Genomic DNA, 55,808 nt, shown 5'->3' on the forward strand with positions numbered 1-55,808 from the left:
CTTGTCCAGCTCGGTGGCTTCGCCCGACGTACGCAGGGCGACCTTCTTGTCCAGGCGCGTCGCGAGGTCGCGCACCATGCGCGGGAACCGGCTGAAGGCGAATTCCACGGGCAACATGCGCACGCCCATGATCGATTCCTGCAGGTCGCGCGTGTTGCGTTCCAGTTGCGCGAGGCCGGCAAGAAGGGCGACGTTCGCGGACGGGTCGAGGTGTTCGGAACGCTGGCCCAACATCGCCTGCGTGATCACCAATTCGCCGACCAGGTTGATCAGTGCATCGACCTTGGAAACCGAGACGCGGATGGAGTTGTCGTGGTCGGTCGTGCGTCGGCCGCCTTCGATCGGTGCCGTCGACAGCGCGGCTTGCGGTTCCAGCACGGGCGCCGGCGGCGCGACCAACGTGTTCGCAACGCCGCTTTCGATCGACAGCTCGCATTCGTCCTGCACCCACGCGAACGCTTCGTCGATCGCGCTGCGCGGCACGCTGCCGGGCAGGGTGAGGTCCCACGCGAGGTAGGCCGAATAGGGATCCATCGCGTCGAAGGCCGGCAGGCGCGCGTCGAGGCATTGGATGCCGAGCTCGCCGTGGGTCGCCAGTTCGCGCAGGATGCGCAGCGGGTCGTTGCCGCTCATGAACATCGACGGCGCCGGCACGAACGCGATGCGCCAGTCGCCTTCATCGCGCGTCGTCGCTGCGGCATCGGAGGCCGCATTCGTCGGCGACGAGCCGCCACCGAGCAAACGATCCAGGCCCGCGCGCGCCTGTGCCAGCGCGCCCTGGTCCACCGCGTCGCCGTGTTCGCACGCGGCAAGCAGCGCGCGCAACACATCGACCGCGACCAGCAACGCACCGGTCGCGTCGTTGTCCAGGCGGCGTCGACCGCTGCGTGCTTCGTCGAGCAGCGTTTCCAGCAGGTGCGTCAGGTCGGTGACGGCGGTGAAGCCGAACGTCGCCGCGCCCCCCTTGATCGAATGCGCGGCGCGGAAGACGACGTTGATGGTCTCGGCGTCGGCGCGTCCGGCTTCGAGCGCGAGCAGGCCGCCTTCCATCGCATCGAGGCCTTCGCGGCTTTCATCGAAGAACGCGGCGTGGAAGCGGGTGATGTCCATGGCTCAGCCGAGGACCTTCTTCAGCGTGGCGACCAACTGCGCGGGATCGAAGGGCTTGACGAGCCAGCCGGTCGCGCCGGCGGCCTTGCCTTCCATCTTCTTGTCGCCGCCCGATTCGGTGGTGAGCATCAGCAGCGGCGTGAACTTGTACGCCGGCAGCTGGCGCAATTCGCGGATCAGCGTGATGCCGTCCATGCGCGGCATGTTGACGTCGGTGACGACGGCATCGAAGCGTTGCGTGCGCGCGATTTCCAGCGCGGCCTGGCCGTCCTCGGCCTCGCGCACGGTGTAACCACCGGAAGTGAGGGCGAACGCGACCATCTGCCGCATCGAGGTGGAATCGTCGACGATCAAAAGTTGCGCGCTCAAGCGGTCTCTCCGGTGTGGGTCTGGACCCCCAGGCTGACCGCGAGTCCGAGCTGGCGCGCGGCGGCGGCGAGGGTGGGCGATGCGTGGGTGACGAAAGTGGATTGGCCGCGCGCGGCGCGGTCGCGGACGAAGGCATGCAGCACCTGCAATGCGGCGGCATGCACGCGTTCGACCGCTTCGCCCGACAGCGCGACCGGCGCATCGCTGGACAGATGCGGTTGCAGCGCCGCCTGGAGGTCGGCGACGTGTTCGATGCTCAGGTCGGGTTGCAGCTCAAGCTGGTGCATGGCGTTTGCGTGCGCGGGGATCACGTGGATTAACGGCGCGGATGCGCGGGACTTGAGGTGGCGGTCAGTCGCCGAACAGGGCCGTGGCATCCAGCAGCACGGTCGGTGCGGCGCCGACGCGCGCGATGCCGAGGATCGCGCCCTGCCGCGTGCCGACCAGCGGCGGTTCGATGCGGTCGCGTCCCAGCGTGACCACGTCGTCGACGGCGCTGACGAGCACGCCGATCAACTCGTCGTCGCGTTCGACCACGACGATGCGGCTGCGTTCGTCGGCCTGTACCCAGCCGGCGTCGAGCCATAGGCCCAGGTCGAAGACGGGGACGATGCGCCCGCGCAGGTTCATCACACCGAGCACGGCGCGATCGGCGCCGCGCATCGCCACGACCGGTGCGAGGCGCACGACTTCCTGCACGCGCAGCAATTCGAGCGCATAGCTGTCGGCACCGACGGCGACGCGCAGCCAGCGTTGCGCGGTCGCGATCGCAATGCGCGTCGGGAGCGCCGCAGGATCGGCGGCCGGTGTCGGCGCCGCAGCGGGTGCAGGCGTGGGCGTCGGCGCAACGACGGGCACGTCCGCCACCACGGGCGGAGGCGGCGGTGCGTCATCAAGCAAGGCATCGACATACGCGTCGACGATCGACAACACGGCAGGCGGGTTCATGCGGCCAACTTCCGTGCTGGATCGGCTTGCGCGAGCAGCCAATCGAGCGCGCGTGCATATGCGGTCGCGCCGCGGCCCACCGGGTCGGCGACCGAGGCCACCGCATGCGCGTCGCGCAGGCGCGTGTCCATCGGCACCGCGATCGGGCACACGCGGCCGTCGTAGCGTTGCTGCATCAGCTCCAGGCTCTCGATACCCGAGCGCGTGCGACGATCGAACAGCGTCGGCAACACGAATCCGGGCAGCGGGCGACGGCGCGAGCGCTCCACCATCTCCGCGGTGCGCAGCATGTCGGCCAGGCCGTGCAGCGCGAGCGGATCGGTTTGCGTCGGCACGATCAGGCGATCGGCGCCGGCCAGCGCGTTGATCATCAGCAGGCCCAGCGTCGGCGGGCAATCCATCAGCACGTGGTCGTACTGCGACCGCGCGGCGTGCAAGGCGCGACCGAGCGCGAGCCCGAGCCCCGGCTGCGTGGCACCGCGACGTTCCAGCGTCGCCAGCGCGGGTTGCGCGGCGACGAGCGAGAGACGTTCGATGCCCGTCGCGCGCGCCATCGACGACAGGGTCGCGTTGGCGGCAAACACATCGTGCGTGCCCGTCGCGGGCGGATCGGCGGGGACGCCGAAGGCGCGCGTCAACGAGGCATGCGGATCGAGGTCGACGAGCAACACGCGATGCCCGGCCTGCGCGAGTCCGCGCGCGAGGAAGAGGGTGGTCGTGGTCTTGCCCACGCCGCCCTTCTGGTTGGCGATAGCCCAGGCTTGCATGTCAGCCGGCTCCCGGTAGCGGAAGGGAAGGTTGCGGGTCGGTCGCATCCGGGAGCAGCGCGATGGTCGGCCCCGGTTGCGGCACGGCATCGGGCGCGACGGGCGCGGCGAGGATCACCAGCAGCACGCGGCGATTGGCGTTGCGTCCGGCTTCGGTGGCGTTGTCGGCGATGGGTTGGTGCTCGCCGAAGCCGACCACCGCCAGGCGTCGCGGCGCGACGCCTTCTTCGATGAGCACATGCACCATGCTCGCCGCGCGCGCCGAGGAGAGCTCCCAGTTGGACTGGAATTGCGCGGTGCGGATCGGCTTGTCGTCGGTATAGCCTTCCACGCGCACGGCGTTGGGTTCGCCGCGCAGCACGGCGCCGATCTTGCGCACGGTCGCGATGGCGGTCGTGCTCGGCACGGCGACGCCGCTGCCGAACAGGATGTCGCTCTGGATCTCGACTTCGATGTAGTCGTGCCCGCGACGCACGGTGACCAGCTTTTGTTGCACCAGTGCGCTCAGGGCTTCCTGGATCTGTTTGCCGAGCGACGCCAGTTGCCGTTCGCGCGCGCCTTCGCCGGGCGGCGGCGCCTGCATCGTTGCCGCCTGCAGCTTCGCCTGCTGTCCGTACGTCGGCTGGTCGAGCAACTGGTGCACTTTTTTGACCGCCACCGGGCTCGTCGAGGCCGGCCCGTTCTTCGCCGCCGCGGTCTGCAGCGACGGACGGTCGAAGGCCGCGCCACGCAACTGCGTCTGGCCGATGCTGAGCGGCGAAATCGTGCGCGGCGGACCACCGAAGGCCGACGACAAGGCATCGGCCATCACGCGGTACTTGCCTTCGTTGACCGAGGAAATCGCGTACATCACGACGAAGAAGGCGAGCAACAGCGTGACCAGGTCGCCGTAGGGGATCGCCCAGGCTTCGTGGTTGGCGTGTTCTTCGTGGCGGTGCCTGCGGGCCATGCGCGGACTCAGGGCAGGTAGCCGTTGAGGCGCGCTTCGATGTTGCGCGGATTTTCGCCCTGCGCGATCGCGATCAGCCCTTCGACGATCATCTCGCGCTCTTCGGCCTGCGCATTGACCAGCCCCTTGAGCTTGGTCGCCATCGGCAACAACGCGAGGTTGGCCAGGCCGATGCCGTAGATCGTCGCGGTAAATGCCGCGGCGATGCCGTGGCCGAGCTTGCTCGGGTCGGCGAGGTTCTTCATCACCGCGATCAGGCCGAGCACAGCGCCGATGATGCCCAGCGTCGGCGAATAGATGCCCATGCCTTCGAACACTTTCGCGGCGGCCAGATCGCGCGCGTTCTGTCCGTGCAGTTCGATTTCCAGCATCTGCCGGATCGATTCGGGTTCGACGCCGTCGACGACCATCTGCAGGCCCTTGCGCAGGAACGGATCGGGCTGCGCCTGCACTTCGACTTCCAGGCCCAGCAGGCCCTGCTTGCGTGCGACCGTGCTCCACCCGACCAGTTGCGCGATCACCGCGGTGCGATCCTGCGACGGCGGACGGAACACCCAGCGCACGATCTGCAGTGCGCGCTTGAACGTCGCGGCGGGTGTCTGCAACAGGATCGCGGCGATGGTGCCGAGCACCACGATGACGAACGCGGCCGGCGACCACAACGCCGACAAACCCGCGCCCTTGAGCACGCTGCCCACCAACAGGGCGGCGATCGCGAGGACCGCGCCGACGACACTGAGTCGATCCAGGGGTGTCTTCATCGGTCAGTCCGCAGGCCCGTGCGCAACAGCGCGTCGACATCGAGGATCAAGGCCATGCGGCCATCGCCGACGAGGCTCGCACCCGCATAACCGGGCAGACCGCGCAGCGTTTTGGGCAGCGCCTTGATCACCACTTCCTCGCGACCGCGCACGCGATCGACCGCCAGGCAACACCGTTGTTCGCCCGACTGCAGCACCACGTTGGTCGCGACGCGATCGGCCGCCGGCGCGGCGCCGAGCCATTCGCGCAGATCGAGCAGCGGGACGGGTTGCTGGCGCAGGTCGAGCATGCGGCGCCCGTCCAGCCACAACACGTCGCCTGGCGCATGCGAGAGCACTTCGACCACGCGCACGAGCGGTAATGCGTAGACGTCGTCGTCGATTTCGACGAGTAGCGTGGGCAGGATGGCGAGCGTCAGCGGCACGCGGATCACGAAGCGACTGCCTTCGCCGACCACCGACTGGATCTGCACCTGGCCGCTGAGTTCGCGGATTTTCGATTGCACGACGTCCATGCCGACGCCGCGGCCCGACAGGTCGCTGACTTCATCGCGCGTGGAAAAACCGGGGAGGAAGAGCAACTGCAGGCATTCGTCGCTGGTCAGGCGCGCGGCCGCATCGGCGGCGACCAGGCCCTTTTCGATCGCGCTGCGGCGGATCTTCTCCGGATCGATGCCGGCGCCATCGTCGCGGACTTCGATCGCGACGTGGTCGCCTTCCTGCTGCGCGCTCATGCGCACGCGGCCCTGTTCGGGCTTGCCGGCGCGACGCCGCGCCTCGGGCATCTCGATGCCGTGGTCGATCGCGTTGCGCACCAGGTGCACGAGCGGATCGGCGAGGGCTTCGACGAGATTGCGATCCAGTTCGGTGTCGGCGCCGACGACGTCGAGCTCGACGCTCTTGTTCAACTGGCGCGCGACATCGCGCGCGACCTTCGGGAAGCGCGCGAACACGCGCCCCACCGGTTGCATGCGCGCGGTCATCACCGCCGACTGCAGGCGCGAAGTGGCCACGTCGAGCGCGGCCACCGCGCGATCCAGGTCGTCGTCGCGCAGGCGCGGGCGCAGTGTCTTGAGGCGATTGCGCGCGAGTACGAGTTCACCGACGAGGTTGACCATCGCATCGAGGCGACGCACGTCCACGCGCACGGTCTGGTCGGCATCGGACGCCGCGGGTTTGGCGATCGGCGCGGGTCTCGGCGCCGCGATGGGTTGCGGCGTCGGCGCGACGGGCGCGATCGTCGCGATCTGCCCCGGGATTCCGCCGGCACCGTGCAGCGTGTCGAGCAGCGCTTCGAAATCCAGGTCGTCGATGTCGTCGCCGCCCTGCGCGAATTGCGCGATCGCGTCCGCGGCGGGCGCTGCCGGCGCAGTGCCGGTGGCGCGCAACGCGGCGAGCAGCGATGGCGGTGCCGGATCCAGCGGAAGTCCCGCGGCCACGGCGGCGAGCATGTCCGACACCAGGTCCAGCGCCTGCAGCAAACCGTCGAAGGCCGGCGCATCGAGCGGCGCCGTGCCCTTGCGTGCAAGGTCGAGGCGGTCTTCCATCGCGTGGCAGACCTGCACCATCGGCACGAAATCGAGGAAGCCCGCACCGCCCTTGATGGTGTGGAATCCGCGGAACACCGCATCCAGCCCGTCGCGATCGGTCGGATCGTGTTCGAGCACGATCATCTGCGCCCCGAGCTGGTCGAGGATCTCGCGCGCTTCGACGAGGAAGTCGGCGCAGATGTCGGAGGCGAGGGCGGACACGCGTGCGGTCGCCGTCAGAGACCGAGCGAGGAGAGCAGGTCGTTGGCGTCGTCCTGCGTGGCTGGCGCGGCGTCGAGGCCGGCGAGCGACGGGCCGAAGCCCTTCGTCGACAATTCCTGCGCCGACAGCTGCAGCGGACGCGCTTCCGACGCCACGCCACCCAGGCCCACGTGCACCGCGCCCACCAGGCCGATGACGCGGCGGATGATCTGTCCGGTCAAATCCTGGTAGCCCTGCGCCGCGGTCATTTCGGAAAGTCGGCTGCGGATCGCGGCGGTCGTGGCGAGGGTGCCTTCGTCCGCGTTCGCGTGCGTGGCGAGCGTTCCGACGAGCACGCCGCATTCCTGGATCAGGTCCAGCGTGTGGTGGCTCGCGTCTTCGCAGATGCGCACGACATGTTCCAGGCGCGCGCAGGCTTCCGGCAAGGAGCCGTTGCCCGATGCCGTGCCTTGCCCCAGCACCTGGTCGAGTTCGCGCGCGAGTTTGGCCAGGCCCTGCACCAGCGGCTGCGTGCGCCACTGGATCAGCTCGTCGACGCGCGCGCGCCACGCCGCGTGATCGTCTGCTTCCAGCGCATCGAGCGCGGCATGCAGGCAATCGATCACGACGGCGCGGTCTTCCAGGCCCGCGTCGAAGGCCGTCGCGCCATTCACGCCGCGGCCCCGAGGCGTTCGAAGACCTTGCCCAGCTTGTCGCCCAGCGTCGCGGCGGTGAAGGGCTTGATGACATACCCGTTCACGCCCGACTGCGCGGCCTCGAGGATCTGCTCGCGCTTGGCCTCGGCGGTGACCATCAGCACCGGGATCTTCGCCAGCGATGCATCGGCGCGGATCGCCTTGAGCAGGTCGATGCCCGGCATCCCCGGCATGTTCCAGTCGGTGATGACCAGGTCGAAACGGTCCTTGCGCAGCTCCACGAGCGCGCTGTTGCCGTCGTCGGCCTCGGCGGTGTTGAAAAAGCCCAGGTCGTTGAGGAGGTTCTTCACGATGCGGCGCATCGTGGAGAAGTCGTCGACGATGAGGATGCGGATGTTCTTGTCCATGGGAATGCTCGAAGCCTCGCGTGTTTCGCTGGGACTAACGGCCGCGGTTGGGAAACCTGAAGGGTCGCGGCGCGTGAGGGACGTCAGTCGGCCGTCGGTTCGCCGTCGGCGCCGCGCCATTGGCCCAGGCGCGCGCGCAGCCGGACCATCGCCTGGCCGTGGATCTGGCACACGCGCGATTCGCTGACGTTGAGCACCGCACCGATCTCGCGCAGGTTCAGCTCCTGCTCGTAGTACAGCGACAGCACCAGTTGTTCGCGTTCGGGCAAATCGCCGATCGCATCGCCCAGCGCATGCCGGAAGGCATCGCCTTCGAAGGCGCGCGCCGGCGTCGCGGTCGAGGACACGGCCAGGCGCGGTTCGCCGTCGTGTTCCTCCATGTGCGCGTCCAGGCTGATCAGCTGTCCGCGCGCCGCGTCGTCGACCATCTGGTGGTATTCGTCGAGGCTGACGTTGAGCGCGGCGGCCACCTGGCGCGCGGTGGCGGCCTGGCCGGTGCGTTGCTCGATGTCGCGGGTGGCGGCGACCAGGTCTCGATAGCGGCGATGCACCGAACGCGGCACCCAATCGCCGCGGCGGATCTCGTCGATCATCGCGCCGCGGATGCGGATCGATGCATAGGTCTCGAAGGCCGCGCCCTGGTCGGCGTGGAAATTCCGCGCCGCGTCGATCAGGCCCAGCATGCCGGCCTGGATCAGATCGTCGATCTCCACGCTCGCCGGCAGGCGCGCGGCGACGTGGTGGGCGATGCGGCGCACCAGTTCGGCGTGGCGCTCGACGATCTCGTTCGCCGATCCGTTCTGTTGCGCGCGGTAGTGGGCCGCGGCGACGGCGTTCATGCGGCGGTCCTCGCAACGCCCGGGGCCTGCGCCTGCACCAGGCGCTCGAGGAAGAATTCGACGTGGCCGCGCGCACCGGGTGGCGACTGCCACTGGCGCGAACGCCGTGCGATGTCGCGGAAGGCGAGCGCCGAGGGGCTCGAGGGGAACGCATCGACCACCGGTTCCTGGCGCTGGATGGCGCGTCGCAGCCATTCGTCGCGCGGGATCGAGCCCAGGTGGCTCAACGTGACGTCGAGGAAGCGCGAGGTCACGCGCTCGAGCTTGCGGAACAACTGCTGGCCGTCGGCCGCGTCGCGGACCTGGTTGCCGAGCACCTGCACGCGCGAGACGCCGCAGTCGCGATTGAGCACCTTGATCAGCGCGTAGGCATCGGTGACCGACGCCGGTTCGTCGCAGACCACCACGACGACATCCTGCGCGGCCTGGCAGAAGGTGAGTACGCCGTCGGCGATGCCCGCGGCGTTGTCGACCACCATCGTGTCGATTTCGATGTCCAGTTCGCTGAACGCGTGCACGAGGCCGACGTGCTGCTGCGGCGTGAGTTCGGTCATGTGGCGCTTGCCCGACGCGGCCGGGATCACCATCAGGCCGTTGGGGCCTTCGAGCACCGTCTCGCGCAACTCGCAACGACCGGCGAACACATCGGCGAGCGTGAAACGCGGCGACAGGCCGAGCATCACGTCGACATTCGCCAGCCCCAGGTCGGTGTCGAGCAGCAAGGTGCGCTGGCCCGCGTTGACCAGCGCGGCCGCCAAGTTGATCGACACCGACGTCTTGCCGACGCCGCCCTTGCCGCTGGCCACGGCGATCACGCGCGGCGCCGCGGGGCGCGGCGGCGCAAGGTCCGAATGCGTCAGGCGCACATCATGCGAATGCATGGCGATCCTCGAAGTCGTGGGCGGAGTCGGCGCGGTTGCGCTTTTCGGTGGGCAGTTCGAAGGTCAGCGACAGGCGATCGGCATCGGCGGCGTCGATGTCGGCAGGCACCTGCTGGCCGGCGGTGGTGTAGGCGATGCCGATGTCGTGCGTGGCGAGCATCGAGAGCGCGGCGCCGGGGCGGCCGGTTTCGTCGAGCTTGGTGAGCACGACGCCTTCGGGCGCGGCGGGGCGATAGCGGCGCAGGATGTCCCCGAGGTCGAGCGCGTTGGCGTTGGCCGGCAACACGAGCAGGCTGCGCACGCGGCTGGCCGAACGCAGCCACAGGATCTGGCGCAGCAACGCACGATCGCGCACGCCGTAGCCGGCGGTGTCGACCAGCACGAGCGGGTAATCCTGGAGTTGGTCGAGCGTCGTGCCCAGCGCATCGCTGCCGTCGGCGTCGCACACGGTGACGCCCAGGCGGCGGCCGAGCGCATGCAGTTGTTCATGCGCACCGGTGCGCTCGCTGTCGATGCTCACCAGCGCGACGTCGCGCGCGCGATGGCGTTTGGCGAAGCGCGCCGCGAGCTTGGCGGCGGTGGTGGTCTTGCCCGCGCCGGTCGGGCCGACGAGCGCGATCACGCCGCCTTCGTCGATGGGTTCCGAACGCAGCATCGGCACGCGCGCCATCAGCGCCGCGCGCAAGGGCGCGAGGATTTCGTCGGGCGGCAGGCGCGGGTCGAGGCCGGCGGCGATGTCCTGCGCGAGCGCCGGGTCGCAGCCATAGGCGAGCAGCGCATCCAGCGCGGCCGCGCGCGCGGGCGAACCACGCAGGCGTTCGACCGACAGCTGCGCGAGCTGTTGTTCCATGAGGTGGCGCATCGCCGCCAGTTCGCCGCGCATCGCGACGATGCCGGGATCGGCGGCGGGGTTGGATACGGCGTGCAGCGTGGGCAGGATGGTCTGCGTCGGTTGCGGCGCGGGCGCGGCCTGGATCGATTCGACGGCCATTTGCGGAACGACGTCGTTCGCACCGAGCGCAATCAGATAGTCGGCATCGCACAGCGCGTCGCAGGTGCTGTCCTGGATTTCGTCGTTGGCCGGCGCGACCGGCGCGGGTTGCGCAATCGGCAGTGCCGGCACTTCGAACGCGGCCATCATCGCTTCGAAGCGCGGCACTTCCGCAGGCGCTTGCTGCGGTTCGACGGCGGTGAGTTCGGCGAGCGTCGGGCCCGCGTCGGCCTCGGGCAGGTCGTGGCCCAACTTGAAGATGGCGCGCGCGCGCGACATCAGCGATTCGCGCGGCGCGGTCGCGGGCGCTGCCGCCACAGGCGCGAGGACGACGGGCGCGGGCGCGGCTTCGGGCGCCGACACGATCTCGACGTTCGCCGCGATCGTTGCCTGCGCCGGCATCGACACGATCGTCGCCACCTGCGCGGGCGTCGCGGCGCGCAGTGCCTGCGCGGCCAGCGCTTCGTCGTAATCGGTCGCCGACACCACTTCGATGCCTTCGGGCGTCGCGCGGTTGGACAGGATCACCGCATCCGGGCCCTGGTCGTCGCGCACCATGCGCAGCGCGGTGCGCATGTCGGGGGCGATGAAACGCTTGATTCTCACTGCATGCTCCTTCAATCAACTCAACCGATCGCACCCACCACGCGTAGTCGCTTGTCCTCCGGCACCTCGCCGTAGGCCAGCACCGACAACGACGGAATGCTGTGCCGCACGAGCCGGGCGATCGCCGCGCGGATCCCGCCGGGCACCAGCAGCACCGCGGGTTCGCCGCGACTTTCCTGCCGTGCCACGCACTCGCCGAGGTTCTGGTGCAACCGCTCGGCAAGCCCGGGTTCCATCGCGGCGCCCTGGCCGCTGACCGAGTCCTGCAACACCCGTTCCAGAGACGGCGCCAGGGTGAACACCGGCAGTTCCGGCGCCAGGCCATTGAGTTCCTGGACGATGAAGCGACCCAGCCCGGTGCGCACCGCGGCGGTGAGCAGCGCCGGATCCTGGCTGTGCACGCCGTGGTCGAGCAGCGCTTCGACGATCTGGCGCATCTGCCGGATCGGCACGCGCTCGGCGAGCAGGGACTGCAGGACTTTCACCACCACCGACAGCGGCAGCAGCTTGGGTGTCAAATCCTCGACGAGCTTCGGCGCGCTGCGTCCAAGAGCCGTCAGCAGGTGCTGCGCTTCCTCGTGGCCGAGCAGTTCGGCGGCGCGCTCGCGCACCAGATGCGACAGATGAGTGGCCACCACGGTGGCGGCGTCGACCACCGTGTAGCCGAGCGATTCGGCATGCGCGCGCTGCGAGGGCAGGATCCACACCGCATCGAGCCCGAAGGCCGGATCCTTGCCGGGAATGCCGTCGAGGGCGCCGAACACCTTGCCCGGATCGAGCGCGAGGTCGCGTTCGGGATGCAGGTCGCCGCTCGCCACCGGCACGCCATGCACGAGCACGCGATAGTGGTTGGGCGACAGCTCGAGGTTGTCGCGCACGTGCACGGCGGGAATGAGGAAGCCGATGTCCTGCGTGAGCTTGCGGCGCACGCCCTTGAGCCGCGCCAACAATTCGCCGCCCTGTTGCTTGTCGACCAGGCCGATCAGGCGATAGCCCACTTCCAGCGCCAAAGGTTCGACGGGGCGGATCTCGTCCCAGCCCAATTCGGCGACGGCGGTCGATTCGGCGTTCGTCGCCAGGTCGACCTCGGGCTGCGCCGCCGCGCGCTTCGCACGCTGGTGCAGCTTCCACGCGGCGTAGCCCAGAACGCCGGCCAGCAGGAGGAAGGGAAGATTGGGCATGCCGGGGATCACGCCGATCACGCCGAGCAACACCGCCGCCACGGTCAGCGCGCGCTGGTGGCCGAACAACTGCAGCGATACCGCCGAGCCCATTTCCTGCTCGCCGGTGGAACGCGTGACCAGCATCGCGGTCGCCGTGGCGATCAGCAGCGCGGGCAACTGCGCGACCAGGCCATCGCCGATGGCGAGCATCGTGTAGGTCTGCGCCGCTTCGGCGAAGCCCATGTCGTGCTGGATCACGCCGATCAGCATGCCGCCGACCACGTTGATGACGAGGATCAAGATGCCGGCGATCGCATCGCCGCGGACGAACTTGCTCGCACCGTCCATCGAACCGTAGAAGTCCGCTTCGTCGCGCACTTCCTGGCGGCGCTGGCGCGCATCCTCGCGCGTGAGCAGGCCGGCGTTGAGGTCGGCGTCGATCGCCATCTGCTTGCCGGGCAAGGCATCGAGGATGAAGCGCGCCGAGACTTCGGAGATGCGCCCCGCGCCCTTGGTGACCACGACGAAGTTGACGATGGTGAGGATCGTGAACACCACGATGCCGACCGCGTAACTGCCGCCGACCACGAACTGGCCGAAGGATTCGATCACGTGGCCGGCCGCGCCCTGGCCTTCGTGCCCGTGCAACAGCACCACGCGCGTGGAGGCGACGTTGAGCGCCAGCCGCAGCAGCGTGACCATCAGCAGGACGCTGGGGAAGGTCGAGAATTCCAGCGGACGGCGGACGTAGACCACCGCGAGCATCACCACCAGCGACAGCGCGATGTTGATGGTGAACAGGCCGTCGAGCAGGATCGGCGCGAGCGGCACCATCACCATCGCCAGCATGGCGAGCATCACCAATGGCGCCGCGATGCCGTTGCGCAGCGCCGTTGCCATGCCGCGCGGTGTTGCCTCGCTCATGGCGTCGAGCCCTTGGCGTCGTCGTCCGGCGCGCCGTCGGCGCCGACGTCGATCGCGGGCAGCGCGGGCATCGGGCCACGGCCCGGCACCCAGGCCTTGAGCTGGTACACGTACGACAGCACCTGGGCGACGGCGGCGTAGAGCTTCACGGGGACTTCCTGGTCGAGCCTGGCCTGTCGATACAAGGCGCGTGCCAGCGGCGGGGCTTCGACGATCGCGACGCGATGCTTGTCGGCCAGGGCGCGAATCGCGAGCGCCGTTTCGTCGACGCCCTTGGCCACCACGGTGGGGGCGCGCATCGTGCCTGCGTTGTATTTGAGCGCCACCGCGTAGTGCGTCGGGTTCATCAGCACGACGTCGGCGGTGGGCACCGCATCCATCATCCGGCGGCGCGACATCTCGCGCGCGACATGGCGCACGCGCGCCTTCATTTCCGGGTTGCCTTCCGATTCCTTCGCTTCGTCGCGCAATTCCTGGCGCGTCATCTTCAACTTCGCGCGGTGCCGGATGTGCTGCCACGGCACGTCGACCAGCGCCAGGACGCCGAGCGCGCCGACCATCGCGAGCAGCGCATGCAGGACCAGGTCCACGCCCTGTCCGACCGCGACTTCGATGGGCGCATTGGCCATGCCGACCAGCGTGCCGAATGCACCATGGACGACCCACGCGCCGACGCCACCGATCAACAGCACGCGCAGCAATGCACGCACGAGTTCGGCCAAGCTTTCCTTGCCGTACATGCGCTTGAGGCCCGCAGCGGGATTCAGGCGGCTGAAATCCGGTTGCAGCGACTTGGAAGCGAAACGCAGCCCGCCCATCACCATCGGCCCGACAAGGCACGCGATGAGCGCGGCGCCCACCAAGGGCAGCATCGGCGGCACCAGCCCGAACAACAGGTGCGCCGCGTGATCGGGCAGGCGTTCTGGCGCATCGAGCAGGCTGCGATCGAAGTGCAGCGCGCCCTGCATCCAGTCGCGCGAGGCACCGCCGATGTGGCCCGCGGTGGCTTTGAGCGCGATCGTCGCGCAGCCGAGCACGGCGACGTTCGCCAATTCGCGCGATCGCGGGACATCGCCGCTTTCGCGCGCTTGTCGGAGGCGTTTCTCCGATGGCTGTTCGGTCCGGTCTTCGTTGTCGGCCGCTTCGCTCATCGCGGTCAGGCGGTGAGCGCGCGCGCGGCGGCGAAGGCGTCGTCGAACAAGCCCTGCACCGGGCCCTGCAGGCGCGCGGTCAGCAACACGAGCAGGGCGAGGCCGACGAGCAGCGACACCGGCAGGCCGATCGACATCGGATTGAGTTGCGAGGCCGCGCGCGAGAGCACACCGAAGGCGATGTTCACCGCGAGCAGCGCCATCATCACCGGCAGCGCAAGCAACACGCCCGCGGCCAGGCAGTGGCCGAAGAAGTCGGGCACCGCACTAAGCACCGCCATCAGGTCCGGGATCGCGACACCGATGGGCAACTGGCGATAGCTGTCGGCGAGGACGCGCACCAGCGCCAGGTGCGCGTCGAAGGTGAAGAACAGCAACGCGAACACCAGGTAGAACCACTGCGACAACACCGGCGAAGACGCGCCGCTGAGCGGATCGGCCATCGTGGCGAACGACAGGCCCATGCCTTGCGAAGCAAGTTCGCCCGCGACTTGGCCTGCTTCGAACGCCAGTCGCAACATCAGGCCCATCGCGATGCCCAGCGTCACTTCGCGCAGCACGCCGAGCACGGTCACCGAATCCAGGCGCATCGGCGGCGGCGCGGGGAGGATCGTGGAAATCGCGATGGCCAATGCGAGCGTGATGATCAGCCGCGCACGCGCCGGCATGCTGCGACCGCCCAACACCGGCAACACCTGCACCGCCGCGCCGATGCGCAGCGCATACCAGAGCGTCGCGCCGAGCAGGCTGAACAAGTCGACGCCGGTGGCGGTGGTGAGCGTGACGGCGTCCATCGTCTACCCGATCAGGTGCGGGATCCGATGGAACAGGTCGGTCGTGAACGACACCAGGCGGCCGAGCAGGAAGTGCCCCGTCAGCCCGAGCATCGCGACCAGGGTCACGCCCTTCACGACGAAGGCGATCGTCGGTTCGTTGATCTGCGTGGCCGCCTGCACGATGCCGACGAGCACGCCGGAGAGCAGCACGGCGAGCAAGAGGGGCGCGGACAACAGCAGCGCCAGTTGCAGGCCGCCGGCGATCTCGGTCATTGCGGTTTCGGGCGTCATCGCATCGGCCTCAGAAAGGATTGAAGCTGGCGGCGAGCGAACCGACGACGAGTACCCAACCATCGACGAGCACGAACAACAGGATCTTGAACGGCGCGGAGATCAGCATCGGCGAGAGCATCATCATGCCCATCGACATCAGCACGCTCGCCACGACCAGGTCGATGATCACGAACGGGATGTAGATCAGGAACGCGATCTCGAAGGCGGTCTTCAGTTCGCTGGTGAGAAACGAGGCGGCGAGCACGCCGAAGGGCACGTCCTGCGGCGTCGCGTACGGGCCGCTGTTGGACAGCCCGGCGAAGGTCATCAGGTCGTTCTCGCGCACCTGCGCGAGCATGAAACCGCGGAAGGGTTCGGAGCCCAGCTGCCACGCCGTCTTGAAATCGATCTTGTGGTCCAGGTACGGCGCGATGCCATTCGCCCAGGCGTGGTCGAACACCGGCATCATGATCATCGAGGTCAGGAACAGGGCCAGCGCCAGCAACACCTGGTTGCCCGGCGTCTGCCCCGTGCCGAGCGCCTGCCGCAGCAGGCCGAGCACGATGATGATGCGCGTGAACGCGGTGATGCCCAGCAGCGCCGCCGGCAGCAGCGTGATGCCGGTCATCAGCGCCAGCACCTGCAGCGGCATGCTCACCGGTTGCGCGCCGATCTGTCCGACGTTCACCGACGGCAGGGCTTGCGCGGGCGAAGCGCTCGCAGGCTGCGCGGCGACGCTGGCCGCCGGCGTCGCGGCCGCCTGCGCATGCGCCGTGGACGCCGTGCCGATCGCGAGTGCGAACAGGAGCAGCGTGCACGCGAAGGCATGCAACGCGCATCGAATCATCGAACTCATGCTTTCTTTCCGAAATGCTGTGCGAGCAATTGCGCGAAGGCGGGCGTCGCGCCAGGCGCGGTCTCCGGCAGCGGTTGCGCGAGGGTGTGGAGCATGCGCGTACCGCCGGCGCCGACGCCGAGCAGCAATTGCGTGTCGCCCACCGCGACGACGACCACGCGTTCGCGCGGACCGAGCGTGAGCGAATCGACCACGCGCAAGGCGGCGTTGCGATTGCCGGCACGCATGCCGGGCATGCGGCGTGCGACCCAGCCCAAGGCGAGGATCAGGCCGACGACCAGCACCAGCGCGAGCAACGCACCGCCGATGCTGCCGGCGCCGACGGGCGCGGCATGGCCGACGCTTGCAGGGTTCATCGCAGCCTCTTGATGCGCTCGGCCGGGCTGACCACGTCGGTCAGGCGCACACCGAAGCGATCGTTGACCACCACCACTTCGCCCTGCGCGATCAGCGTACCGTTGACGTACACGTCGAGCGGTTCGCCGGCGGCGCGATCGAGTTCGACGACCGAACCCTGGTTGAGCTGCAGCAGGTTGCGGATCGGGATGCGCGTGCGGCCCACTTCCAGCGACAGCGACACCGGCACGTCGAGGATCACGTCGAGGTTGAGTTCGGCGGTGCCGCCGGCACCTTCGGCGGTCAGGGGATCGAATGCGGCGCGCGCCGCGACATCGGACAGGTTCATGGCTGGGCCGTCGTGGGATCGAAGGAAGGTTGGGCGCGCGCGGCGTGGACCTGCGCGACCTTGATGGAGTTGCGGCCGTTGTGGACGCCGAACTCGCCGGAGAACAAGGGCATCTGTTCGACGTGCAGCGGCACCTGCGGCAGCAGGTCGATCGGGATGATGTCGCCGACCTTCAGCCGCGAAAGCTCGCGCAGGCTGATCTGGCGGCGCGCGAGCGTGGAGCTGAGTTCGACCGTCGCGTCCTGCAGCTGCGACTGCATCGCTCGCGTCCAGTTCTCGTCCTTCTCGATGCGGTCGCTCTGCACGCCGGCGTCGAGCGCCTCGCGGATCGGCTCGAGCATCGCGTAGGGCAGCGCGATGTGCACTTCGCCGCCGCCGCCGTCGAGTTCGCAATGGAAGCGGCTGACGACGATGTAGTCGCGCGGGCTGATGATGTTCGCGAAATGCGGGTTGACCTCGGAGTTGAGGTACTCGAATTCCACCGGCATCACCGGCGCCCACGCTTCGGCCAGGTCGGCGAAGGTCTGCTTGAGCAACAACTGGATCACGCGCATCTCGGTGGGCGTGAACTCGCGGCCTTCGATGCGCGTGTGGAACTTGCCGTTGCCGCCGAAGAAGTTGTCGACGACGGTGTAGACCAGCCGCGGTTCGTGGACGATCAGGCACGTGCCGCGCAGCGGCTTCATCTTCACCAGGTTGAGGTTGGTCGGCACCTGCAGCGAATGCATGTATTCGCCGAAGCGGACCAGGTCGATGCCGCGCACCGACAGGTCGGCCGAGCGGCGCAGCAGATTGAACAGGCCGATGCGCCAGGTGCGCGCGAACCGTTCGTTGATCATCTCCAGCGTCGGCAACTTGCCGCGGACGATGCGGTCCTGGCTGGCGAAGTCGTAGCTGCGCGCTTCGCCCGGGGCCGGCGGCGGTTCGGTTTCGACCACGCCGCTGTCGACGCCATGCAACAGGGCATCGATCTCGTCCTGCGAAAGCAGGTCTGCGCCCATCATTGCGTCACCAGGCTGGTGAAGATCACCGCTTCGACCTTCGACGGGGCGCCTTCCTGTTTCAGCACCTGGCGCACTTCGTTCAGGGCGGCCGTCTGCAGGCGTTCCTTGCCACTGCGCTGCGCCAGCTGCGCGGAGGACATCTGGCCGAACAGCAGCAGCAGGCGATTGCGGATCATCGGCGCGTGGGTTTCGAAGGCCGCGCGGGTGTCGTTGTCGCGCGTGACCAGTTGCACGTCGGCCTGGAGGTAACGCACCGCATCGTCGTCGACGAGGTTGACGACGAACGCGGGTTCGAGCGCGAAGTACTGCGCCGGTACGTGCGTGGGTGCCGCGCTCTTTTCAGCGTCGTGCGCGGCGGCCGCCTGTCCGGCCCACCACCACCAACCGCCGCCGCCCGCGCCGCCGACCAGGAGCGTGGCGCCCACGATCAACGGCCACTTGCGGCCCTTCTTCTTCGCTGCGGTCTTGGCTGCGGCTGGGGCTGGGGACGACACGAGCGGACACTCCGGTAAGGCGATGTCCGATCAGTGCAAGCGCCGTGCCCGACGCGGCGACGGGGATTTGGCGTGGTCGTGCGCCGGAATGCCGTCAGGCGTATTCGTCGACCAGGCCGCGGGTACGCAGCGGCCGGGAAAGCGTCGCGGCGGTCGTGGCGCCGTCGTGCGGGGCGGCCGCGTCCGGTGTTGCGCCGTGCGCCATGGGGCGGGCGTCGTTCTGTCGACGTTGGCCCACGTCCGCGTGCTCCAGTTGCAGGCCTTGCTGCCCGAGCATTTCCCGCAGGCGCGGCACGCTCGCTTCGAGCGCATGGCGCACTTCGGCGTGCGCGCTGTGGAATTGCGCGTTCACGCGGGTGCCGTCGACTTCCACCCGCACGTCGATGGGACCGAGGTTGTCGGGGCTGATGCGGATCTGCGCATGGCCGATGCGCTGCCCGGCCATCCAGCCGATCTGCGCGCCGAAGGCGTCGTCGAAGCCTGCATCCGGGTCGGCCGGCATCGAGAGCGGCGGTGCGGTCGGTGCGACGGCGGCGGCCGCGTTGGTCGGATGCGAAGCCGCTACGGGCGCGGGCGCCGCGAGGAGGTTGCTGAAGTCGGAAGCCGGTTGCGGCGTTGCGTTCGGCGCATCGCCGTTCGCCGCGTCGATGAATGCCGTCACGGCCGCATGCGTCGGCAGCGACGTGGTCGTTGCGGTGGCATCAGTCGATTTCGTGGCGGCGGCCGCCGGCAATGCGGTGCCGGCGATCGGCAGTGCGATCGACGCAGGACGCGCGGCGCGCATCGCTTCGTCGCCCGGCGGCGTTGCGGTCGCTTGCGCGGGCGTGTTCGCGGGCGTGGCGGAGATCGCCTGGCTGCCGACGAGCAGGGCCAGCAATTGGTCGGGCGGCATGGGCGCGGTCGCGGCGTCGAGCGCGTTGTCGGCGCGTGTGGCGGGTGCGCGCGCGGGGTCGGCCGGCGTTGCGGTGGCTTCCGCGGGATCGTGCGCGGCCAGCAGGGAATCGAAATCAGGCGGCGCGTCGGCGTCCGCGCCGTCGTTCGCGGGCGACTGCGGGGATTTCGGCTTCGTCGTCGCGGCGGCGCCTTGCGTATCCGGGGCTTGCGCCGCGGATGCGTCCGCATTCGCGTTCGCAGGCGTCTGTGTCGGCGCCGGCGTCGGTGCCGCCGCCGGCGCGCCCATCGCGCCCCCGATCATGCCGAGGTCTCCCCGTCGGGCGCATTGCCACCGCGACGCCCGGCGAGTTCATCGAGTTCGCGCTGCACGCGGCGGTCGGCTTCCTGCGATTCGCTCGCCTTGTAGCTGCCGGACAGTTGTTCCATCACCTTGGTTTCGCGACTGGCCAACAGCAGGCGCATGCGTTGCACGTCGCTGAGCTGGCGGTTCTGGTCGACGATGCCGGCCTGCTGCACGACGGCGGCATTGAGGCGCTCACGGAACGCGAGTCGGTTCACCAGCAGCGCGGGCGTGGTGGTGTCGCCGGGCGCCGCCGCGTATTCCTCGGCGTAACGGCGCAACGCATCCAGGCGTTCCTGTTGCTCGGCGAGCACGCGATCGCGCTCGGCGACCTGGCGCGCGGCCGTGTCCTGGCGTTGCTGCACCACCTTGAGCAGGGGTTCTAAGCGTCGCGAACGCATGGGTGCTGGGCTCCGGGATCGATCACTCATTCGAATCAGGCATCGGCCAGCACGCGCTCGAGCGCGGCGCGACTGGATTCGACGTTGGCGGCCTCGCTGACATCCTGGCCAAGGAATTGCTGGATCGCCGGCCAACGCGCGGTCGCTTCGTCGACCACCGGATCGCTGCCGCGCTGGTAAGCGCCGATGGCGATCAGGTCGCGCTGCGCGTTGTACGCGGCGATCAGGCGCTTGAGCTTGCGGATCCGTTCGCGCCACGGGGCATCGGTGATGTCCTGCATCACGCGGCTGACCGACACTTCGACATCGATCGCCGGATATTGGCCGGCGTCGGCGATGCGGCGCGTCAGCACGATGTGGCCGTCGAGGATCGCGCGCGCGGCGTCGGCGATCGGTTCCTGCTGGTCGTCGCCTTCGGTCAGCACGGTGTAGAAGGCGGTGATCGAACCGCGTCCGTCCGCGCCGTTGCCCGCGCGTTCGACCAGCGCCGGCAACTTGGCGAAGACCGACGGCGGATAACCGCGCGTGGTCGGCGGTTCGCCCACCGACAGGCCGATCTCGCGCTGCGCATGTGCGAAGCGCGTGAGGGAATCCATCAACAGCAGCACGTGCAGGCCCTGGTCGCGATACCACTCGGCGATCGCGGTGGCGCGCAGCGCGCCGTGCAAGCGGGCGAGCGGCGGACGATCCGCCGGCGCGGCGACGACCACCGCGCGGCGCAGGCCTTCTTCGCCCAGCGTGCTTTCGACGAAATCGCGTACTTCGCGGCCGCGTTCGCCGATCAGGCCCACGACGATGACGTCGGCGGCGGTGTAGCGGGTCATCATCCCGAGCAGCGTCGACTTGCCGACACCCGAGCCCGCGAACAGGCCGACGCGTTGCCCGCGGCCGATCGGCAGCAGCGCATTGATCGCGCGCACGCCGACGTCGAGCGAGCGCGTGATCGGTTCGCGCGTGAGCGGATTGATCGCGACGCCCGCCAGGCCGACGCTGTGTTCGCGTCGCACCGGGCCGCGGCCGTCGAGCGGCACGCCGTCGCTGTCGATCACGCGGCCGAGCAGGCCTTCGCCGACCGCGACTTCGCCGCCGCGGCTGCGCGATGGCACCACGCGCGCGTTCGGGAGCAGGCCGCCGAGATCGGCGGTCGGCATGAGGAAGGTGCGGTCGCCGGAGAAGCCCACGACTTCCGCTTCGACCCAGCGGCCACCGTGCGTTTCCACGCGGCAACGTGAACCCAGCGGCGCGCTGCAGCCGGAGGCTTCGAGCGTGAGGCCCACCGCGCGGCGCAACACGCCTTCGCGCGAGAGGCCGAGCGATTGCGGTTGCGGCGTGCGCATCTGCAACTGCGCGGCCAGGCGCAGGTTGCGCGCATCGCGCCAATGATCGGCGGGCACGCTCACGCGTCGGATCCCGTGTGCGCCGCGACGGTGGCTTCGAGCACGCTGCGCAGGCGCGCGGCGAGCGTGCCGTCGATGCGCACGCCTTCGCTGTGCAGGCGCAGTTCGCCGCGCCCGAGTGCGGTGTCCATCGTCAGGCGCACGCCATCCAGGCCCATCAGGTGCGGGGCGAGCACGCCGAAATCGTCGGGGTGCAGGCGCAGTTCCATTTCGCGGCTGTCGCTGCCGACGGCATCGAGCGCTTCGCGCACCAGTTCGGCGAGCAGCGTGGGATCGGCGACGTAGGCGCGGCCGAGCAGACTGCCTGCGATGCGAACGGCGAGGTCGGCCAGCGCGTCGGCGACTTCGCCGTCCAGGCGCGCGAGCGGACGCGTGAACCCATCGAGGATGCCCTCGATCTGCGCGATCATCCGCCGCACTTCGGCCTGGCCCGACGCGAGTCCGTCGGCATGGCCGCGCGCATGGCCTTCGGCGTACGCGGCCGCTTCGAGCGCCTGCAATTCCTCGACGCTGGGCGGCGCAGGCAACTCGGGCTTCGGCGTATTGACCGTCGCCAGACCCGGCGCGGTCCAGCGCACGGCCTGCGGCGCGAGCGCGCTCATACGAACGCCTCGGTCTTCGCCGACAGCTGGATCTCGCCGGCCTCGGACATGCGGCGCACCGTGGCGAGGATTTCCTTCTGCGCCGCTTCCACTTCGGCCAGGCGCACGGGGCCGCGCGCTTCCATGTCTTCGAGCAGGATTTCGGCGGCGCGCGAGGACATGTTCGAGGTGATCTTGTCCTTGACGCCCGGATCGGCGCCGCGCAGCGCGATGGCGAGTTTGTCGCTCGGCACGTCGCGCAGCACGGTCTGCATCGAGCGATCGTCCAGGTCGGCGAGGTTGTCGAAGACGAACATCAGGTCGCGGATCTTCGTGCCCAGTTCGCCGTCGACATCGCCGATCGCGCCGAGGATCGCTTCGTCCTGGCCCGAGTCCATGAAGTTGAGGATGTTCGCGGCGACCTTGATGCCGCCGACCATCGAGGACTTGATGTTCTGGCTGCCGGAGAACTGCCGTTGCATCACGTCGTTGAGTTCGTTCAGCGCGTGCGGCGGAATGCCGTCGAGCGTGGCCAGGCGCAACAACACGTCCACGCGCACGCGGTCGGGCAGGCACTTGAGCACTTCGGCGGCCTGGTCGCTGTCCAGGTGGGCCATGACGATGGCGATGATCTGCGGATGTTCGTTGCGCACCAGCTCGGCGATCGCGCGCGGCTCCATCCACTTCAGCGAATCCAGGCCCGAGGTGTTGCGTCCCATCAGGATGCGGTCGATCAGGCTGCTCGCGCGTTCCTCGCCCAGCGCCTGGGTGAGCACGGCGCGCACGTAGTCGTCGGCGGCCGAACCGAGCACGCCCGGTTGCGCCAGCGTGTCGACGAATTCATCGAACACCTGCGCGACCGAATCGCGCGAGACGCCGCCGACGGAGGTCATCGCCAGGCCGAGCTTCTGCACTTCCTTCGCGCCCATGTGCTTGAGCACTTCGGCGGCCTGCTGTTCGCCGAGCGAGAGCAGGACGATCGCGGCGCGCTGCACGCCGGACAACGCGGCCTGGTCAGCCATCGGATTCCACCATGCTGCGCACCACCTGGGCGACGCGCTTGGCGTCGGTGTTCACCGCCGAACGCGCGACTTCGAGCTTCTCGTCGAAGTTCATCAGCGCAGGCGAGGGCGTCTTGGCCGACCGCGACGCGGACGAGGCCGACAAACTGACCGGAATCTCTTCGTCGGGATCGACGATCGTGGCGGTGATTTCCTGCGGCTTGTGCGACTTCGGCGCGAGCAGCGCGCGGAACGCGGGGCGCAGCACGAAGAAGATCAGCAGCAGCACGGCCAGGCCGCCGAGCACGACACGCGTGAGGTCGCGTGCGCGCGGTTGTTCCCACAACGGCGGCGCGTCGTCGGCGTTGTCGGCGGCATCGCGCGCGAAGGGCGCATTCACCACCGACACCATGTCGCCGCGTTGTGCGTCGAAGCCGATCGCCTGCTGCACCAGCGTTTCGACGCGCTTGAGTTCGGCGGCGGCGAGCGGGCGCAGCTTCTGCGGCTTGCCGGCTTCGGCCGCGCCCTGCGGCACGTTGTCGAGCAACACTGCGACGGTCACGCGACGGATGCGGCCGGGCGCCTGCAGCGTGTGCGTGAGCGTGCGATCCATTTCGTAGTTGCGCACCGAGCTGCGGCTGCCGGGGCCGGAAGCGGTGGTGGCTTGTTGTTGCGGTTGCGCCTGCGCGGTCGCCGCGGTGTTCGGCGCAGTCGCGCCCTGCGCGGGAGGCGTGTTGCTCGCGCTGCCCGGCACGCCCTGCGCCGGCGCGGCGGTCGACGACGACAAGTTGCCCGATTCGGACAACTGCTCGCTGCGGATGTTGGTTTGCGGGCCGTAGCGTTCGCTGGCCTCTTCGGTCCGCGCGAAATCCATGTCGACGCTGACCTGCGCGCTGACGCGGCCGGGGCCGGTCATCGGTTCGAGCAATTCCTGGATGCGTTGCACGTACACCGCTTCCTGGCGGCGCTGCTGGTCGAACTGCCGCGCGCCGATCGCGTCTTCGCCTTCGGGATCGTCGTTGGAGAGCATGCGGCCGAACTGGTCCACGACCGTGACGTGTTCGGGCGCCAGGTCGGGAATGCTGGAGGCGACCAGGTGCACGATCGCGTTGACCTGTCCCTGTTCGAGCGTGCTGCCGCCGCGCATCTCGAGCACGACCGAGGCCGTCGCCGGTTCCTTTTGTCGCGTGAAGGCGCTGGGCTTGGGCAGCGCGAGATGCACGCGCGCTTCGCGCACGGGGCGCAGGGTCGCGATCGTGCGCGCCAATTCGTTCTGGAGGGCCTGCTGGTAGCGGGCGTTTTCGATGAACTGGCTCGTGCCGAAGCCCTGGTCGCCCTGCAGCGATTCGAACCCGGCGTTGTTGTCGTTCGGCAGGCCCGCCGCGGCGAGCGCCAGCCGCGCGGAGGCGACCTGGTCGGTGGGCACGGCAAGCGCGCCGTTGGGATCGATGCGATACGGGATCTTCGCGGCCTGCAACAAATCCGCCGCCTCGCTGCTGGATTTCGCATCCAGGCCGGCCTGCACCGGCACGTAATCCGGCTTTTGCGTCCAGAAGAACAACCACAGGCCCAGCGCGATGGTGCCCGCGACGAGCGCGAGCATGCCGAGCTGGCGCACGGCCGGAATGTCCTGCAGGTAACCCAGCTCGCGCAGGCCGTTCGGCGTTTTGGGAAGGGTGAGCGTGCTCATGTCAGATCGGCATGTTCATGACGTCCTGGTACGCCTGCACCAGTCGGTTGCGGACTTCCACCGTGGCGCGGAAGGCGACCTGCGACTGCTGCATGGCGACCATCACGCGCGCCAGGTCGGCGCGCGGGTCGCCGAGTTCGAATGCGGTCTGCAGCTGCGAGGCGTTGGCCTGGGTCTGGTTGACCTGGTCGAGCGCGTTGGTGAGCGACTGCTGGAATCCCGACGCGGCCGGCGGCGTGGCGGCGACCGCATTGCTGGCCGGCGCATCGCCCAGGCCGCGCGTGCGCATTTCGTGCGCGCGGATCTGCGAGAGGATCGAGTTGATGGCGTCGGTCATTGCGGTCGCGGTGCCTGCCAAACGGGCTTGCGATGACTAGGCAAGACGCGTGCCACGAAGGCGGCGGGAAATTGGCGCCGCCTCAGAACCCCGAGGCTTCGTCCGTGGCCTGGTCGCCCTGGTCGCGGAAGATCCCGTACTTGCGCAGCTTCTCCACCAGCGTCGTGCGACGCAGGCCGAGCAAGGGCGCGGCATGCGCGACGACGCCACCGGACTGGTTGAGCGCGCTGCGGATCAGCTCCAGTTCGATGCCCGCCATGTGGCCGCGCAGGTCGATGCCCTGCGGGGGCAGCGTGGTGTTGGGCGAGAAACGCGAGGGGTCGACCGCGGCCGGCGCGCTCGCGCCGATCGCGGCTGCGATCTGCGCCGGTTCCGGCGCCGGTTCGAAGCCCTGCGTCGGCATGCCGGAGCGGTAGCGCGCGGGCAGGTCGGTGGCGCGCACCACACCGCCGGGATGCAGCACGGCCAGGCGTTCGATGAGATTGCTCAACTCGCGCACGTTGCCCGGCCACGAATAGTGCTGCAGGACCACGATCGCGTCGGGCGCGAGCGTGGCCTGGCCGCGCCCGCCTTCGGCGAGCTGGCGGCTGATCGCATCGATCAGGTCGGGCAGGTCCTCGGCGCGGTCGCGCAGCGCGGGCATCTCGATCGGGAACACGTTGAGCCGGTAGAACAGGTCTTCGCGGAACTTGCCTTCGCCGATCTGGGTTTCGAGGTTGCGGTGCGTGGCCGCGATCACGCGGACGTTGCAGCGGATCGGCGCGCCGCCGCCCACGCGTTCGAACACGCGCTCCTGCAACACGCGCAGCAGCTTGACCTGCATCGCCATCGGCATGTCGCCGATTTCGTCGAGCAGCAGCGTGCCGCCTTCGGCCATTTCGAAACGGCCCTTGCGTTGCGTCAGCGCGCCGGTGAAGGCGCCCTTCTCGTGGCCGAACAGCTCGCTTTCCAGCAGGTCCGGCGGGATCGCCCCGCAATTGATCGCGACGAAGGGTTTGCCGCTGCGTGCCGAACGCGCGTGGATCGCACGCGCGGCGACTTCCTTGCCGGTGCCCGATTCGCCGAGGATCAGCACGGTCGTGTCGTGCGGGGCGACCTGCGCGATGGTGTTGTTGAGGAACAGCACGTCGGCGCTGCGGCCGGTCGGGCCGATCTGCGGCACTTCGCGACGCGCGTCCTCGTCCAGGCGCTTGAGGCTCGCGCGGCGCAGCACTTCCTGCAGTTGCGTGCGACGGATCGGGAAGGCGAGCGGCCACACCGCCTGCGGATGCAGGCAGGCGCGCCATCGCGCATCGGGTGCGTGGCCCGGCAATTCCAGCACCGGTGGATGCAGCGCCTGCGCGGCGAGCCATTCCGCGAACGCGGCCCAGCTGCTGCCCTCGCCGATCTCGCCGACGATGACCGCGAGCCAATCGCTCGCACGCCAGCGCGTGCGGTCCAGTTCGTCGGCATCGGCGGCGATGCGCGGCTTGAAGTCCATGAACTCGAGCAGCCCGGCGACATGCTCGGCACGCCGCATGTCCTGGTCGACGATGAGGATGCGCGACTCGCTCATGCGGGCACCGTTGCGTCTTGCGTCGAGCGTTCGAGCTGTTCCAGCAGCGGCAGGACGTCGTGGAGGTAGGTGAGTTTGCTGACGAAGGCATCGGCGCCGGCGCGTTGGGCGTGCGCACGATGTTCGCTGTCGTCGAAGTGGCTGGCGATGACGACGAAGGGCGCGCCGTCCTGCGCCTTGATCAGGCGCGTGGCCTGCAGGCCGCCCATCTCGGGCATCGCCAGATCCATCAGCACCGCGTGCGGGCGCAGCACTTCGCACTGCGAGATCGCCTCGATGCCGTTGGACGCGGTGCCGACGATGTCGATCCACGGCAGGCGGCGGAAATGACGGATCGCCGCGGAGATGAACCCGGCATGGTCGTCGACCAACAACACTTTCAACTTGCGCATTGCATGAACTCTCAGGCGCGCAGCGCGATGCGCTGGCGCGCACGCACGGGGCCAATGGACAGTTGGTCGCGATACTTCGCGACGGTGCGCCGGGCGATGCGGACGCCCTGGCGTGCGAGCAAGCCGGCGATGACGTCGTCGGCTAGCGGCGAGTTGGCGGGCTCGGCATCGATGAGCTGCTTGACCATCGCGCGCACCGCGGCGCCGCCGACTTCCGCGCCTTCCAGGCGCACGGCGAACAATCGCTTGAGTTCGATCGTCCCGCGCGGGCACTGCAGGTACTTGCCGTTGACGATGCGCGAAACCGTGGATTCGTGCATGCCGATCGCATCGGCGACTTCGCGCAGCGTCAGCGGGGCCAGGCCCACGTCGCCGCGTTCGAGGAAACCGCGCTGGCGCTCGACCAGGATCTGCGTGGTGCGCAGCAGGGTGTCGTTGCGCATCGCCAGGCCACGCACGAGCCAGCGCGCTTCGTCGAGCAGTTCGCGCAGCACGGCGTGGTCGCCGTTGTTGCCCGACAGCGCACGCTCGCAATGCGGTGCAATGCGCACGCGCGGCGCGGACCGTGCATTGAGGGCGACGCGCCAGGCGCCGCCGGCGAACCAGGCGACGACGTCCGGCACGATGTGCTGTCCTTCGGCCTCGACCGGCGCTTCGATCGGATGCGGACGCAGCGAAAGCACCAGGGCGATGGCGGCGTTGATCTCGTCGGAGGAGGCCTGCGTGGCCGCCGCGAGCGCGGGGACATCGTGCGCCGCGAGCAATCCCAGATGTTCGGCGAGGATGCGCGCGGCGAGTTCGCGCACGGCGCTTGCAGGCTGCATCACCAGTTGCGCGCGCAGGCATTCGCCGACGTCGGCCGCGGCGATGCCCGGCCACTGCCCGTGCAACAGGCGCTGGCGGATGGCTTCGAGGTCGTGGCGCGGAAAGGCCGCCGCGCCCTGCGCGAGCAGGTCCTGCAACGGATGTTCGAGATAGCCGCGATCGTCGCAGTGGTCGAGCCACCAGGCCGCGGGTTCGAGGTCGCGCGCTTGCCAGTGCAACGCCATCTCGCGCAACAGGCGCACGCGCGGATCGCTCGAAGCCTGGTCGGCGATGCGCGCCATCGCGTCGTCTTCGCCGTTCCAGTCGCCCGACACGCCGGACAGGAACGCCGGCTCGGGCAGTTCGTCCCAGGCGGCCGTTTCGGCGCAGGCCGCGTCGGCGTCTTGATCGGCTTGGTCTTCTTCGGAAGCCTCTTCCTGCTCGAGCAACGGATTGCGTTCGAGCGCCTGGTGGACTTCCATTTCGAGCTGCTGCGCGTTGAGCTGGAGCAGCCGGATCGACTGCAACAACTGCGGCGTGAGATTGAGCCCCTGCACCTGGCTGGTGCGGACTGACGCTTTCACTACGTTGTCTCCCCTGATCGGCCTGGACCGATCCCCTGGAAGACATGCTGGCGCATCGGTGTCGGAAGCCGAATCGGGGTAAACCCGCTCGAAAGTGGGGGTTTCCCCTAAGTGACGTAGGGGCAACCCCTACATTGCGTCACAAACCAGTCACCGCGCGTCACCTTTTGTCGTGATGTCGCATCGCGATGCGCAGCAGCTCGGTGGCGTTGCGCACGCCGAGGGTTTCCATCATCCGCGCGCGGTGCGTTTCCACCGTCTTTGCGCTCAGGCCGAGGTCGGCGGCGATCTGCTTGGTGGTGCGGCCGGCGCCGAGTGCTTCGAGAATTTCGCGCTGTCGCTTGGGCAGCGATTCGATGTCGCCGGTGCCGAGGGTCTTGCGCCCGCGGTGCGCCTGCAATTGCGGGGCGAAGACCTGCGGGCTGAGGAAGGTGCGGCCGGCGGCCGCGGCGCGAATGGCCACTTCCAGCTCCGCGGGCGCCGCTTCCTTCACCACGAATCCGATGGCCCCGCGCTTCAGGGCTTCGCGCACGTGCACCGCGTCGTCGTGCATCGACATGATGACCACGGCGGTTTCCGGTTGCGCGGCGTGCATTTCCTCGAGCGCATCGAAGCCGCTGCGCCCGGGCATCGCCACGTCGAGCAGCATCACGTCGGGGATCATCTGCCGCGCGCGCAGGACGGCCTCGTTGGCGTTGCTGGCTTCACCGACCACCTCGATCCCCTCGAAGGAATCCACGAGCCGGCGCAAGCCCGCCCGCACGAGGGTGTGGTCGTCGCAGATCAAGACCCGAACCAATCCGTCGCCTCCCTGGCAACTTTGCAGGGAGCCAGCTTACGCAAGGTGCCGTTGCCTGGTGTTGACGGCCGGTCACCACTTGCGCCGGCCTCATCGGCGCAGTCGTGCGGATCAGCGGGGACGGCGGCTTTCGGCCACTGCGCGGCGGTGCAGGCGGAACAGGTGCCGTTCCAGGGCCGCTTCCAGGGCCGGGGGGAGGTCGTCGAAGCGCAGCAGTACGCCGTCGTCGGCCGCGGCGATCACGGTGGCGGGCAGCAGCAGGGGCGAGGGCAGCCAATCGGCGGGCTGTACGCGCAGCAGGCCGCTCGTGCCCACCGCGGGGGCATCGACCGCCAGCCAAGCGCCGCGCGCCGACCACTGCAGGGCGCGCAAGGAGTCGGTCGCCTGCGCGCCGGCGAGCGAGGCCACCAGCGCGGTGAGCAGGTCGAGCTTGGCTTCGATGCGTTGCAGCGACGTCTCGTCGTGGCCGTCGCTGTCGTCGTGGCGCGGGCTGTCTTCGACCACGGCCAGTGCGCGCAACAGCGCTTCGCTGCGCGCGAACAGCGCCTGCAGGCGCGCGCCGTCGGGAACGGACGGCTCGAACGCCGCCGGCCGTGTTTCCCGACAGGCCAGGACGTCGCCGAACAGCGCTTCGCGTGCGGCCTGCACGGCGTTCATGCCAGTTCCCGCAACCAGGCGCGCGCGCCGCGATGATCCTCGCCCAGGCGGGCCAGCGCGGTGGCGACCTTCGCGCGCGCGGCGTGCAGTTCGCCCAGCATCGCGCGCTGCGCAAGCAGCAGGTCGATCCAGTGTTCGCGCACCAGCGTCGTCGAATCCAGCGTCGCCAACGCCGCGGCCACCGCGCGCTGGTGTTCGCTCAGCAGTTCCGTCGCGCGCAGCCAGTCGTGCGCTTCGATCGCCTCGCGCAATTGCACGGCGGGCAGGTTCGGGACGCTGGCGACCACCGCATTCATCGACCGGCGTCTCCCGGCGCGATCGCGCGCCACGCCGATTCGATTTCGCCGAGCAGGGTGTCGACTTCGTGCAGGGGCGCCGTGTCGTTCTCGGCATTGGCGGTCAGCAGGCGACGTTGCGCGTAGTCGTACAGGGCCTGCAGGCCGTCGGCGATCTCGCCGCCCGCTTCGAGGTTGAGCGCGCCGTCGAGTGCGGCCACGATCGTGCTCGCTTCGCTGATCGCCTGCGCCTTGCGGGCGATGTCGCCGCGTTCGAGGCAGGCGATGGCCAGGCGCGCGCGCTCGCGTGCGCCGGCGAGCATCAGCGTGATCAGCTGGTGCGGGTTGGCGTCGAGCACGGCACTGGACACGCCGGTGTTCCGGTACTGGTTGGCGAGGTTGCGGGCGCTGTACATGGGATCGTCCGGCGTCGGGGTCAGAGGTTGGACAGTTGCTGCGTGAGATAGCTGCTGATCGACTGCATCTGCGTCATCAGCCCATCCAGCGCGACGAATTGCGCGCGATAACGCGCTTCGACCTGGGTCATGCGCGCGTCCAGGTCATCGCGTTGCCTGGCGATCGACTTGGTGCGCGCCGACAGGCCCTGGTCGCGATCGTGCAGCAGGCCGTCGTCGTCGAGCAGGCGGTCGAGCGACTGATCCAGGTGCGCGGACAGGCTGTCGTCGCCGGTGAACAGGCGCGCAGCGGGCGCAGCGTCCTTCGCCATGGCGGCGTCGAAGGCGGCGTCGTCCATCTTGAGCAAGCCGTCGGCGCCCACCGTGATGCCCAGCGCCTTGAGGTCCTCGACCTGCTCGCCGACTTGCGCGCGCAGGTCGCGGCTCACGCCACGCACGAGCGGATCGCCATTGAGCGGGGCAGCGACCTTCGTGGCTGCGTCGTAACGCGAGACCGACTTCAAGGCATTGGTCGCGCTGTTGTACGAGGACACGAATGCCTTGGCCGCCGTGCGCAGCACCGAGCTGTCGGCGGCGACGGTGACGGTCTGCGTGGTGCCCGGTTCGGCCTTGGTCAGCGTGAAGCTGACGCCTTCGATCAGGTCAGCGACCGTGTTGGTCGGGCTGCTGCGTTCGAAGCCGTCGACCTTGAGGCGTGCGTCGGCCGCTGCTTCGAGTTCCTGCATGGTGTTCGGCGCGGACGCGTTCGCGAACACCGACAGGCCGCCGTCGCCGCCGCTGGCGGTGATGTGCAGCGCATTGGCCGCGCCGGTTTGCGTCGCACTCAACACCAGGTGCGCGCCATCGTCGGCCTGCACGATCGTCGCGACCACGCCCTTGCCGGCGGCCGCCTTGTTGATCGCATCGCGCACGCCGTCGAGTGTGTTGTGCGTCGCGTCGATGTCGACGGCGATCGTCGTGTCGCCGCTGGCGATGGTGAGCTTGCCGGTGCCGACGGGCGTGGCGTCGGTGGCGAATGCTTTCGATGCGAGTTTGTGCGCGCTGGAAAGCGCGAGGACTTCGACGTCATAGCGGCCGATCGCGGCCTCCGACGTCGTCGTCACGGAAAAATGGGCCCCTTCGGGCACCGAGGCCTTGCGCGCCTGCACGGTCTCGGGCAGGCGCAGTTTGCCGATTGCGGTGCGCAGGCCGTCCAGGGTGCTGCGCAAGGTGCCGAACGCCGAGATCTCGGCCTTCGTCTTTTTTTCGAATGCGTCGATGCGCGCGGCGGTCGGCGATCGTTCGGCCGTGACCAACTGCGACACCAGCGTGTTGACGTCGAGCCCGCTGCCGATGCCGGTGGAGGTGATGCTCATCGGCGGCTGCTCCTTCTACTGGAAGAAAAAAAGACGCGGGGCGCGATGGATCCGCGCCCCGCGTTCGTCACGGTTAACGCAGCAGGCTCATCACGCCCTGCGGCGCCTGGTTGGCCTGGGCGAGCATCGCGGTACCGGCCTGCGTGAGGATCTGCGTGCGGGTCAGTTCCGCCGTTTCCTTCGCGAAGTCGGTGTCGCGGATGCGGCTGCGCGAAGCGGTCAGGTTCTCGGACGTCGTGTTGAGGTTGGCGATGACCGAGGTGAAGCGGTTCTGCACGGCACCCAGGTCGGCGCGCGCGCTGTTGACAGCGTTCAGCGCGCCATCCATCGCGAGGATGGCGTCGTCGGCGCCGGCGGCGGTGGAGATGTCGAGCGTGGCGAAGCCGTTGTGCGCGGCACCCGCGACCTGCGTGGCCGTGCCGGCGGTCGTGCCGGCCGTGACGCCGCTGACGTTGGTCAGGTTGGCGATGGCCAGCGAGGCGTCGGTCGAGGTCAGCTTGCCGGTGTTGTCCATCGAGACGTTGGCCAGCGCGGTGTTGGCCGGGTTGGCCTTCGCGGCGTCGAACGCGGTCTTCAGCGCGGCGGTGGCGGCGGCAGCGTCGGCGGCGCCGTCGGCGGTGGTCACCGTCACGCCGTTGATGTCCATCGACACGCCGGTGGCGAACGCGGTGGCCGAGGCCGAAGCGGTCGTCTGCGTGTAGGTCGTCGTCGACGGCGAGTTCCAGGAACCCAGCGCGGCGATGTTGGCGTCGGCGATCGAGGCGACGGTGATCGTCTGGCCCTGGTTGGCGCCGACCTGGAAGGTCTGGGCGGTGAACGAACCGTCGAGCAGCTTGGTGCCGTTGAACGAGGTCTGGTCGGCGACGCGGTCGATTTCCGACTTCAGCTGCGAGACTTCCTTCTGCAGCGCGGCGCGGTCGTCCGAGGAGTTGGTGGCGTTGCGCGACTGCACGGCCAGTTCGCGGATGCGCTGCAGGTTGTTGCCGATTTCGCCCAGCGCGCCTTCGGCGGTCTGCGCGAGCGAGATGCCGTCGTTGGCGTTGCGCGCGGCCTGGTTCATGCCGCGGATCTGCGTGGAGAAGCGCTCGGAGATCGCCAGGCCGGCGGCGTCGTCCTTGGCGCTGTTGATGCGCAGGCCCGAGGACAGGCGCTGGATGGTCGTGGCGAGGCTGGCGCTGTTGGTCGCGAGGTTGCGCTGAGAGTTCAGCGACATCACGTTGGTGTTGATGATGGACATTGCGTTGTTCTCCTGGTGACGGTGCCGACGGGGACGCCGGATCTGTGGTCCGCAGGGGCGTGCCGTTGGTGGCGATGTCCTCTGCTGGGGTCGATAACGGCACCGTCTTCCGGGTCTTTAGCGCCTCTGGTCGCCTCAGCCGATCTTGTCGAACAACGAAAGCCCCTGGATGCGCAACATCGACTTCTGCGCGGCCTCCAGGGCGGTGGATTGCAGGGTCAGGCGGCTGATCGCCTCGGCGTAGTCGGTGTCGCGCAGCTGCGAGATGCTGTCGGACAGCGCGATTTCGTCGCTGTCGCGGCGATCGGCGGTGTCGTCGATGGCCTGCAGGCGCATGCCGGTGCTCGCGCGCACGGAGAGCATGTGGTCCTCGGCGGTGGCGATGTCGCCGATCACGCCGCCGATGGCGTTGGCGCGGCGCGCGGCGTCGGCCGGCGTGCCCGAGGGCGCTTCGAGCGCATCGGCCAGGGCATCGAGCGTGGCGAACACATCGCGCGTCGGCGCCGGTTGCAGCGTGAACGCATCGCCGGCCGCGGGCGCGCCGGTGATCGAGAACTGCACGCCCAGGCCCGCGGCGGGATCGGGGATCGCCTGGCCGCTCGCATACGTACCGACGACCGGCGGCGCGAGTGCCGCGCCGCTGGCATCGACGACTTCGTAATCGGTGGGCGAGGTGAACCGCACGGTGAGCGCGTTGCCGGACCACGCCGTCGCATCGCTCACCTGCGCCTGCTGCAACACGCCGTTGCCGGTGTTGGCCGCGTTCGCGCTGCCGCGCACGAATCCATCGCCCGTGCGCACGCGCAGGAACACCGCGCTGCCCGGATCGGTATCGCCGACCGCGACTTCCGGCGCGATGTCGATGTGGTTTTGCCCGTCGTCGCCCTGGTAGGCGATGCCTGTCGCGCCGTCGACGAAAGGCGCCACGCCATCGCGCGTGCCGGCGAACAGGCGACGCCCGTTGCCGTCGTCGCGGTTGGCGATGTTGATCAGCGAGGCGCGCAACGCGCGGATTTCCACGGCCACGGCGCGACGATCGCCATCGGACATGGTGGCGTTGTTGCCCTGGATCGCCAGTTCGCGCGCGCGCGAAAGCAACTCGCCGGTATCGGCGAGTGCATCTTCCTGCGTGCGCAGGCGATGTTCGGCCGCGCCTGCGCTCTTTTCGAATTCGCCGAGCATCGAGAGCACGTGGTCGAGCCGTTGCGCGGTGGCCGCGCCGACCGGATCGTCCTTGGCCTGCGTGATGCGTTCGCCCGTGGTGAGTTGTTGCTGCGTGTGCGCGATTTCCTGCTGCTTGCGCAGCAGCGCGGACAGGCCTTGCGCATGCAGGGCGGCGGTCGAGACGCGAAGGGTCATCAGCGGATCGCTCCGAGCAGGGTCTGGAACACGTTGTCGGCGGTGGCGATGACTTGCGCGGCCGCTTGGTAGGCTTGCTGGTAGCGCAGCATGTCGGCCGCTTCCTCGTCGAGGTTGACGCCCGAGACCGAGTCGCGCTCGGCGGCGATCTGCGTGTCGAGCGTTTGCTGCGCATCGAGCGCGAGGTCGGCGTGGCGTGCATCGCTGCCCACGCGCGCGGTGAGTTGGCTCAGCCCGTTGGTGAGGCTGGTCGCGCCGCCGTCGAGGACGCCCTTGGTATCGAGCGCGGCGAAGTTGCGCGCATTGCCGTTGTCGGCGGCGCGCGGCGGCGTGCGTGCGAGGGTGAAGCTGTCGCCCGCGCCCGGCGTGCCCTGCAGGTTCAGCGACCAACTGTTGCCGGCGATCGGCGTGCCGGCGGTGAAGGTGTACGGGCCGGCGCCATCGATGGTGTAAGTCGTGGCGTCGATGAAATCGACCGTCGCGCCGGCGAAGCTTGCGAACGCCGCCGGATCGGTGACCACCGGTGCGTCGGCTTTCGCATTGCCGATGTTGGCGGCATCGGCTTTCACCTGCAGCGGCGATGCGGCGGCGATGCCGTTGGGGTCGCGCATGATCAGTTTCAGGCTGCCGGCCGCATCGGCGGTCGGCGCGACGGCGAAGCGATCGCCGGCCGCGGCCGCGCCACCGACGACGATCGACACGCCTTCGGCGCGCAGCGGATCGGCCGCCGTGCCGGTGCCTGCCAGCGCGACGGCTTCGCCGGTGCCCGCGCGCGTCGCGCTCCAGGTCGTACCGTCGAAGCGCAGTTCGAGGTCGTGGCCGGTCAGGGCGCCGGTGTCGACGATCGTCGCCGACAAGGTCGCGCTGCCGGTGTTCTTCGCATGCGCATCCACGCGCGGCGGCGCGACCGCGAACAGATCGGTGCCGGCCACGCCGTTGTAATCCACGCCCGCGCGTTGCACGTCGTTGGCCGCCATCGCGAAGGCGGTGGCCACGCGGCCGAGGTCGGCGCGCGCCGGATCGAGCGAGTGCGCGCGGAATTCCAGCAATCCGCCGACTTCGCCGCTGAACGCCGATGCGGACAAACGCACCGTGCCGCCGCTGCCTTCGAGCGCGACCTGCAGGCGATCGGAACGATACGGATCGGTCACGGTGGTCAGTTGCATCGAACGCGCACCGAGCACCAGGGGTTGTCCGCCGGCGGTGAACACGTTGATGGAACCGTCGTCCTGCGCGACGGTGCTGCCGCCGACGAGCTTGGCCAGCTCGCCGATGCGTTGTTCGCGCGCGTCGAGCAGATCGGGCGAGGCGTTGGTGCCCGCGGTGGCGATGTCGCGGTTCAGTCCCGCGATTTCACCGGCGAGGCGATTGGCGTCGCCGACGGTCGTCTTCAGGCGTTGGTCGGTGTCTTCCTCGATCGACGAGAGCTGGCCATCGAGCGAACGCCAGCGTGCGGCGAGTTGGTCGCCCGCCGTGATCAGCTGGCTGCGCGCGACCGGCGAAGTCGGATCCGACGACACGCCCTTGGCCGCGGCGAAGAACGCCGACCACGGCGTCGACAAACCCGTTGCCTTGTCCGACAGCAGCGCATCCACACGCGAGTTCAGCGACGAGAGTTGTTCCAGCCGCCCCATCTCGCCGCTGCTGTCGACCTGGCGCGCGAACACCAGGCCATCGGCGAGTCGTCGCAAGCGCGCGACGTCGACGCCCTGGCCGATCGCACCGATGTTGGTCGCCTGACCCGGGCGCGCGGACAGTTCGACGCGTTGGCGGCTGTAACCGGGCGTGGCCGCGTTGGCGACGTTGTGTCCGACCGTTCCCAGTGCGCGCTGGAAGGCGAGCAGGGCCGAAGTGCCGGTGGAAAGGATGCCTGTCATGGTCAGTTCAATCCGGCGAGTGCGCGGTTGAGGGTGTCGCCGTTCGCGATCGCGGTGACTTTCGCGGCATAGCCCGGGTCGGTCGCGTAGCCGGCTTGCTGCAGGGCCGCGGCGAAACGGTGCGTGTCCTCGCCGGTGCCGCGCGCGGCGGCGTAACGCGCGTTGCCCAGCAGGCGCGCGTAGTCGTCGAAGCTTTCGGCGGCCGAGCCGTAGGCACGGAAGTCGGCGTGCGTGTTTTCGCGCACGCCGTTGGTGTATTCGTGCGTCGATGCGCGCATGCGCTGGCCATTCCACCCGCCGCCGGCCTTGATGCCGAACAGGTTGTTGGACGTCGCGCCCTGCGTTTGCACCAGGCGGCGGCCCCAGCCGGTTTCCAGCGCGGCCTGCGCGACGAGCGCCTTCGCCGGCACGCCCAGTTCGGCCGCGGCCTTCTGCGCATGCGGCCAGACCGATCGGACGAAGGCTTCGGGGCTGCTGCAATCCAGCGGTGCATCGGGGTTGCAGGCCGGTGCGGTGGTCGGCGCGGAGAGCGGCATCGGAGCGATCGCCGGCATCGAGATGCCGGAGGTCGACGGCGTCAGCGGCAATCCGACGGGCGTCGTGGGAGCAAGCGTCGGCGCAGCGACAGGCGCGTGGGGCGATTGCGCGGCGCCCGTCGAACGTTCGAGCTGCCGCATGATCATCGGCGCGAGCCCGAGGCCGCGTCCCTTGGTGAGTTCGCGCGCGAGTTGCTGGTCGTGCATGTCGCGGTACGTGGTGTCTTCGCCGAGCAGCGAATCGCCCATCGAAGCGCTGCGCATCGACTTGATCAACATCTGCGCGAATTGCGTTTCCAGTTCGCGCGCGGCCTTTTCGATGCGCGCATGCGACGTGCCCGTCGACGGATCGGCGGGCGCGTTGAGGGGCAGGGAAGCGGAAGGCAGGCGCATGTCCGGTCCTCAGATCACCTCGAGCTCGGCGCGCAGCGCGCCGGCGCGCTTGAGCGCTTCGAGGATCGCGACGATGTCGCCCGGCGCAGCGCCGACGGCGTTGACCGCGCGCACGATCGATTCGAGCGACGTGCCGCCCTGGAACAGGAACATGCGGCCGCCGTCTTCGCGCACTTCGACGCTGGATTGCGGCGCGACGACGGTGACGCCGCTGCGGTTGCCATACCCTTCCGGCTGGCTGACCTGCACGGCTTCGACGATCGACACCGTCAAGGCGCCGTGCGACACCGCCGCCGGCAACACCGTGACCTGGCCGCCCATCACCACGGTGCCGGTGCGCGCGTTGACGATGACCTTGGCCGCGCCGATGCCCGGATCGATGTCGAGCGATTCCAGTTGCGCGAGGAAGGCGATGCGGTCGCCGGCCGGCGGCAGGATTTCGATGGTCACGCCATCCAGGGCCTTCGCGCGGCCCGGACCGAACGCGCGATCGACGGCCGCGACGATCCGCGCGGCGGTGGTGAAATCCGATTCGTGCAGGTTGAGCGTCACGGTGCCGTCCTGCGGACCACCCGCCACGGCGCGTTCGACGATCGCGCCGTTGGGAATGCTGCCGCCGTTGGGCGCGTTGACCGAAATCTTCGATCCATCGCGGCCGGCCGCACCGAAGCCGCCGACCATCAGCGTGCCTTGCGCGATGGCGTACACCTGTCCGTCGGCACCCCGCAGCGGCGCCATCAGCAGGCTGCCGCCGCGCAACGAACCGGCGTTGCCGATCGACGAGACGGAGACATCGATCGTCTGGCCCGGTTTGGCGTAGGCGGGCAGTTCGGCCTGGATCGCGACGGCGGCGACGTTCTTCAGCTGCGGATTCACGCCGGGCGGCAGCGTGACGCCGAGTTGATCGAGCATCGTCTTGAGGCTCTGCACGGTGAACGGCGTCTGGCTCGTGCGGTCGCCACTGCCGTCCAGACCCACGACCAGGCCATAGCCCACGAGCGGATTGCCGCGCACGCCGGCCACTTGCGCGAGCTCCTTGATGCGTTCGGCATGCGCGCTGCCGATGAAGGCGCACAGCAGCACGAATGCGGCGACGAAGCGGGCGCGTTGCATGCGGGCGTCCTCAGTACGGGAATGCGGCGGAGTTGAAGAAGCGGCCCAGCCAGCCCATCGCGTTGGAACGCGCGAGCGTGCCGTTGCCGCCGTAGACGATGCGGGCCTCGCCGATGCGATCGGATCCGATGCGGTTGTCGGGACCGATATCGGCCGTGCGCACGATTCCTTGAACCTGCACCAGCTCGTCGCCCTGGTTGAGCCGCAAACGCTTTTCGCCGGCCACGCGCAGGTGGCCGTTGCCGAGGTTTTCGACGACCGTGACCGTGATCGTGCCGGCGAGCTGGTTGCTCTGCGCGCTGTCGCCGTTGCCGGTGAAGTCGCGCGAGCCTTCGATCTCCGCCTGCAGGAGCGGCTGGCCGTTGTGCGTGATTTGTTGGCCGAAGATCGTGGGCGCGGCGAGGTTGACGCCCGCGGCCTTGGTCACCGCGGTCTTCGCGTTGGCCTTGGCGCGCGTGTTCTCGAGCAGCACGATGGTCAGCAGGTCGCCGACCTCGCGCGCCTTGTTGTCTTCGAACAGGCGCATGCGCCCGCCATCGGTGCCGGCGCCGGCGTAGATCGAGCCGGCATTCGCGCCCGAAGGCGGCTGCATCGCTTGCGGATGCACGGCGGGCGCGCCGGATTCGGGCGCGAAGGTGCGCGCGTCGCCGACCAGGCTCGCGCAACCGGACAGGGACAGCATCGCGACGGCGACCAGGAGCGATTTCATCGGCGTCACAGGTTGTTGTTGAGGTAGCCGAGCATCGAGTCGACGGTGGAGATCGCCTTCGCGTTGGTTTCGTACGCGCGCTGGGTTTCGATCATCGACACCAGCTCTTCCACGACGTTGACGTTGGAGCCTTCCAGCGCGCCCTGCGCGAGCACGCCGACGCCGCCCTGGCCGGGCGCGCCGCTCTGCGCGGGGCCGCTGGCACTGGTTTCGACGTAGAGGTTTTCGCCCTTGGCCTGCAGGCCGGCGGGATTGACGAAGTCGGCCAGCGTCAGCGCGCCGACCTGCACGGCCTGCGCCTGCCCGGCGATCTGCACGCTCACCGTGCCGTCGGCGCCGATGGTCACGCTTTGCGTGCCTTCGGGGAATTGCAGGCCGGGCTGGATCGGATAACCGGAGTTGGTGACCAGCTCGCCCTGCGAATTGATCTGGAAGCTGCCGTCGCGCGTGTACGCGGTGCTCCCGTCGGGCATCAGCACTTCGAAGAAACCGCGGCCGTTGATCGCCACGTCCAGCGCGTTGCCGGTCTGGTTGAGTGCGCCCTGCGCGAACTGCTTGGCGGTGGCCGACACGCGCACGCCGGTGCCGGTCGACAGGCCGCTGGGCAACTGCGTCTGTTCGGAGGACTGGCCGCCGGGCTGGCGCACGGTCTGGTACAGCAGGTCCTCGAAGCTGGCGCGGTCGCGCTTGAAACCGGTGGTGCTGGTGTTGGCGAGATTGTTGGAGGTGACCGCCATGCGCGTCTGCTGCGCGTCGAGGCCGGTCTTGGCGATCCACAGAGCCTGGGTCATGGCGGATTACTCGGAAGGGTTTCGAAAGGTCAGCGCGAGGAGAGCAGGGAGTTGCCGGAGCGCGCGTTCTCGTCAGCGCTGTGCAAGACGCGTACCTGCATCTCGAATTGGCGCGCGAGTTCGATCATCGACACCAGCATCGCGGTGCCGTCGACGTTGCTGTTTTCGAGCACGCCGGTGGTGAGCACGTTGCCGGCCGCGGGTACCGGCGGCGTCGCGCCGGGTTTGGCGTGCATCAGTCCGTCGTCGCCGCGCACCAGGTCGCGGTCGTCGACCGCGACCACCTGGAGGCGTCCGGCCGCGGCCATCGTCGAGGCCGGCTGGCCCTGCGGCACGATCGACACCGTGCCGTCGCCACCGATGTGCAACGCATCGTTCGGCGGAATCGACATCGGGGCGCCGCCCTGGTCGAGCACCACCAGGCCGCTGCCCGTCACGAGTTGGCCGTTGGCGTTGATCTGCAGATCGCCGGCGCGCGTGTAGGCCACGCCGCCCGTGCGGTCCTGCACCGCGAGCCAGTGGCCGGGTTGCAGGGCGACGTCGAGCGCGTTGGCGGTCGTCGTCAACGCACCGGCGGCGCTGCTCACGCCCATCTCCTGTGCGGTGGTGGCCACGCGCGAAGGCAATCCCGCGCCCGCGATGGGCGCGGCGACGGTGCCGGCGAGCGTTGCACGGAACCCGACCGTGTCCGCGTTGGCGAGGTTGTGCGCGACGTTGCCCTGCGCGCGCAGCGTGGCGCTCGCACCGGTCATCGCCACATAGAGGGAACGGTCGGTCATCTGCGTCAGCGGATGTTGATGACCGTCTGCGTGATCTGATCCTGCGTCTGGATCATCTGCGCGTTCGCCTGGAAGTTGCGCTGCGCGGTGATCATGTTCACCAACTGCTCGGTGAGATCGACGTTGGACGCTTCGAGCGCGCCGCCCTGCACCAGGCCGAATTCCGACGTGCCCGCCGGGCCACGACGCGCCTGGCCGGATTCGTAGGTTTCCGCCCAACCGTTGTCGCCGAGCGGCTGCAGGCCCTGCGGATTGGCGAAGGTGGTCAGCGCGACCTGCCCCAGCGGGGTCGACACGCCATTGGTGTAACGCGCGTTGACGATGCCTTCGGGCGAGACTTCGATGCCGGTGAGGCGGCCGGTCGCATAACCGTCCTGCACGAGCGAGGAAACACCGAACGCGTTGCCGTACTGCGTGGACGTGCTCAGGTCGAGGTTCACGGCGATCGGCGCCGCGCCCGTGGTGGGCGTGTAGGCGGGCAACGTGATGCGGCCGGGCGAAGGCGAAGTCAGTGCACCGGTGTTCGCGTATTGCAGCGTCTGCGGCGTGCCGACGTCGGTGCCGTCGATCTGCGTCTGCACCTGCCATTCGTTCGGGTTGGCGGTCTTGATGAAATACATCGACTGCGTATGCGCCGCGCCGAGTGAGTCGTACACGGTCAGCGACGTGGTGTGCGTGTACGTGTCCGGGTCGTTCGCGTCGAAAGGCGTGAGCGTGGGCGGCGTCGCGTTGGCGGGCAGGTTGGTGCCGACCTCGACTTCACCCGTGGCGCGCGGCGCCGAATCGCCGACCGCCAGTTGCAAGTCGCCCATGCGGCCGGTGTCGAAGCCGTTGCCGCCGGCGTTGGGCAGGAACACCTGCAGGCGCTGGCCGGCGGGGTTCACCACGTAGCCGTCGCGATCGGTGCCGAAGTTGCCGGCGCGCGAATACACCGTCGCGCCACCGGCCGACAGCGTGAAGAAACCTTCGCCCGACAAGGCCAGGTCCAGCGAGCGGCCGGTGAAGTCGACGTTGCCCTGGCCGAATTGCTGCGCGACCTTTTCCAGTCGCACGCCCGCGCCGATCGCATTGCGCGACAGGCCCGCCGCCGACGCGGCGAAGACGTCGCCGAATTCGGCGCGCGACTGCTTGAAGCCGGTCGTGTTGGAGTTGGCGATGTTATTCGAAGTGACGTTGAGGTCGGCCGAAGCCGCGTTCATGCCGCTGAGCGAAATGCGGAAACTCATGTCGTGCTCCCTTAGCCGATGCGGCGGATCGACGACAGCGGATGGCTGCCGAGGCCCGCGAGATTGAGGACGAGGCCGTCGGCCCCGATCGAAACGCTGTCCACCTTCGCCGCGACGTTGACCGTCAGCGCTTCGGCGGTGCTGCCGCTGCCCGCGGTGGCCTTGATCGTGTAGCGGCCCTTGCCCGCCGCCTGGCCGGCGTCGTTGAGGCCGTCCCAGTGGAAGGCCGTCGTGCCCGCGGCGGCGGCATCGACCGTCATCGTGCGCACGCGTGCGCCGGAGGCATCGACGATCTCGAAAGTGATGCGGCCGGCCGACGGCGCGTCGACTTCGCCGTCGACGCCCTTGCCGGCATCGACGTCGAGCGTGGAGGCTTCGACGAGCGCGTCGTGCCCGACGAGCGAGGCGGCGCGCAGTGCCTGGTCGGATTCCATGACGCTGGCGACCGCATCCATCGCGTTCTGCATCTTGTCGATGCCCTGCACGGTGGAGAACTGCGCGAGCTGGCCGAGGAATTGCGAGTTGTCGAGCGGCTTGAGCGGATCCTGGTTCTTCAGCTGCTCGGTCATCAGGCGCAGGAAGTCGGCCTGGCCGAGCGATGTGTTGCGCTGCGACTGCGGCACGTTGAGGCCGAGCGCGCTGTACGCATCGCTGTTGTTGTAGTTGTTGGTGTTGATCGTGGTCATCGGGTGTCGTTCCTTGCGCGTCAGCGGCCGAGGTTGAGGGTGGCCATCGCCAGTTCCTTGGCGCTGTTGAACACCTCGACGTTGGCCTGGTAGCTGCGCGAGGCGGAAATCAGATCGACCATCTGCGCGACCGGATCGACGTCGGGCGCGTACACGTAGCCCTGCGCGTCGGCGAGGGGATGGCCCGGTTCGTAGCGCTTGATCGGCGCGGCGGTGCTTTCGGTGACCTGCGTGACCTGCACGCCCGCCAGCGCGGGATCGCCCGCGACGGGCGTGGCCTGGAACACCGGCAACTTCGCGTGGAAGACCGCCTCGGGCGTGCCGGCGATGGAGTCGGCGTTGGCGAGGTTGGAGGCGACCGTGCTCAGTCGCACCGACTGGGCGTTCATCGCCGAACCGGCGACATCGAAGATCGGAAGGTTGCTCATGCGCGTGCCTTATTGGCCGGTGATCGCGGTCAGCATCGAGCGGACGCGCGATTCGATGAAGGACAGCGAGGCGCGGTATTCGAGCGTCGCCTGGGCGAAGGTGGCCTTCTCGCGATCGCCGTCGACGGTGTTGCCATCGAGGCTGGGTTGCGTGGCCGGGCGCAGGTAGCGCGCGCCGGCGGCGGCCTGGCCCACGGCATCGCCGGCGGCGGTCGCGGCGGGATCGAGCGCTGCGTTCAGCGCGCCCGTGAAGTCGAGGTCCTGCGCCTGGTAATGGGGCGTGTCGGCGTTGGCGATGTTGGCGGCGAGCAACTGCAGGCGCCGTTCGCGCAACTCCAGTGCCGTGCCGTGGATGCCAAGGAAGTCGGACATGGGCCCCTCCGGGAGCGGAATTCCTCCCGGATCAGGCAAGGCGCGTGCCAGCGCGCGGATTTGCCGGGGGAAACCGTCAGCCGGCGGCGGTCACGCGCGCGGCCACGCGTTGCGCGAGCTCGCGCTCGGAGTACTTGGGCACGAAGTCGTCGGCGCCCACGCGTTCGACCATGGCCTGGTTGAACACCCCCGACAGCGAGGTGTGCAGCAGCACGAACAGGCCGCGCAGCGCGGGGTCGCGACGGATTTCCGTCGTCAGCGTGTAGCCATCCATCGCGGGCATCTCGATGTCGGAGATGACCATCGCGTAGCGCTCGTGCGGGACCTGGCCGGCCTGCGCGAGTTGCTGGAGGTGGTCGAGCGCCTGGCGGCCGTCGGAGAGCAGGGTCGCCTCGAGCCCGAGCTGCTGCAGCACCGCGCGGATCTGGTTGCGCGCCACGCGCGAGTCGTCGACCACCAGCACTTCGCGCGGGCCGCGGCCGGCGGGGATCGCCGCCAGCATTCCCGCATCGCCGGCGCGCGGCGAGGACTCGGCCAACACGCTCTCCACGTCGATCAACTGGATCAGCTCGCCCTGGTGGCGCGTCACGCCGGTGAGGTAGCGGCATTCGCCGCCCAGTTCCGGCGTCGGCTGGATCTGGCCGACCGCGACGTTGACGATGCGGTCCACGCCACCGACGAGGAAGCCCTGCACCGAGCGATTGAATTCGGTGACCACCAGGTAGGTCGGGTCGAAGTCGGACTGCACCGGGTGGTTGATCGCGCGCGCCAGGTCGAGCACCGGCACGCTGCGGCCGCGCACGTCGGCCGCGCCCACGAAGGCCGGCGGCAACGAGGGCAGGGTGAACAGGGGCGGGCGCAGCAGCACTTCCTGCACCTTGAAGACGTTCACGCCAAAAAGCTGACGCGAGGCGAGCCGGAACAACAGCAGGGCCAGCCGGTTGTGTCCGGCCAGGCGGGTGCGTTGGTCGATGCGGTCGAGAAGGTCCTGGCTCATGCCCCGCGTTGTCGGCGCGAATGCGCGTTCCTTGAATGGCGGCGTCGGGCACGCGGCTTGCACGCTTCCCGCATCGATTCCGCCCGATGCGCCCTGCCGTGCTCGCACACCGCCCATTTCGATTCGCCGTCGCCGTGCTGCTCGTTGCCTCCGCAGCGCGCGTGCCCGCGGCGACGCCCGACGTGCAATCGCTCGACGCCATCCGCGCCGCGGCGATCCAGGCACTGGGCGGCAACGCCCGGCCGGCCGACGCCTTGCTCGATTCGGCCTTGCGCCTGGCGCCCTGCACGCAAGCGCTCAAGGCCGCCGCCACCGGGCCGAGAACGGTGCAGGTGCGGTGCGAGGACACCCCGGGTTGGCAGATCTATGTGCACGTGCGCATGCCGCGCGAGGCCATGCCGAACCCTGTACTCGCGTCGGAGCCCCAGTTCGCGCCGCTGCGGCGCGGCGACCCCGTCGTGATCCTCGCGCGCACCGAAGGCATCGAAGTGCGCATGGACGGCCGCGCGCTGGGCCCGGCCCAGGCCGGCGGCCGCGTGGTGGTCGAGAACACCGCCTCGCATCGCGTCCTGCGTGGGCGCGTGGTCGCCGATGGCGTGGTGGAGGTCGTGCCTTGATCACGGATCGACAGGACCGCCGCCGGGGGCGTTCAAGTTTCCGGACGGCCCGCCGTTACAGTGCCCGAACGAGTCATTTCTGGAGCGTCCCATGACCCACAAGATCGACGGCGGACTGCCGGTCGCCCGCGCCCCGGGCGCCACCGTCACCTCAGTCACCGCGCGCGCCGGCGCCAAGCGCCCGGACGCCGTGGGTGCTACGCCGCAAGCCGACAGCGTGCGGCTCACCGACGAAGCCGCGGGTCTGCAGGCGCTCGGCCGCCAACTGGGCACCGGATCGGCGGGCATCGACATGCAGCGCGTGGAAGCCGCGCGTGCGGCGATCGCCGACGGCAGCTATCGCATCGACGCGCAGACCATCGCCTCGAAGATGCTCGAACTCGACAAGCAGCTGGCAGGCAAGTAAGGGATGCGCGTCGCCGACGAGGCCCGCGATGCCCTCGACGCGCTCGAACAGGCGCTCGCCGCCGAGCGTCGCGCGTTGCTCGACAATGATGCCGAGGCGCTGCTGATCTCGACCGCGGAGAAGGTGGCGGCCTTGCGCCGCGCCGAAGCGCTGCAGCCCGACGCCGGCATCGCCGGGCGCGTGGCCGCGCTGCGGGACGCCAACCATGCCAATGGCGTGTTGCTCTCCCGTCGCCGTCGTGAAGTGGCCTGGGCCCTGCGCCATCTCGGCCGTATCGAGTCGACGCCCGTCTACACCGCCACCGGCCAGGCCAGCGCGCGCCCGCAGGCGCGGCCCCTGGGCGTGGGCTGAGGACGCCACGGTCTGATCGGACCAGGCCGCCCGTGCCGTCGCGCCGCCTCCAACGTCGCAGCCCTACACTGGCGCTCCGACTCCGCGCGCGCCACGTCACCATGCCCAGGCACGACGAACTCCGGGAAACCTACCGCCAGCTTGCGAGCACGCAGGCGCAATTGCTGCAGTCCGACCGCATGGCCTCGATCGGCCAGCTCGCCGCCGGCGTCGCGCACGAGATCAACAATCCCATCGGTTACGTGCACTCCAACATCGGCACGTTGCAGGAATACATGGGCGCGTTGCTGGCGCTGATCGAATGCCAGGAGACCGCACTGGCCGCGGAGGATCCGCTCGCGCACCGCGACGCCGTGCGCGCCAAGCGCGAGCGGCTCGACATCGAATTCATCATCGGCGACCTGCCCAAGCTGCTGTCCGAATCGCGCGAAGGCATCGAACGCGTCACCAAGATCGTGCAGGACCTCAAGGACTTCTCGCGCAGCAGCGGCAGCGATGAACCCATGCGTCCCTCCGACCTGCACCGCGGCCTGGAATCCACGCTCAACATCGTGTGGAACGAGTTGAAGTACCGGATCCAGCTGGAGAAGCACTACGGCGACATGCCGCCGGTGGAATGCCACGCTTCGGAGATCAACCAGATCCTGATGACCCTGCTCATCAATGCCGGCCAGGCGATCGAGCACCGCGGCACCATCGTCATCGCCACCGGCAGCGAGAACGGCGAAGCATGGATCAGCATCGCCGACACCGGCTCGGGCATCGCGCCCGATGTGCTGCCGCGCATCTTCGAACCGTTCTTCACCACCAAGCCCGTCGGCCGCGGCACGGGCCTGGGGTTGGCGGTCGCCTACAACATCGCGCAGAAGCACCACGGTCGCATCGAAGTGAACAGCACGCCCGGCGTGGGCAGCATCTTCCGCCTGGTGCTGCCGGTCACCCAGCCCGCGGGCGAGTGATCAGAACTCTTCCTGCACGTCCTGCGCTTCCGAGGCGCGGAACGCATCGCGGATGTGTTCGCGCAATTCCTCGTCGTTCCAGGGCTTGGTGAGGAAGCGGTAGATCGCGCCGCGGTTGATCGCGTCGGTGACGGTCGCAAGGTCGGTATAGCCGGAGAGCACCATGCGCACCGTGTCGGGATACAGGTCGCGCACGCGGCCGAGGAATTCGGTGCCGGTCATTTCCGGCATGCGCTGGTCGGACACGATGACCTGCACGCGATTGCTGGCCAGCAGGTCGAAGGCGTCGCGCACGCTGTTGGCGGTCAGCAGGCGATAGCCGTCGCGGCGGAACAGGCGCACCAGCGAGCGCAGCACGTTGTCTTCGTCGTCGAGCAACAGCAGCGTCCGCTCCGGACGCATCGCGGCGAAGGCTTCGGGCAGCAACACGCGCTTGCGCAGCACCTCGTCGAGTTCGTCGGCGGGGCGCGGCGAACAGAACAGGTGGCCCTGGAAGAAGTCGCACTGGTTGCGGCGCAGGAAGTTGAGTTCGGCTTCGGTTTCCACGCCCTTGGCCGTGACCGTCATGCCGAGTCGATGGCCCACCGCGAGGATGCCGCGCACGATCGCCGCGGTGCGCGGATCGCTCGCGGCCTCGTGGATGAAGCTGCGATCGATCTTGAGCCGGTCGATGGGATGGTGCGCCAGCGCGCCCAGCGCGAGCCGGCCCATGCCGAAGTCGTGCACGGTCAGCAGCGCGCCCAGGCCGCGCAGGCCCATGAGGTTGTCGTGCACCACGCGCGTGTCGAGCGACAGCGCGCTTTCGGAGATCTCGAACTGCATGGACGCTGCAGGGATGCCGCAGCGCTGCAACTGCTCGCCGATCAAATCGATGCAGTCGCGCCGCAACAGCATCGTGTTGGCCAGGTGCACCGACATGTTGAGCCAGTCGAAGCCCTTCTCGCGCCACTGCGCCAGTTGCCGCGTCGCGCGCTCCACCACCCACCAGCCCAGCCGCGAGGCCAAGCCCGAGGCTTCCACGATTTCGAAGAAGTGGTTGGGCCGCAACAGCCCGTACTCGCTGTTGCGCCAGCGCAGCAGCACGCTGACCGCATCGATGCTGCCGTCGTGCGCGTTCACCGTGGGCTGGTGGAACAACAGGAACTCGTCGTTCTCGATACCCTTGAGGATGCTGCGCGAGGCCGCGGCGTCCTGGTCGGCGGCGCCGCGATCGGGCAGGGCCGACAGCCCGGTGCCGCTGCGCCCGGCATCGCGCCGGGCCTTGCGCACCGCGACCTCGGCGCGCGCCAGCAGGGCGGCGGCGTCTTCGGCGTGGTCGGGATACACCGCGATCCCGATCGACAGCGTCACGCGCACGCTGTGCGGCGGCACCGACAGCGGCGCGTCGAAGGCATCACGCAGGCGATCGGCCAGGACCATGCCGTCGGGTTCGTCGCGGCGGTAGCCGATGGCCGCGATGAATTCGTCGCTGCCCAGCCGCCACAACCAGCCCCCGTTCGGCATCGTCTTCTGCAGGCGCTGCGCGACCGCCGCCAGCACCTGGTCGCCCACGGCCTCGCCGTATTGGCGGTTGATGGTGCCCAGGCGATCGACGTCGATGTGCAGCAGCGCGATGCGCCGGCCGGTCGCGCCCGCGGCGGCCAGGCCCGCGGTCAGGCTCGGCCCGCCCGCGCCCAGCCGATACAGCTGGGTGGTCGGGTCGACACCGATGCCGTTGCGGGGGTCGTTGCGGGCGTGCATCGACGCGGGGGGAAAACGGTGGGGCATGCCCCGAGGGGTATACGTCCGAACGCGCCCGATGTCCAAGCATGCGCATCGGAAAGGGGCAATGCGTCATGATGTGAAGGCATCGAGCCCGTGCGGGTCGGTGCACCTCCCCCGAATCGACCCGTTACAAAGCCCAGCCCCCCTGCGTGACCGGATAGAGTGGTCTCGGCAGCCGATTCGAGGCCTCTAACTTTGCAATCAATTGCAAAAGGGGCCGATGGCGGCGACCGCTTCGCCGGCGGCAAGCGATGCGGGCGTGCCCAATCTGCGCCAAGTTGCGGCCCGCGAGACGTCGGTCATGCGGAAGCCGACGTTCGCGCTGCCGCCCATGATCGCGAGCCGCCACCCTCGATTTCTCGATCATTGGAACGGGGAGCCGTCGCGCTCCGAGTTCGTAAAACTTCTATCCGAAGCCCTTACGTTTGGCACGGTTGACCTTGCACCAAGTGCAAGCGGCAGCTTCCGCGATCCCCTGTGATCCGGAGTGGCTTCGTGAAGCAGTTCGATGTGCGTCCTTCCCCTGTCTTGCGTCGCAAGCGCCTGTCCCTCGCGCTGCTGATTGCATGCGGCGGTGTTTCCTTTTCGGCCGCGGCCGCCGATGAATGCGGCGCGGCAACGACCGGTCAGGTCGTGTGCACGCCAACCGGCCCGGGCCCCGTACCGCAGGTGCATTACCAGGGCGTCACCGATTTCGAGCTGCTGCTGAAGCAGGGCTTCAACGTCGACGGCAACGCACTGCCGGAAGGCGACACGGCCGTGGTCGTCTACGGATCGGGCGCACTCTCGCTCACCGCGGAAGACGGCACGGTCATCCGTGCACACGACGCGTGGCCCGCCGTCGACATCGTGTCGATGGATGGCCCGGTGGATGTGCACGTCGACCAGGTGTTCGGTGGCAACGTCGGGATCGCGGCGCTCGGCGCGGGCGATGTCAGCGTCTGGGCCAACCATGTTGAAGGCGTCGTGGCTGTCGAGGCGATCAGCACCGGGGGCGATGTCACCGTAGACGTCGCGAGCGTCGCCGGCGGTGCGTTCGGTGCGGGCGTGTCGGCCATGTCCGAACAGGGCAACGTCACCATCCTCGCAGGTGAAACCATCGCCACCGGCGATTTCACCACCGGCCTCTACGCCTCTTCGCACAACGGCTCGACGTCCATCGAGGCGGGTTTTATCCGCGCCGAAGGCATTGGTGCGACGGCGATCTTCGCGGAGTCGTGGGAGAACGGTGACGTCCTCGTCGATGTCGGAACGGCGGTGGCGCTCGGCGATGGCGGCATCGGCATCCTCGCCGGCGCTGGCTTGGGTGATGTGGCGATCCGTTCCGATTGGGTCAGCACATCGGGCAATGGCGGCGTCGGGATCGGCGCATTCGCGTTCAACGGCGATGTCACGCTCGACACCGGCGGCGTCGGCACCGACGGCGACAATGCACGGGGCATCGACATCAGTGCGCTCGGCACCGTCACCGTGGACAACGACTCTGTCTTCACCATGGGCGTCGGATCCGATGCGATCAGCATCGAGAACGTTGGCGAAGTCCTGCTCCATTCGCAGCGCCTGACCACGTACGGCAACCAGTCCTACGGCCTGCGCGTGCTTACCGGCGCCGAAGTGATGCTGGACATCGACGAGATCACGACCTACGGCGAAGGCTCGGCCGCGCTGTTCGTGGGCAACGACACCGGCGACATCGCCGCTCGCGTGGGTCGCGTCCATACGTGGGCGACGACGGGCGACTGGTTCGCGATCGGGCTGAGTTCGAACACTGGCGACGTTGCGCTGCTGATCGAAGAGGAGGCGCGCGCTGAGTCTGGTGTGGCCATCACGACGTCTTCGATGCAAGGCGGGGCGGCGATCGCGGTCGCCGAAGGCGCGACGGTGTACGGGCAGGCGATCGCGATTGATTCGGCGACCGCCACGGGCACGCGCATTGACATCGCCGGCACCATCGAAAGCGGCACGGGCCCGGTGATCAAGGTCGCGGGCAACGAGTGGGGTGTTGGCGCGGCCGATGTCCGCATCGCCTCGACGGGGACGGTACGCGGCCACGTGCAGTTGTCCGGCGGCGACGATGTCGTCGCAAACGCCGGTGCATTCCGCAGCGCAGGTACCAACGTGTTCGGCGAAGGCAACGACCGCTTCGCCAACATGGGGCGGGTGGAGCTGCTCGAGGGTGCGACGTCGATGGCATTCGAGGGGCTGGAGCGTTTCGAGAATTCCGGCCGCGTGTCGCTGGCCAATGGCCACGTCGGCGACGTGCTCACGATCGACGGTACCTTGCATGGCGCGTCGGGCGGCACGCTCGCCGTGGATCTCGACGTCGTCGGACGCGCAGCGGACGTGATCGAAGTCGGTGCGTTGTCCGGCACGAATGCGCTTGAGCTGGACCTCGTCGGCCGCGGTTCGCTGCTCGGCATGAACGGCATCCGCGTGCTGTCTTCCGGAGGTGCGCAGACGGGCCAGGAACTCGTGCTCGCCGACAACAGCCGCAATCGCGGCTTCATCGGTTTCAAGGTCGCCTACGACGGCGTCGACAGCTGGATGCTCGAGACCGACCTCGCCGACGGGGCGTATCTCGCAGGCGCCGTGCCCTCCGGCGTGCGCGACCTGTGGCGGCAGGGTGCGCAGTCGGTGTCGAGCCACCTCACGGCCACGCACGACCAAACCGATGCGAACGGCGTCTGGTTCCAGGTCACCGGCGGCGATCTGGAGGGCACGTCGAATCTCTCGCACGCCCTAGGTTCGCGCGAATTGGAATGGCAGGGCGACCACAACGGCGCGCAGATCGGCGCGGAGATGACGATCGGCCAATGGCGCGCCGGCCTCACCGGCGGCTACGACAAGGCGGAGATGGACCTCGGCGGCGTCGAGAAGACCAAGCTCGACTCCATCAACGCCGGCCTTTACGCCCGCTGGTCGAACGCGGGCTGGTTCACCAACGCGATGCTGCGCGCCGACCGCATCGACGTGGACAGCGACTGGTCGTCGATCGGCCTGGTCGACACCGGCGATGGGAGCGCCGTGGGCCTGGACATCGAGGGCGGTCACCGCTTCTCGCTTTCGCGCATGTACATCGAGCCGTACCTGCGCGGCGCGTGGATCGACGTATCGCTGCCGGACCAGCATGGCAACGCGGGCAACGTGCACTGGGACGACAGCGCGGTGGCGACTGGCGAGGTGGGCCTGCGCCTGGGCATGGCCGAAGGGTGGAACGGCGTGCGCCCGTATGCGTCGATGTCGATGGCGCGCGAATTCGGCGGCAAGGATGCGACGGTGTTCGATGTCGGCACCGACCGCGTGCGCGTCACCGACGAGGGGGACCGCAGCTTTGGTCGTTTCGCCGGCGGCGTGGAATGGACGATCGGCCGCGTCGACCTGTATGGGGAAGTGGAAGCGCGCGTTGGGGACATGGAAGGGGTCAGCGGGCGCCTGGGCGCACGCGTTAGGTTCTGAGCGTCACGACGCCCCGATGGCGGGTTGCAGGGGACTTGGTCCCCTGCGGCCTGTCGGCTCACGCTTCCGCGCGCGCCTCCATCCATCGCCGCAGATGGCGTTGCATGCGCTCGATTCGCTTTCGTTCGCCTTCGAGCTGGTCGAGATGCGAACGCAGGAGTGCGTGCAGGCAAACGCGCGCGCCGTCATGGCCCAGGGCCTTGGCGATCTGCGCCAGCGACAGGCCGGCGCGACGCGCACGCCGGACCATGCGCGCACGCTGCACGTCTTCGTGCGCGTATTGGCGGTAACCGCTGGACGTACGCGAGGGCTTCGGCAGCAGGCCGCGTTTTTCGTACAGGCGCAGCGCGGCCGCGCTGACGCCGACGCGGCGGGCGGCTTCACCGATGTCGACGAATTGTTCGGTGGGTGGGAGAAAAACCACGGGGGAAGTTCTTTCTGCGCTTGAATGATCAACGCGCCTGGAAACGCGCGCAGGACAGCGAACGCCCTCCTCCATGTCGTCAGTCATCCCGACTTCCGGAGCGCGCCGCGCAGGTCACTGCACGACACTCTGGACACGCAGCCGTCCGCGCGGAAGGTCCAGTCGACCGCCGTTCGCAGGGTCCAGGTGCGGTCGACCGCTCAGTCCACCAACGCCACCTGCGTCTGCTCGAGTGCATCGAGGCACTCCACGAAAATCGGGACCGCATCGCGGATGTCGTGCAGCGACACGGCCGCGAACTTGAACAACAACCCTGCGCGGTCCGGCGGATCGATGTATTCCGGGTCCACCGGCGCGATCCCGAGGCCGCGCTTCTGTGCAAGGTCGCGGAACACCTTGCCTTCCGCGCGCGAGCGACCCCGGAGCCACACCAGCAAGTGCATGCCCGCGTGCGAATCGGCGATCTCGATGCGATCGCCGGCCTTGCGGCGAAGCCCGTCGATCAGTGCGTGGCGTCGCGCCTCCAGCGCCTCGCTGCTGCGAAGCATGTGCCGGTCGAAGCCGCCATCGGTGATGAAGTTCGCCAACGCGACCTGTTCGATCGCCGGCGAGCCGAAATCGTGGAGCCATTTGGCCGCGACGAAGTCGCGCCGCAGTTGCGGCGGCATGACCACGTAACCCAGCCGCAGTGCCGGGAACATGGATTTCGAAAACGTCCCGACGTAGATGACGCGATTGCCGTGGTCGAGCGAACGCAATGGCGCCAGCGCCGGCGTGCCATACCGAAACTCGCCGTCATAGTCGTCCTCGAATATCCAGCAACCATGGCGCGCGGCGTAGGCCAGTAGCCTCCGGCGCCGTGCCATCGACATGATCGCGCCGCTGGGGAACTGGTGCGAGGGGGTGACGCAGACCATGCGTGGCGGGGATTCGGGCAAAAGATCGCTGCGGATTCCTTCCGAATCCACCGGCACGCCGACGATCCGCGCACCGTGCGCCTGCAACACCTGGCGAATGGCGAAGTACTGCGGCTCCTCGATCGCCACTTCCTCGTCTTCGTCGATCAACACGCGTGCGGCAAGCGAAATTGCCTGCTGCGTGCCGCCGACGACCAGCACATCGTCGGGCGTCGCGACGACGCCTCGACGACGCATCAGCAGTTCGCAGATCGCCTCGCGCAGGACCGGAACGCCTTGCGCATGCGCATTGACCGGAGAGGTGTAGGCAGCGGCGCGGGCGAGCGCCCTGCTCCACGCCGTCGTCAGCACGGGGTTCGTCGAGGGCATGCTGACGTCGAAGCTGTACCTGACGTCCGGGATGCGGTGGCTGGGAAGCAGGTCGTGATCGTGGTAGCGGCGCGCGCGGCGCGCGTAACGCGACTGCGGTTCGAGATCGCCTGTCGGAACGGCCGCAGGCCGCGCGCAACGCGTTGCGCCTTCGGCGACGAACACGCCGGACGCGGCGCGCATCTCGATGACCCCTTCGAGGCGCAGTTGCTCGTATGCAGCAACGACCGTGTTGCGCGAGATGCGCAGTTCGTGTGCGAGCTGGCGCGACGACGGCAGGCGCGTGCCGGCGACCGAGCCGTTCAGGCTCGAACGCAGGGCGCGGGCCAATTGCGCATGGAGCGGCCCCTCTCCGTCCAATTCCAGGTGCATCGACACTCCATTCGAACCGCGCGGTTCTCGATTTTTACGTAAAGCATGTCGCCTGCAGGCCATTGCGCATCTGGACCCTGCGACTGCGCACTCACTGGCGCTACTTCCCCGCGTCCAACGGAAATAGTTTTGTTTTCGTTACGCGGGGCGTGGACCCACCTCGATCGTGACGCAACGCAACCAATCGCACACACGGGGAGTTCCATTCCATGAAGTCACGCAGTCGCGCCGAAGCGCCGCCATCGATGCTCCGACGCAGCACGCTCGCACTCGCACTCGGCCTTTGTTTCGCAGGCGGCGTGCACGCACAAACCAACACATCGGGCGCCATCTCCGGCCAGGCCGGAGCCGGCGACACCATCACCCTCGTCAATCCTTCGACCGGGTTCTCGCGCACGATCACCGCCGGCGCGGACGGCAACTATCGCTTCTCGGCGCTCCCGACCGGCCGATACTCGGTCAGCCGCAATGGCGAGGCGACACGTTCGGTCACCGTCAACGTCGGCACCGCGACCAGCGTGGACTTCATCGAAACGCTCAACGCCGTCGAAGTCGTCGGCGGCTCCATCAATCCCATCGACGTCTCGTCGGTCGAATCGACCACCGTGCTGACGGCGGAACAGATCGCGAAGATCCCGGTTGCGCGCAACGCCACCGACGTCGCCCTGCTTGCGCCCGGCACGGTGCGGGGCGATACCGCCTATGGGAACCTGGCATCGTTCGGCGGTTCCTCCGTCGCGGAAAACGCGTACTACGTCAACGGCTTCAACATCACCAACACGTTCAACAACCTCAACTTCGCGCAGATCCCCTTCGAGGGCATCGCCGAACAACAGGTCAAGACCGGTGGCTACGGTGCCGAGTTCGGGCGCTCCACCGGTGGCGTGATCAACATGATCACCCGACGCGGCACGAATGACTTCAAGGCCGGCGGCAACCTGTACTGGACGCCGGGCGCATTGCGCGGCTCGGACCCGAACGTTTTCTCGAATGGCGGCCAACCGCCAACGGGCAGCGTCGTGCCGTCGCAAATGATCGCGAACAATTCGAAAGACGACCTGGGCACGCAGCTCACCGCGAACGTCTGGGCAGGCGGTGCGCTGTGGAAGGACAAGGTGTTCGGATACGCGCTCGTGTCGTACAACCAGCTCACCGGACAGTCGGTGTATCCGACCGCGACGAGCGGCAACCCGAGCTACGACCAGGAAGACAAGTCGCCCAACTGGCTGGCCAAGCTCGACTGGAACATCAACGACAGCAACCTGCTCGAGCTCACCGCATTCTCCGACAGCACGAAGACCGAACAGGACTTCTACCGCACCGGCCAGACGTCGTTGGGCAACAATCTGTACAACGCCAATGCCGCGCTTGAGCGCCAGTCCTATCTTGGGCGGGTGTACGACGAACGCGGCGGCACCAGCTACGTCGCGCGTTACACCGGCTACCTCACCGATGCATTCACGCTCTCCGCGCTTTACGGCCACGGCGAGCAGAGCCGATCGAACTACGCCATCGCCGCCAACGGCATCCGCGCCGAATACGGCGGCGACTTGAACACGCCGGCCACCGGTTGCCCGATCATCACCGACAGCCGGACGAACCTGGACAACACGAACGGTGCACGCATCGATGGCTGCAGCTTCGTCGGGACACTGGGTCGCCCCGATGCGAAGGACACGCGCGACCAGTACCGCATCGACGCCGAATGGCAGGCCGGCGACCACTTGCTGCGCTTCGGCTTCGAACGCGACGATTTCGAAAGCATCGCCGGCCAGTCGTACGAAGGCGGCGCGTCGTACGTGTATCTCAACGATGAAGATTTCCAGTACGTCCGCCTTCGACGGTTCGTGAA

At 68.7% G+C, this 55,808-nt stretch carries 59 protein-coding genes and 1 pseudogene (2 of these 60 only partly in view); 7 read left to right on the top strand and 53 right to left on the bottom strand.

Features of this window, described 5'->3' with window-relative positions; genetic code table 11:
• The 50 genes from AB4059_RS09745 to AB4059_RS09990 all read right to left on the bottom strand — a co-directional run.
• Positions 1–1,110: the 5' portion of a chemotaxis protein CheW gene (locus AB4059_RS09745; protein WP_498978715.1), read on the bottom strand. The gene continues 867 nt to the left of window position 1, outside the view; 1,110 of the gene's 1,977 nt are visible here — the first part of the coding sequence; its start codon is at positions 1,108–1,110; the stop codon falls past the left edge of the window.
• A gap of 3 nt (positions 1,111–1,113) precedes the next feature.
• Complete coding sequence (locus tag AB4059_RS09750) at positions 1,114–1,479, bottom strand: response regulator (RefSeq protein ID WP_498960050.1); 366 nt, start codon at positions 1,477–1,479, stop codon at positions 1,114–1,116.
• Positions 1,476–1,766, bottom strand: coding sequence for an STAS domain-containing protein (locus AB4059_RS09755; RefSeq protein WP_498978716.1), 291 nt, complete (start codon positions 1,764–1,766; stop codon positions 1,476–1,478). The genes AB4059_RS09750 and AB4059_RS09755 overlap by 4 nt, the downstream gene beginning before the upstream one ends.
• Positions 1,767–1,830: 64 nt before the next feature.
• Entirely contained in the window at positions 1,831–2,427 is a 597-nt protein-coding gene (locus AB4059_RS09760) for a chemotaxis protein CheW (protein WP_498978717.1), read from the bottom strand.
• Positions 2,424–3,194 carry a ParA family protein gene (locus tag AB4059_RS09765; protein ID WP_498978718.1) on the bottom strand — a complete coding sequence of 257 codons (771 nt, stop codon included), beginning with the start codon at positions 3,192–3,194 and terminating at the stop codon, positions 2,424–2,426. The genes AB4059_RS09760 and AB4059_RS09765 overlap by 4 nt, the downstream gene beginning before the upstream one ends.
• Before the next feature lies 1 nt (position 3,195).
• The gene (gene motD, locus AB4059_RS09770; RefSeq protein WP_498978719.1) at positions 3,196–4,143 is read right to left on the bottom strand and encodes a flagellar motor protein MotD; all 948 of its coding nucleotides are present in this window, start codon (positions 4,141–4,143) and stop codon (positions 3,196–3,198) included.
• A gap of 8 nt (positions 4,144–4,151) precedes the next feature.
• A complete protein-coding gene (locus tag AB4059_RS09775) occupies positions 4,152–4,892 on the bottom strand; it encodes a flagellar motor protein (RefSeq protein WP_498979053.1) in 741 nt (246 codons plus the stop codon).
• 8 nt (positions 4,893–4,900) lie between these two features.
• Positions 4,901–6,655, bottom strand: a complete 1,755-nt coding sequence (locus tag AB4059_RS09780) for a chemotaxis protein CheA (RefSeq protein WP_498978720.1) — start codon at positions 6,653–6,655, stop codon at positions 4,901–4,903.
• A 14-nt stretch (positions 6,656–6,669) separates the two neighbouring features.
• A complete protein-coding gene (locus tag AB4059_RS09785; protein WP_498978721.1) occupies positions 6,670–7,308 on the bottom strand; it encodes a protein phosphatase CheZ in 639 nt (212 codons plus the stop codon).
• Positions 7,305–7,697 carry a chemotaxis response regulator CheY gene (gene cheY / locus AB4059_RS09790; protein ID WP_498978722.1) on the bottom strand — a complete coding sequence of 131 codons (393 nt, stop codon included), beginning with the start codon at positions 7,695–7,697 and terminating at the stop codon, positions 7,305–7,307. The genes AB4059_RS09785 and cheY overlap by 4 nt, the downstream gene beginning before the upstream one ends.
• A gap of 83 nt (positions 7,698–7,780) precedes the next feature.
• On the bottom strand, positions 7,781–8,536 hold the full coding sequence (locus AB4059_RS09795; protein ID WP_498978723.1) for an RNA polymerase sigma factor FliA: 756 nt from the start codon (positions 8,534–8,536) through the stop codon (positions 7,781–7,783).
• Positions 8,533–9,417: a MinD/ParA family protein gene (locus tag AB4059_RS09800; RefSeq protein WP_498978724.1), complete on the bottom strand. Its 885-nt coding sequence runs from the start codon at positions 9,415–9,417 to the stop codon at positions 8,533–8,535. Before AB4059_RS09800 ends, AB4059_RS09795 begins: the two co-directional genes overlap by 4 nt.
• Positions 9,404–11,014: a flagellar biosynthesis GTPase FlhF gene (gene flhF / locus AB4059_RS09805; protein WP_498978725.1), complete on the bottom strand. Its 1,611-nt coding sequence runs from the start codon at positions 11,012–11,014 to the stop codon at positions 9,404–9,406. Before flhF ends, AB4059_RS09800 begins: the two co-directional genes overlap by 14 nt.
• A gap of 20 nt (positions 11,015–11,034) precedes the next feature.
• Positions 11,035–13,101, bottom strand: a complete 2,067-nt coding sequence (gene flhA / locus AB4059_RS09810) for a flagellar biosynthesis protein FlhA (RefSeq protein ID WP_498978726.1) — start codon at positions 13,099–13,101, stop codon at positions 11,035–11,037.
• On the bottom strand, positions 13,098–14,252 hold the full coding sequence (gene flhB / locus AB4059_RS09815) for a flagellar biosynthesis protein FlhB (RefSeq protein WP_498978727.1): 1,155 nt from the start codon (positions 14,250–14,252) through the stop codon (positions 13,098–13,100). Before flhB ends, flhA begins: the two co-directional genes overlap by 4 nt.
• 5 nt (positions 14,253–14,257) lie before the next feature.
• The gene (fliR, locus tag AB4059_RS09820; protein WP_498978728.1) at positions 14,258–15,046 is read right to left on the bottom strand and encodes a flagellar biosynthetic protein FliR; all 789 of its coding nucleotides are present in this window, start codon (positions 15,044–15,046) and stop codon (positions 14,258–14,260) included.
• Between the two features lie 3 nt (positions 15,047–15,049).
• Positions 15,050–15,319 carry a flagellar biosynthetic protein FliQ gene (locus tag AB4059_RS09825; RefSeq protein ID WP_498960074.1) on the bottom strand — a complete coding sequence of 90 codons (270 nt, stop codon included), beginning with the start codon at positions 15,317–15,319 and terminating at the stop codon, positions 15,050–15,052.
• 10 nt (positions 15,320–15,329) lie between these two features.
• Positions 15,330–16,157, bottom strand: a complete 828-nt coding sequence (gene fliP, locus AB4059_RS09830; RefSeq protein WP_498978729.1) for a flagellar type III secretion system pore protein FliP — start codon at positions 16,155–16,157, stop codon at positions 15,330–15,332.
• Complete coding sequence (fliO, locus tag AB4059_RS09835) at positions 16,154–16,513, bottom strand: flagellar biosynthetic protein FliO (protein ID WP_498978730.1); 360 nt, start codon at positions 16,511–16,513, stop codon at positions 16,154–16,156. The genes fliP and fliO overlap by 4 nt, the downstream gene beginning before the upstream one ends.
• Positions 16,510–16,842, bottom strand: a complete 333-nt coding sequence (fliN, locus tag AB4059_RS09840) for a flagellar motor switch protein FliN (RefSeq protein WP_498978731.1) — start codon at positions 16,840–16,842, stop codon at positions 16,510–16,512. Before fliN ends, fliO begins: the two co-directional genes overlap by 4 nt.
• A complete protein-coding gene (fliM, locus tag AB4059_RS09845; RefSeq protein ID WP_498978732.1) occupies positions 16,839–17,846 on the bottom strand; it encodes a flagellar motor switch protein FliM in 1,008 nt (335 codons plus the stop codon). Before fliM ends, fliN begins: the two co-directional genes overlap by 4 nt.
• Positions 17,843–18,340 (bottom strand): flagellar basal body-associated FliL family protein, encoded by a 498-nt coding sequence (locus AB4059_RS09850; protein WP_498978733.1) that lies wholly within the window; start codon positions 18,338–18,340, stop codon positions 17,843–17,845. Before AB4059_RS09850 ends, fliM begins: the two co-directional genes overlap by 4 nt.
• 94 nt (positions 18,341–18,434) lie before the next feature.
• Complete coding sequence (locus AB4059_RS09855; RefSeq protein ID WP_498978734.1) at positions 18,435–19,535, bottom strand: flagellar hook-length control protein FliK; 1,101 nt, start codon at positions 19,533–19,535, stop codon at positions 18,435–18,437.
• Positions 19,532–19,975, bottom strand: coding sequence for a flagellar export protein FliJ (fliJ, locus tag AB4059_RS09860; RefSeq protein ID WP_498978735.1), 444 nt, complete (start codon positions 19,973–19,975; stop codon positions 19,532–19,534). Before fliJ ends, AB4059_RS09855 begins: the two co-directional genes overlap by 4 nt.
• 35 nt (positions 19,976–20,010) lie before the next feature.
• Positions 20,011–21,375 carry a flagellar protein export ATPase FliI gene (gene fliI, locus AB4059_RS09865; RefSeq protein ID WP_498978736.1) on the bottom strand — a complete coding sequence of 455 codons (1,365 nt, stop codon included), beginning with the start codon at positions 21,373–21,375 and terminating at the stop codon, positions 20,011–20,013.
• The gene (locus AB4059_RS09870; RefSeq protein WP_498978737.1) at positions 21,372–21,974 is read right to left on the bottom strand and encodes a FliH/SctL family protein; all 603 of its coding nucleotides are present in this window, start codon (positions 21,972–21,974) and stop codon (positions 21,372–21,374) included. Before AB4059_RS09870 ends, fliI begins: the two co-directional genes overlap by 4 nt.
• A complete protein-coding gene (gene fliG, locus AB4059_RS09875; protein ID WP_498979055.1) occupies positions 21,971–22,957 on the bottom strand; it encodes a flagellar motor switch protein FliG in 987 nt (328 codons plus the stop codon). The genes AB4059_RS09870 and fliG overlap by 4 nt, the downstream gene beginning before the upstream one ends.
• A gap of 10 nt (positions 22,958–22,967) precedes the next feature.
• Positions 22,968–24,644, bottom strand: coding sequence for a flagellar basal-body MS-ring/collar protein FliF (fliF, locus tag AB4059_RS09880; RefSeq protein ID WP_498978738.1), 1,677 nt, complete (start codon positions 24,642–24,644; stop codon positions 22,968–22,970).
• A 1-nt stretch (position 24,645) separates the two neighbouring features.
• Positions 24,646–24,981, bottom strand: coding sequence for a flagellar hook-basal body complex protein FliE (fliE, locus tag AB4059_RS09885; RefSeq protein WP_498978739.1), 336 nt, complete (start codon positions 24,979–24,981; stop codon positions 24,646–24,648).
• Positions 24,982–25,063: 82 nt separating this feature from the next.
• Complete coding sequence (locus tag AB4059_RS09890; protein WP_498978740.1) at positions 25,064–26,536, bottom strand: sigma-54 dependent transcriptional regulator; 1,473 nt, start codon at positions 26,534–26,536, stop codon at positions 25,064–25,066.
• Entirely contained in the window at positions 26,533–26,928 is a 396-nt protein-coding gene (locus tag AB4059_RS09895) for a response regulator (protein WP_498978741.1), read from the bottom strand. The genes AB4059_RS09890 and AB4059_RS09895 overlap by 4 nt, the downstream gene beginning before the upstream one ends.
• Positions 26,929–26,939: 11 nt before the next feature.
• Entirely contained in the window at positions 26,940–28,316 is a 1,377-nt protein-coding gene (rpoN, locus tag AB4059_RS09900) for an RNA polymerase factor sigma-54 (protein WP_498978742.1), read from the bottom strand.
• Positions 28,317–28,476: 160 nt separating this feature from the next.
• Positions 28,477–29,115, bottom strand: a complete 639-nt coding sequence (locus tag AB4059_RS09905; protein ID WP_498978743.1) for a response regulator transcription factor — start codon at positions 29,113–29,115, stop codon at positions 28,477–28,479.
• Between the two features lie 111 nt (positions 29,116–29,226).
• Positions 29,227–29,772 (bottom strand): PilZ domain-containing protein, encoded by a 546-nt coding sequence (locus tag AB4059_RS09910; protein WP_498978744.1) that lies wholly within the window; start codon positions 29,770–29,772, stop codon positions 29,227–29,229.
• Positions 29,769–30,068, bottom strand: coding sequence for a hypothetical protein (locus tag AB4059_RS09915; protein ID WP_498978745.1), 300 nt, complete (start codon positions 30,066–30,068; stop codon positions 29,769–29,771). The genes AB4059_RS09910 and AB4059_RS09915 overlap by 4 nt, the downstream gene beginning before the upstream one ends.
• Complete coding sequence (gene fliS / locus AB4059_RS09920) at positions 30,065–30,463, bottom strand: flagellar export chaperone FliS (RefSeq protein ID WP_498978746.1); 399 nt, start codon at positions 30,461–30,463, stop codon at positions 30,065–30,067. The genes AB4059_RS09915 and fliS overlap by 4 nt, the downstream gene beginning before the upstream one ends.
• Before the next feature lie 20 nt (positions 30,464–30,483).
• Positions 30,484–31,818 carry a flagellar filament capping protein FliD gene (gene fliD / locus AB4059_RS09925; protein WP_498978747.1) on the bottom strand — a complete coding sequence of 445 codons (1,335 nt, stop codon included), beginning with the start codon at positions 31,816–31,818 and terminating at the stop codon, positions 30,484–30,486.
• A gap of 73 nt (positions 31,819–31,891) precedes the next feature.
• The gene (locus tag AB4059_RS09930) at positions 31,892–33,055 is read right to left on the bottom strand and encodes a flagellin (RefSeq protein WP_498978748.1); all 1,164 of its coding nucleotides are present in this window, start codon (positions 33,053–33,055) and stop codon (positions 31,892–31,894) included.
• Between the two features lie 135 nt (positions 33,056–33,190).
• Positions 33,191–34,414: a flagellar hook-associated protein FlgL gene (gene flgL, locus AB4059_RS09935; RefSeq protein ID WP_498978749.1), complete on the bottom strand. Its 1,224-nt coding sequence runs from the start codon at positions 34,412–34,414 to the stop codon at positions 33,191–33,193.
• Complete coding sequence (flgK, locus tag AB4059_RS09940; RefSeq protein ID WP_498978750.1) at positions 34,414–36,291, bottom strand: flagellar hook-associated protein FlgK; 1,878 nt, start codon at positions 36,289–36,291, stop codon at positions 34,414–34,416. Before flgK ends, flgL begins: the two co-directional genes overlap by 1 nt.
• 2 nt (positions 36,292–36,293) lie before the next feature.
• The gene (gene flgJ / locus AB4059_RS09945) at positions 36,294–37,220 is read right to left on the bottom strand and encodes a flagellar assembly peptidoglycan hydrolase FlgJ (protein ID WP_498978751.1); all 927 of its coding nucleotides are present in this window, start codon (positions 37,218–37,220) and stop codon (positions 36,294–36,296) included.
• Positions 37,221–37,229: 9 nt separating this feature from the next.
• Positions 37,230–38,333: a flagellar basal body P-ring protein FlgI gene (locus AB4059_RS09950; protein ID WP_498978752.1), complete on the bottom strand. Its 1,104-nt coding sequence runs from the start codon at positions 38,331–38,333 to the stop codon at positions 37,230–37,232.
• 10 nt (positions 38,334–38,343) lie between these two features.
• Positions 38,344–39,051, bottom strand: a complete 708-nt coding sequence (gene flgH / locus AB4059_RS09955) for a flagellar basal body L-ring protein FlgH (protein WP_498978753.1) — start codon at positions 39,049–39,051, stop codon at positions 38,344–38,346.
• The gene (gene flgG / locus AB4059_RS09960; protein ID WP_498978754.1) at positions 39,048–39,833 is read right to left on the bottom strand and encodes a flagellar basal-body rod protein FlgG; all 786 of its coding nucleotides are present in this window, start codon (positions 39,831–39,833) and stop codon (positions 39,048–39,050) included. Before flgG ends, flgH begins: the two co-directional genes overlap by 4 nt.
• Positions 39,834–39,862: 29 nt before the next feature.
• The gene (locus AB4059_RS09965) at positions 39,863–40,612 is read right to left on the bottom strand and encodes a flagellar basal body rod protein FlgF (protein ID WP_498978755.1); all 750 of its coding nucleotides are present in this window, start codon (positions 40,610–40,612) and stop codon (positions 39,863–39,865) included.
• Between the two features lie 5 nt (positions 40,613–40,617).
• A complete protein-coding gene (gene flgE, locus AB4059_RS09970; protein WP_498978756.1) occupies positions 40,618–41,838 on the bottom strand; it encodes a flagellar hook protein FlgE in 1,221 nt (406 codons plus the stop codon).
• 11 nt (positions 41,839–41,849) lie between these two features.
• Positions 41,850–42,524, bottom strand: a complete 675-nt coding sequence (locus AB4059_RS09975) for a flagellar hook assembly protein FlgD (protein WP_498978757.1) — start codon at positions 42,522–42,524, stop codon at positions 41,850–41,852.
• Between the two features lie 20 nt (positions 42,525–42,544).
• On the bottom strand, positions 42,545–42,952 hold the full coding sequence (gene flgC, locus AB4059_RS09980) for a flagellar basal body rod protein FlgC (RefSeq protein ID WP_498978758.1): 408 nt from the start codon (positions 42,950–42,952) through the stop codon (positions 42,545–42,547).
• A gap of 9 nt (positions 42,953–42,961) precedes the next feature.
• Entirely contained in the window at positions 42,962–43,324 is a 363-nt protein-coding gene (flgB, locus tag AB4059_RS09985; protein WP_498978759.1) for a flagellar basal body rod protein FlgB, read from the bottom strand.
• Positions 43,325–43,400: 76 nt separating this feature from the next.
• A complete protein-coding gene (locus AB4059_RS09990) occupies positions 43,401–44,321 on the bottom strand; it encodes a chemotaxis protein CheV (RefSeq protein ID WP_498978760.1) in 921 nt (306 codons plus the stop codon).
• Positions 44,322–44,407: 86 nt separating this feature from the next.
• Between AB4059_RS09990 and AB4059_RS09995 the strand changes: the two genes are divergently transcribed.
• The 4 genes and pseudogenes from AB4059_RS09995 to AB4059_RS10010 form a co-directional block, all read left to right on the top strand.
• On the top strand, positions 44,408–44,938 hold the full coding sequence (locus AB4059_RS09995; RefSeq protein ID WP_498978761.1) for a flagella basal body P-ring formation protein FlgA: 531 nt from the start codon (positions 44,408–44,410) through the stop codon (positions 44,936–44,938).
• A gap of 91 nt (positions 44,939–45,029) precedes the next feature.
• Positions 45,030–45,344: a flagellar biosynthesis anti-sigma factor FlgM gene (gene flgM / locus AB4059_RS10000; RefSeq protein WP_498978762.1), complete on the top strand. Its 315-nt coding sequence runs from the start codon at positions 45,030–45,032 to the stop codon at positions 45,342–45,344.
• 3 nt (positions 45,345–45,347) lie between these two features.
• Positions 45,348–45,695 carry a flagellar protein FlgN gene (locus tag AB4059_RS10005; protein ID WP_498978763.1) on the top strand — a complete coding sequence of 116 codons (348 nt, stop codon included), beginning with the start codon at positions 45,348–45,350 and terminating at the stop codon, positions 45,693–45,695.
• Between the two features lie 107 nt (positions 45,696–45,802).
• Positions 45,803–46,654: pseudogene (locus AB4059_RS10010) on the top strand (ATP-binding protein); the annotation flags it as partial.
• Here AB4059_RS10010 and AB4059_RS10015 read toward each other — a convergent pair.
• Positions 46,655–48,394 carry an EAL domain-containing protein gene (locus AB4059_RS10015; protein WP_498978764.1) on the bottom strand — a complete coding sequence of 580 codons (1,740 nt, stop codon included), beginning with the start codon at positions 48,392–48,394 and terminating at the stop codon, positions 46,655–46,657.
• Between the two features lie 244 nt (positions 48,395–48,638).
• On the opposite strand from AB4059_RS10015, the gene AB4059_RS10020 reads away from it, so the two are divergent.
• Both AB4059_RS10020 and AB4059_RS10025 read left to right on the top strand, forming a co-directional pair.
• Positions 48,639–48,899 (top strand): hypothetical protein, encoded by a 261-nt coding sequence (locus tag AB4059_RS10020; protein ID WP_498978765.1) that lies wholly within the window; start codon positions 48,639–48,641, stop codon positions 48,897–48,899.
• Positions 48,900–48,913: 14 nt separating this feature from the next.
• On the top strand, positions 48,914–51,874 hold the full coding sequence (locus AB4059_RS10025) for an autotransporter outer membrane beta-barrel domain-containing protein (RefSeq protein ID WP_498978766.1): 2,961 nt from the start codon (positions 48,914–48,916) through the stop codon (positions 51,872–51,874).
• A gap of 58 nt (positions 51,875–51,932) precedes the next feature.
• Here the strand turns inward: AB4059_RS10025 and AB4059_RS10030 are convergent, their stop codons facing one another.
• The gene (locus AB4059_RS10030) at positions 51,933–52,298 is read right to left on the bottom strand and encodes a MerR family transcriptional regulator (protein WP_498978767.1); all 366 of its coding nucleotides are present in this window, start codon (positions 52,296–52,298) and stop codon (positions 51,933–51,935) included.
• 200 nt (positions 52,299–52,498) lie between these two features.
• Positions 52,499–53,956, bottom strand: a complete 1,458-nt coding sequence (gene pdxR / locus AB4059_RS10035; protein WP_498978768.1) for a MocR-like pyridoxine biosynthesis transcription factor PdxR — start codon at positions 53,954–53,956, stop codon at positions 52,499–52,501.
• Positions 53,957–54,165: 209 nt separating this feature from the next.
• On the opposite strand from pdxR, the gene AB4059_RS10040 reads away from it, so the two are divergent.
• Positions 54,166–55,808, top strand: partial view of a TonB-dependent receptor gene (locus tag AB4059_RS10040; protein ID WP_498978769.1) — the 5' portion only. It continues 1,465 nt past the right edge of the window; 1,643 of the gene's 3,108 nt are visible here — the first part of the coding sequence; it begins with the start codon at positions 54,166–54,168; its stop codon lies off the right edge, out of view.

Origin of the sequence: Lysobacter sp. 2RAF19, assembly GCF_052115395.1 — a bacterium.
Lineage (GTDB): Bacteria > Pseudomonadota > Gammaproteobacteria > Xanthomonadales > Xanthomonadaceae > Noviluteimonas.

What these genes read in the sequence shown, in the direction of transcription:
- AB4059_RS10020 (WP_498978765.1), top strand. Translation starts at nt 48,639, where the DNA reads ATGGCGGCGACCGCTTCGCCGGCGGCAAGCGATGCGGGCGTGCCCAAT.
- AB4059_RS09765 (WP_498978718.1), bottom strand. Translation starts at nt 3,194, where the DNA reads ATGCAAGCCTGGGCTATCGCCAACCAGAAGGGCGGCGTGGGCAAGACC.
- AB4059_RS09930 (WP_498978748.1), bottom strand. Translation starts at nt 33,055, where the DNA reads ATGTCCATCATCAACACCAACGTGATGTCGCTGAACTCTCAGCGCAAC.
- flgC (WP_498978758.1), bottom strand. Translation starts at nt 42,952, where the DNA reads ATGAGCAACCTTCCGATCTTCGATGTCGCCGGTTCGGCGATGAACGCC.
- flgG (WP_498978754.1), bottom strand. Translation starts at nt 39,833, where the DNA reads ATGACCCAGGCTCTGTGGATCGCCAAGACCGGCCTCGACGCGCAGCAG.
- AB4059_RS09950 (WP_498978752.1), bottom strand. Translation starts at nt 38,333, where the DNA reads ATGCAACGCGCCCGCTTCGTCGCCGCATTCGTGCTGCTGTGCGCCTTC.
- fliE (WP_498978739.1), bottom strand. Translation starts at nt 24,981, where the DNA reads ATGACCGACGCCATCAACTCGATCCTCTCGCAGATCCGCGCGCACGAA.
- fliM (WP_498978732.1), bottom strand. Translation starts at nt 17,846, where the DNA reads ATGATGGGCGCAGACCTGCTTTCGCAGGACGAGATCGATGCCCTGTTG.
- AB4059_RS09800 (WP_498978724.1), bottom strand. Translation starts at nt 9,417, where the DNA reads ATGCATTCGCATGATGTGCGCCTGACGCATTCGGACCTTGCGCCGCCG.
- AB4059_RS10005 (WP_498978763.1), top strand. Translation starts at nt 45,348, where the DNA reads ATGCGCGTCGCCGACGAGGCCCGCGATGCCCTCGACGCGCTCGAACAG.
- AB4059_RS09995 (WP_498978761.1), top strand. Translation starts at nt 44,408, where the DNA reads ATGCGCCCTGCCGTGCTCGCACACCGCCCATTTCGATTCGCCGTCGCC.
- motD (WP_498978719.1), bottom strand. Translation starts at nt 4,143, where the DNA reads ATGGCCCGCAGGCACCGCCACGAAGAACACGCCAACCACGAAGCCTGG.
- AB4059_RS09965 (WP_498978755.1), bottom strand. Translation starts at nt 40,612, where the DNA reads ATGACCGACCGTTCCCTCTATGTGGCGATGACCGGTGCGAGCGCCACG.
- AB4059_RS09825 (WP_498960074.1), bottom strand. Translation starts at nt 15,319, where the DNA reads ATGACGCCCGAAACCGCAATGACCGAGATCGCCGGCGGCCTGCAACTG.
- flgM (WP_498978762.1), top strand. Translation starts at nt 45,030, where the DNA reads ATGACCCACAAGATCGACGGCGGACTGCCGGTCGCCCGCGCCCCGGGC.
- AB4059_RS09975 (WP_498978757.1), bottom strand. Translation starts at nt 42,524, where the DNA reads ATGACCACGATCAACACCAACAACTACAACAACAGCGATGCGTACAGC.
- AB4059_RS09855 (WP_498978734.1), bottom strand. Translation starts at nt 19,535, where the DNA reads ATGATCGGGGGCGCGATGGGCGCGCCGGCGGCGGCACCGACGCCGGCG.
- fliJ (WP_498978735.1), bottom strand. Translation starts at nt 19,975, where the DNA reads ATGCGTTCGCGACGCTTAGAACCCCTGCTCAAGGTGGTGCAGCAACGC.
- flhB (WP_498978727.1), bottom strand. Translation starts at nt 14,252, where the DNA reads ATGAGCGAAGCGGCCGACAACGAAGACCGGACCGAACAGCCATCGGAG.
- fliP (WP_498978729.1), bottom strand. Translation starts at nt 16,157, where the DNA reads ATGAGTTCGATGATTCGATGCGCGTTGCATGCCTTCGCGTGCACGCTG.
- flgJ (WP_498978751.1), bottom strand. Translation starts at nt 37,220, where the DNA reads ATGCGCCTGCCTTCCGCTTCCCTGCCCCTCAACGCGCCCGCCGATCCG.
- flhA (WP_498978726.1), bottom strand. Translation starts at nt 13,101, where the DNA reads ATGAGCGAGGCAACACCGCGCGGCATGGCAACGGCGCTGCGCAACGGC.
- fliS (WP_498978746.1), bottom strand. Translation starts at nt 30,463, where the DNA reads ATGTACAGCGCCCGCAACCTCGCCAACCAGTACCGGAACACCGGCGTG.
- AB4059_RS09870 (WP_498978737.1), bottom strand. Translation starts at nt 21,974, where the DNA reads ATGAGCGCGCTCGCGCCGCAGGCCGTGCGCTGGACCGCGCCGGGTCTG.
- AB4059_RS09990 (WP_498978760.1), bottom strand. Translation starts at nt 44,321, where the DNA reads ATGAGCCAGGACCTTCTCGACCGCATCGACCAACGCACCCGCCTGGCC.
- flgB (WP_498978759.1), bottom strand. Translation starts at nt 43,324, where the DNA reads ATGTCCGACTTCCTTGGCATCCACGGCACGGCACTGGAGTTGCGCGAA.
- flgK (WP_498978750.1), bottom strand. Translation starts at nt 36,291, where the DNA reads ATGACAGGCATCCTTTCCACCGGCACTTCGGCCCTGCTCGCCTTCCAG.
- fliD (WP_498978747.1), bottom strand. Translation starts at nt 31,818, where the DNA reads ATGAGCATCACCTCCACCGGCATCGGCAGCGGGCTCGACGTCAACACG.
- fliF (WP_498978738.1), bottom strand. Translation starts at nt 24,644, where the DNA reads ATGAGCACGCTCACCCTTCCCAAAACGCCGAACGGCCTGCGCGAGCTG.
- flgL (WP_498978749.1), bottom strand. Translation starts at nt 34,414, where the DNA reads ATGACCCTTCGCGTCTCGACCGCCGCCCTGCATGCGCAAGGCCTGTCC.
- flgE (WP_498978756.1), bottom strand. Translation starts at nt 41,838, where the DNA reads ATGAGTTTCCGCATTTCGCTCAGCGGCATGAACGCGGCTTCGGCCGAC.
- fliO (WP_498978730.1), bottom strand. Translation starts at nt 16,513, where the DNA reads ATGAACCCTGCAAGCGTCGGCCATGCCGCGCCCGTCGGCGCCGGCAGC.
- cheY (WP_498978722.1), bottom strand. Translation starts at nt 7,697, where the DNA reads ATGGACAAGAACATCCGCATCCTCATCGTCGACGACTTCTCCACGATG.
- pdxR (WP_498978768.1), bottom strand. Translation starts at nt 53,956, where the DNA reads ATGCACCTGGAATTGGACGGAGAGGGGCCGCTCCATGCGCAATTGGCC.
- AB4059_RS09895 (WP_498978741.1), bottom strand. Translation starts at nt 26,928, where the DNA reads ATGCGCAAGTTGAAAGTGTTGTTGGTCGACGACCATGCCGGGTTCATC.
- AB4059_RS10015 (WP_498978764.1), bottom strand. Translation starts at nt 48,394, where the DNA reads ATGCACGCCCGCAACGACCCCCGCAACGGCATCGGTGTCGACCCGACC.
- AB4059_RS09795 (WP_498978723.1), bottom strand. Translation starts at nt 8,536, where the DNA reads ATGAACGCCGTCGCCGCGGCCCACTACCGCGCGCAACAGAACGGATCG.
- fliR (WP_498978728.1), bottom strand. Translation starts at nt 15,046, where the DNA reads ATGGACGCCGTCACGCTCACCACCGCCACCGGCGTCGACTTGTTCAGC.
- fliN (WP_498978731.1), bottom strand. Translation starts at nt 16,842, where the DNA reads ATGAACCTGTCCGATGTCGCGGCGCGCGCCGCATTCGATCCCCTGACC.
- AB4059_RS09890 (WP_498978740.1), bottom strand. Translation starts at nt 26,536, where the DNA reads ATGAGCGAGTCGCGCATCCTCATCGTCGACCAGGACATGCGGCGTGCC.
- AB4059_RS09760 (WP_498978717.1), bottom strand. Translation starts at nt 2,427, where the DNA reads ATGAACCCGCCTGCCGTGTTGTCGATCGTCGACGCGTATGTCGATGCC.
- AB4059_RS09910 (WP_498978744.1), bottom strand. Translation starts at nt 29,772, where the DNA reads ATGAACGCCGTGCAGGCCGCACGCGAAGCGCTGTTCGGCGACGTCCTG.
- AB4059_RS09755 (WP_498978716.1), bottom strand. Translation starts at nt 1,766, where the DNA reads ATGCACCAGCTTGAGCTGCAACCCGACCTGAGCATCGAACACGTCGCC.
- AB4059_RS09915 (WP_498978745.1), bottom strand. Translation starts at nt 30,068, where the DNA reads ATGAATGCGGTGGTCGCCAGCGTCCCGAACCTGCCCGCCGTGCAATTG.